Source organism: Burkholderia sp. AU32262 (assembly GCF_020419985.1).
Lineage (GTDB): Bacteria > Pseudomonadota > Gammaproteobacteria > Burkholderiales > Burkholderiaceae > Burkholderia > Burkholderia semiarida.
In genome coordinates this window covers 343,574-401,244 of sequence record NZ_JAIZRS010000001.1, presented here as the reverse complement: position 1 = coordinate 401,244, position 57,671 = coordinate 343,574, and the positions used below count along the sequence as shown (strand labels likewise).

General features: G+C 66.5%; 46 protein-coding genes, 1 pseudogene and 1 riboswitch (2 of these 48 running past the window's edge). Of the genes and pseudogenes, 25 read left to right on the top strand and 22 right to left on the bottom strand.

Annotated features, from left to right (window positions below; all coding sequences use genetic code 11):
* Together LGN10_RS01645 and LGN10_RS01640 are read right to left on the bottom strand one after the other, a co-directional pair.
* Window positions 1–1,359, bottom strand: the 5' portion of a protein-coding gene (locus LGN10_RS01645) for an inorganic phosphate transporter (RefSeq protein WP_226221386.1). The gene continues 234 nt to the left of window position 1, outside the view; the window shows 1,359 of its 1,593 coding nt (coding positions 1–1,359); its start codon is at window positions 1,357–1,359; its stop codon lies off the left edge, out of view.
* A gap of 164 nt (window positions 1,360–1,523) precedes the next feature.
* Entirely contained in the window at window positions 1,524–2,111 is a 588-nt protein-coding gene (locus tag LGN10_RS01640) for a histidine phosphatase family protein (protein ID WP_226221384.1), read from the bottom strand.
* A 46-nt stretch (window positions 2,112–2,157) separates the two neighbouring features.
* A riboswitch (cobalamin riboswitch) is annotated at window positions 2,158–2,301 on the top strand.
* Window positions 2,302–2,333: 32 nt separating this feature from the next.
* Here LGN10_RS01640 and LGN10_RS01635 point away from each other — a divergent pair.
* Together LGN10_RS01635 and LGN10_RS01630 are read left to right on the top strand one after the other, a co-directional pair.
* Complete coding sequence (locus tag LGN10_RS01635; protein ID WP_034175140.1) at window positions 2,334–2,543, top strand: CbtB domain-containing protein; 210 nt, start codon at window positions 2,334–2,336, stop codon at window positions 2,541–2,543.
* A 13-nt stretch (window positions 2,544–2,556) separates the two neighbouring features.
* The gene (locus tag LGN10_RS01630) at window positions 2,557–3,279 is read left to right on the top strand and encodes a CbtA family protein (RefSeq protein ID WP_059575577.1); all 723 of its coding nucleotides are present in this window, start codon (window positions 2,557–2,559) and stop codon (window positions 3,277–3,279) included.
* A 22-nt stretch (window positions 3,280–3,301) separates the two neighbouring features.
* Here the strand turns inward: LGN10_RS01630 and LGN10_RS01625 are convergent, their stop codons facing one another.
* Entirely contained in the window at window positions 3,302–4,210 is a 909-nt protein-coding gene (locus LGN10_RS01625) for a LysR family transcriptional regulator (protein ID WP_099317839.1), read from the bottom strand.
* 127 nt (window positions 4,211–4,337) lie between these two features.
* Here LGN10_RS01625 and metE point away from each other — a divergent pair, with 127 nt between their 5' ends.
* On the top strand, window positions 4,338–6,632 hold the full coding sequence (gene metE / locus LGN10_RS01620; protein WP_124658417.1) for a 5-methyltetrahydropteroyltriglutamate--homocysteine S-methyltransferase: 2,295 nt from the start codon (window positions 4,338–4,340) through the stop codon (window positions 6,630–6,632).
* A 109-nt stretch (window positions 6,633–6,741) separates the two neighbouring features.
* Here metE and LGN10_RS01615 read toward each other — a convergent pair whose 3' ends face one another.
* Together LGN10_RS01615 and speB are read right to left on the bottom strand one after the other, a co-directional pair.
* Window positions 6,742–8,067, bottom strand: a complete 1,326-nt coding sequence (locus LGN10_RS01615) for an MFS transporter (protein ID WP_059575570.1) — start codon at window positions 8,065–8,067, stop codon at window positions 6,742–6,744.
* Window positions 8,068–8,121: 54 nt separating this feature from the next.
* Window positions 8,122–9,078: an agmatinase gene (speB, locus tag LGN10_RS01610; RefSeq protein WP_059643522.1), complete on the bottom strand. Its 957-nt coding sequence runs from the start codon at window positions 9,076–9,078 to the stop codon at window positions 8,122–8,124.
* Between the two features lie 140 nt (window positions 9,079–9,218).
* On the opposite strand from speB, the gene LGN10_RS01605 reads away from it, so the two are divergent.
* A complete protein-coding gene (locus LGN10_RS01605; RefSeq protein ID WP_226221397.1) occupies window positions 9,219–10,130 on the top strand; it encodes a LysR family transcriptional regulator in 912 nt (303 codons plus the stop codon).
* 63 nt (window positions 10,131–10,193) lie between these two features.
* Here LGN10_RS01605 and LGN10_RS01600 read toward each other — a convergent pair whose 3' ends face one another.
* Complete coding sequence (locus LGN10_RS01600; RefSeq protein WP_226221382.1) at window positions 10,194–10,658, bottom strand: Lrp/AsnC family transcriptional regulator; 465 nt, start codon at window positions 10,656–10,658, stop codon at window positions 10,194–10,196.
* A 135-nt stretch (window positions 10,659–10,793) separates the two neighbouring features.
* Between LGN10_RS01600 and LGN10_RS01595 the strand changes: the two genes are divergently transcribed.
* The 3 genes from LGN10_RS01595 (at window position 10,794) to LGN10_RS01585 (ending at window position 15,055) form a co-directional block, all read left to right on the top strand.
* Window positions 10,794–11,414 (top strand): LysE family translocator, encoded by a 621-nt coding sequence (locus LGN10_RS01595; protein ID WP_059643529.1) that lies wholly within the window; start codon window positions 10,794–10,796, stop codon window positions 11,412–11,414.
* Window positions 11,415–11,715: 301 nt separating this feature from the next.
* Entirely contained in the window at window positions 11,716–13,305 is a 1,590-nt protein-coding gene (locus tag LGN10_RS01590; protein WP_059575564.1) for a protease pro-enzyme activation domain-containing protein, read from the top strand.
* A 73-nt stretch (window positions 13,306–13,378) separates the two neighbouring features.
* Window positions 13,379–15,055, top strand: a complete 1,677-nt coding sequence (locus LGN10_RS01585) for a S10 family peptidase (protein WP_060315180.1) — start codon at window positions 13,379–13,381, stop codon at window positions 15,053–15,055.
* A 75-nt stretch (window positions 15,056–15,130) separates the two neighbouring features.
* On the opposite strand, the gene nadE is transcribed toward LGN10_RS01585, so the two are convergent.
* From nadE to LGN10_RS01570, 3 genes are all read right to left on the bottom strand, one after another.
* The gene (gene nadE, locus LGN10_RS01580; RefSeq protein WP_059575561.1) at window positions 15,131–15,982 is read right to left on the bottom strand and encodes an ammonia-dependent NAD(+) synthetase; all 852 of its coding nucleotides are present in this window, start codon (window positions 15,980–15,982) and stop codon (window positions 15,131–15,133) included.
* Between the two features lie 190 nt (window positions 15,983–16,172).
* Window positions 16,173–17,042, bottom strand: a complete 870-nt coding sequence (locus LGN10_RS01575; protein ID WP_059575559.1) for a DMT family transporter — start codon at window positions 17,040–17,042, stop codon at window positions 16,173–16,175.
* A 193-nt stretch (window positions 17,043–17,235) separates the two neighbouring features.
* Window positions 17,236–17,421 carry a hypothetical protein gene (locus LGN10_RS01570; protein WP_006480515.1) on the bottom strand — a complete coding sequence of 62 codons (186 nt, stop codon included), beginning with the start codon at window positions 17,419–17,421 and terminating at the stop codon, window positions 17,236–17,238.
* Between the two features lie 228 nt (window positions 17,422–17,649).
* Between LGN10_RS01570 and LGN10_RS01565 the strand changes: the two genes are divergently transcribed.
* Window positions 17,650–18,408 carry a DeoR/GlpR family DNA-binding transcription regulator gene (locus LGN10_RS01565; RefSeq protein ID WP_059575557.1) on the top strand — a complete coding sequence of 253 codons (759 nt, stop codon included), beginning with the start codon at window positions 17,650–17,652 and terminating at the stop codon, window positions 18,406–18,408.
* Window positions 18,409–18,513: 105 nt separating this feature from the next.
* Complete coding sequence (locus LGN10_RS01560) at window positions 18,514–20,295, top strand: phospholipase D-like domain-containing protein (RefSeq protein ID WP_226221380.1); 1,782 nt, start codon at window positions 18,514–18,516, stop codon at window positions 20,293–20,295.
* 54 nt (window positions 20,296–20,349) lie between these two features.
* Here the strand turns inward: LGN10_RS01560 and LGN10_RS01555 are convergent, their stop codons facing one another.
* The 3 genes from LGN10_RS01555 to LGN10_RS01545 all read right to left on the bottom strand — a co-directional run bounded on the left by LGN10_RS01555 (window position 20,350) and on the right by LGN10_RS01545 (window position 24,117).
* Entirely contained in the window at window positions 20,350–21,024 is a 675-nt protein-coding gene (locus LGN10_RS01555; RefSeq protein ID WP_059575553.1) for a TetR family transcriptional regulator, read from the bottom strand.
* Window positions 21,025–21,129: 105 nt separating this feature from the next.
* On the bottom strand, window positions 21,130–22,398 hold the full coding sequence (locus tag LGN10_RS01550; RefSeq protein WP_226221378.1) for an NAD(P)/FAD-dependent oxidoreductase: 1,269 nt from the start codon (window positions 22,396–22,398) through the stop codon (window positions 21,130–21,132).
* Between the two features lie 138 nt (window positions 22,399–22,536).
* Window positions 22,537–24,117 (bottom strand): amino acid permease, encoded by a 1,581-nt coding sequence (locus LGN10_RS01545; RefSeq protein WP_226221376.1) that lies wholly within the window; start codon window positions 24,115–24,117, stop codon window positions 22,537–22,539.
* Window positions 24,118–24,750: 633 nt separating this feature from the next.
* Here LGN10_RS01545 and LGN10_RS01540 point away from each other — a divergent pair.
* Together LGN10_RS01540 and LGN10_RS01535 are read left to right on the top strand one after the other, a co-directional pair.
* Window positions 24,751–26,262: an aldehyde dehydrogenase family protein gene (locus LGN10_RS01540; RefSeq protein WP_226221374.1), complete on the top strand. Its 1,512-nt coding sequence runs from the start codon at window positions 24,751–24,753 to the stop codon at window positions 26,260–26,262.
* Window positions 26,263–26,643: 381 nt separating this feature from the next.
* Complete coding sequence (locus LGN10_RS01535; protein WP_226221372.1) at window positions 26,644–27,198, top strand: hypothetical protein; 555 nt, start codon at window positions 26,644–26,646, stop codon at window positions 27,196–27,198.
* 23 nt (window positions 27,199–27,221) lie between these two features.
* Here the strand turns inward: LGN10_RS01535 and LGN10_RS01530 are convergent.
* Window positions 27,222–27,532 (bottom strand): annotated as a pseudogene (locus LGN10_RS01530) (transposase domain-containing protein); the annotation flags it as partial.
* A 504-nt stretch (window positions 27,533–28,036) separates the two neighbouring features.
* Between LGN10_RS01530 and LGN10_RS01525 the strand changes: the two are divergent.
* From LGN10_RS01525 to LGN10_RS01515, 3 genes are all read left to right on the top strand, one after another.
* Window positions 28,037–28,660 (top strand): hypothetical protein, encoded by a 624-nt coding sequence (locus tag LGN10_RS01525; RefSeq protein WP_226221371.1) that lies wholly within the window; start codon window positions 28,037–28,039, stop codon window positions 28,658–28,660.
* 662 nt (window positions 28,661–29,322) lie between these two features.
* Window positions 29,323–29,952, top strand: coding sequence for a hypothetical protein (locus LGN10_RS01520; RefSeq protein WP_226221370.1), 630 nt, complete (start codon window positions 29,323–29,325; stop codon window positions 29,950–29,952).
* 24 nt (window positions 29,953–29,976) lie between these two features.
* Window positions 29,977–30,534: a TolC family protein gene (locus LGN10_RS01515; protein ID WP_226221369.1), complete on the top strand. Its 558-nt coding sequence runs from the start codon at window positions 29,977–29,979 to the stop codon at window positions 30,532–30,534.
* Between the two features lie 51 nt (window positions 30,535–30,585).
* On the opposite strand, the gene LGN10_RS01510 is transcribed toward LGN10_RS01515, so the two are convergent.
* Window positions 30,586–33,030 (bottom strand): DUF3772 domain-containing protein, encoded by a 2,445-nt coding sequence (locus tag LGN10_RS01510; RefSeq protein ID WP_226221368.1) that lies wholly within the window; start codon window positions 33,028–33,030, stop codon window positions 30,586–30,588.
* Window positions 33,031–33,478: 448 nt separating this feature from the next.
* Here LGN10_RS01510 and LGN10_RS01505 point away from each other — a divergent pair, with 448 nt between their 5' ends.
* From LGN10_RS01505 to LGN10_RS01490, 4 genes are all read left to right on the top strand, one after another.
* The gene (locus LGN10_RS01505) at window positions 33,479–34,897 is read left to right on the top strand and encodes an MFS transporter (protein WP_226221367.1); all 1,419 of its coding nucleotides are present in this window, start codon (window positions 33,479–33,481) and stop codon (window positions 34,895–34,897) included.
* 334 nt (window positions 34,898–35,231) lie between these two features.
* Window positions 35,232–36,539 (top strand): hypothetical protein, encoded by a 1,308-nt coding sequence (locus LGN10_RS01500; protein WP_226221366.1) that lies wholly within the window; start codon window positions 35,232–35,234, stop codon window positions 36,537–36,539.
* A 161-nt stretch (window positions 36,540–36,700) separates the two neighbouring features.
* A complete protein-coding gene (locus tag LGN10_RS01495; protein ID WP_104012500.1) occupies window positions 36,701–37,813 on the top strand; it encodes a porin in 1,113 nt (370 codons plus the stop codon).
* A gap of 10 nt (window positions 37,814–37,823) precedes the next feature.
* Complete coding sequence (locus LGN10_RS01490; protein ID WP_226221365.1) at window positions 37,824–38,876, top strand: nucleoside hydrolase; 1,053 nt, start codon at window positions 37,824–37,826, stop codon at window positions 38,874–38,876.
* A 29-nt stretch (window positions 38,877–38,905) separates the two neighbouring features.
* On the opposite strand, the gene LGN10_RS01485 is transcribed toward LGN10_RS01490, so the two are convergent.
* Window positions 38,906–39,814: a LysR family transcriptional regulator gene (locus LGN10_RS01485; RefSeq protein ID WP_226221364.1), complete on the bottom strand. Its 909-nt coding sequence runs from the start codon at window positions 39,812–39,814 to the stop codon at window positions 38,906–38,908.
* 94 nt (window positions 39,815–39,908) lie between these two features.
* Here LGN10_RS01485 and LGN10_RS01480 point away from each other — a divergent pair, with 94 nt between their 5' ends.
* Complete coding sequence (locus tag LGN10_RS01480; protein WP_226221361.1) at window positions 39,909–41,258, top strand: NCS2 family permease; 1,350 nt, start codon at window positions 39,909–39,911, stop codon at window positions 41,256–41,258.
* A 45-nt stretch (window positions 41,259–41,303) separates the two neighbouring features.
* Window positions 41,304–42,404 carry an adenosine deaminase gene (gene add / locus LGN10_RS01475; protein ID WP_226221359.1) on the top strand — a complete coding sequence of 367 codons (1,101 nt, stop codon included), beginning with the start codon at window positions 41,304–41,306 and terminating at the stop codon, window positions 42,402–42,404.
* A gap of 34 nt (window positions 42,405–42,438) precedes the next feature.
* On the opposite strand, the gene LGN10_RS01470 is transcribed toward add, so the two are convergent.
* On the bottom strand, window positions 42,439–44,670 hold the full coding sequence (locus LGN10_RS01470) for a penicillin-binding protein 1A (RefSeq protein WP_226221357.1): 2,232 nt from the start codon (window positions 44,668–44,670) through the stop codon (window positions 42,439–42,441).
* Window positions 44,671–44,757: 87 nt separating this feature from the next.
* Window positions 44,758–46,302, bottom strand: coding sequence for a PLP-dependent aminotransferase family protein (locus LGN10_RS01465; protein ID WP_226221355.1), 1,545 nt, complete (start codon window positions 46,300–46,302; stop codon window positions 44,758–44,760).
* 123 nt (window positions 46,303–46,425) lie between these two features.
* On the opposite strand from LGN10_RS01465, the gene LGN10_RS01460 reads away from it, so the two are divergent.
* On the top strand, window positions 46,426–47,064 hold the full coding sequence (locus LGN10_RS01460) for an FMN-binding negative transcriptional regulator (RefSeq protein ID WP_226221353.1): 639 nt from the start codon (window positions 46,426–46,428) through the stop codon (window positions 47,062–47,064).
* Between the two features lie 53 nt (window positions 47,065–47,117).
* Here the strand turns inward: LGN10_RS01460 and LGN10_RS01455 are convergent, their stop codons facing one another.
* Window positions 47,118–47,699 carry a thioredoxin family protein gene (locus tag LGN10_RS01455; RefSeq protein WP_226221351.1) on the bottom strand — a complete coding sequence of 194 codons (582 nt, stop codon included), beginning with the start codon at window positions 47,697–47,699 and terminating at the stop codon, window positions 47,118–47,120.
* Between the two features lie 227 nt (window positions 47,700–47,926).
* Between LGN10_RS01455 and LGN10_RS01450 the strand changes: the two genes are divergently transcribed.
* Together LGN10_RS01450 and LGN10_RS01445 are read left to right on the top strand one after the other, a co-directional pair.
* Window positions 47,927–48,667, top strand: coding sequence for a response regulator (locus LGN10_RS01450; RefSeq protein WP_059575507.1), 741 nt, complete (start codon window positions 47,927–47,929; stop codon window positions 48,665–48,667).
* Entirely contained in the window at window positions 48,664–49,986 is a 1,323-nt protein-coding gene (locus tag LGN10_RS01445) for an ATP-binding protein (protein ID WP_226221349.1), read from the top strand. The genes LGN10_RS01450 and LGN10_RS01445 overlap by 4 nt, the downstream gene beginning before the upstream one ends.
* A 106-nt stretch (window positions 49,987–50,092) precedes the next feature.
* Here the strand turns inward: LGN10_RS01445 and LGN10_RS01440 are convergent, their stop codons facing one another.
* The 3 genes from LGN10_RS01440 to LGN10_RS01430 all read right to left on the bottom strand — a co-directional run bounded on the left by LGN10_RS01440 (window position 50,093) and on the right by LGN10_RS01430 (window position 52,115).
* Window positions 50,093–50,827 (bottom strand): metallophosphoesterase family protein, encoded by a 735-nt coding sequence (locus tag LGN10_RS01440; protein WP_226221347.1) that lies wholly within the window; start codon window positions 50,825–50,827, stop codon window positions 50,093–50,095.
* A gap of 97 nt (window positions 50,828–50,924) precedes the next feature.
* Window positions 50,925–51,461: a GNAT family N-acetyltransferase gene (locus tag LGN10_RS01435; protein ID WP_059575501.1), complete on the bottom strand. Its 537-nt coding sequence runs from the start codon at window positions 51,459–51,461 to the stop codon at window positions 50,925–50,927.
* Window positions 51,462–51,473: 12 nt separating this feature from the next.
* Window positions 51,474–52,115: a LysE family translocator gene (locus LGN10_RS01430; RefSeq protein WP_226221346.1), complete on the bottom strand. Its 642-nt coding sequence runs from the start codon at window positions 52,113–52,115 to the stop codon at window positions 51,474–51,476.
* 294 nt (window positions 52,116–52,409) lie between these two features.
* Between LGN10_RS01430 and LGN10_RS01425 the strand changes: the two genes are divergently transcribed.
* Both LGN10_RS01425 and LGN10_RS01420 read left to right on the top strand, forming a co-directional pair.
* Window positions 52,410–53,603 (top strand): porin, encoded by a 1,194-nt coding sequence (locus LGN10_RS01425; RefSeq protein WP_226221344.1) that lies wholly within the window; start codon window positions 52,410–52,412, stop codon window positions 53,601–53,603.
* Between the two features lie 678 nt (window positions 53,604–54,281).
* Window positions 54,282–56,207 carry an SMP-30/gluconolaconase/LRE-like region family protein gene (locus tag LGN10_RS01420; protein WP_226221342.1) on the top strand — a complete coding sequence of 642 codons (1,926 nt, stop codon included), beginning with the start codon at window positions 54,282–54,284 and terminating at the stop codon, window positions 56,205–56,207.
* Window positions 56,208–56,220: 13 nt separating this feature from the next.
* Here the strand turns inward: LGN10_RS01420 and LGN10_RS01415 are convergent, their stop codons facing one another.
* A protein-coding gene (locus tag LGN10_RS01415) for a TonB-dependent siderophore receptor (protein ID WP_226221341.1) crosses the window boundary here: on the bottom strand, window positions 56,221–57,671 show its 3' portion. The gene runs 712 nt beyond the window's last position; 1,451 of the gene's 2,163 nt are visible here — the last part of the coding sequence; its start codon lies off the right edge, out of view; the stop codon is at window positions 56,221–56,223.

The window sequence follows — 57,671 nt, the reverse complement described above, 5'->3', positions numbered from 1 at the left end:
CTGTCCGTACGTCAGATGCTGCTTGCCGATTTTTTCGCCGACGGTCACGACGATCCGCTTCCAGCCGACCATCGTGCCGAGACCCAGCGCGATCGCGACGGCGACCTTCACCCACGTCGGAATGAACCTGGTCGCGTGGTCGAGCTGCGTGCGATAGTTGTTGATCGCGAGCTTGTCGTCGGCCGCGAACGCGGGCTGGCCCGACTTCTCGATCAGGCGAATGGCTTCGGAGACGAGATACATCGTGTTGCGCACGTTGTCGACGTCGCGCTGCGGCACGGCCGCCATCGAGCCCGACGCGCCGACGGCGGTCGCGAGCGACGTGGATAACTGCGCGACGGCCGGCAGCACGGCGGGCGTCAGTTCACGATGCTGCACGTAGTGTTCGACATCGGCGCGCGGGTTCGCGGACGGCGCGACGCCGTTCGTATACTTCCCGAACGTCGCGGCCGCCTGGTTCGCGACGGCCACGAAGGTCTGCGATTCGGCGGGCGTGACGGCCTTGTTCAGCGCATATGCGGTGGGCACCGTGCCGATCAGGATCAGCATGATGAGGCCCATTCCTTTCTGCCCGTCGTTCGACCCGTGTGCGAACGACACGCCGGTGCAGGTGAGGATCAGCAGGCAGCGAATCCAGAACGGCGGCGGCTGGTCCTTCGGTGGCTCCTTGTACAGCTCGGGAATCCGCACGACGGCCTTCAGCGCGAGCAGCAGCAGCGATGCACACAGGAAACCGACGATCGGCGAGAGCAGCAGCGACTTGCCGACGCCGAGCGCCTGGGCCCAGTCGACGCCGCTCGTGCCGGACGGCCCGTGCATCAGCTGGTTCATCAGCCCGACGCCGATGATCGAGCCGATCAGCGTATGCGAGCTCGAAGACGGCAATCCGAAATACCAGGTCGCGAGGTTCCAGACGATCGCGGCGATCAGCAGCGCGAACACCATCGCGAAGCCCGCGCCGCTGCCGACTTGCAGGATCAGCTCGACCGGCAGCAACTGCAGGATGCCGAAGGCGACGGCACCGCTCGAGACCATCACACCGAGGAAGTTCCACATGCCCGACCAGATCACCGCGACGTTCGGCGTCAGCGAGTGCGTATAGATCACGGTGGCGACCGCATTCGCGGTGTCGTGGAAGCCGTTGACGAATTCGAAGCCGAGCGCGATCAGCAGCGCGGCGCCGAGCAGCAGATACGGGAACAGCGTCCCTTCGCGGACCGGCGCCAGATCGGCGAGCAAGTGCGTGGCGATATAGACGGCGCCGAGCACGAGCACCAGCAGGAACGCGGCATAACCGATCTGCCTGTTGCGTGCGACGGAGCCGGGATGGTGCGGGGAGGACGAAGCGGGTTGATTCATGACGGCATCTCGTGAGGGAACCGCGTCCGATCCTAGCTGCGGCTAGCAGTCAGTTTGATGACAGTCGGGACGACGAACGGTGTGTCTTACGGGATGTAAGGAAAGCGGCGGCATGTGACGCGTCGGGGCGCATCGTCTACCCACATCGTGAACGAGACAGTGGCCTACGCACCCGTGTCGTGCACGTCGTCTGTCGCGACCAACGTCCAGCCGCCGGGCGACGCGACGAACGTCGTGCACGACAGCGGCGCGACGTCGAGGCGGGCGGCCGCCTCGCGATCCATCCGCAGCACGTGCGCGATGGCCGCGCGGACGATCGGTGCATGCGTGATCGCGACGACATCGTGATCGCGCGGCAATGCGGCCAGCCATGTGCCGACCCGATGCGCGGCGGCGTCGAACGATTCGCCGCGATGCGGCGACGCGGACGGCGAGCCGATCCATGCTGCAAGTTCGTCGGGCAGGTCGCGCGCGAGATCGTGCAGCCGCTTGCCGCGCCAGTTGCCGTAGTCGAGGTCGCGCAGCGCATCGTCGATATCGGCGTGCAGCCCGAGTGCGTCGGCCGTCTGCCTTGCGCAGCGTGCCGGGCTGCACAGCACGAGCGAGCCGGCAACGCCCATCCATCGGCCGCGCAACGCAGCGGCTTCGGCGAGCCCGAGTGCGTCGAGCGGATCGTCGTCGGGAAACGTGCCGGTGCGCATGGCGCGGGTCGATGCGTGCGCGATCAGGCGCAGCGAGGCAGGCAGGGTCATGTCGGTTGTCGGATGATCCGGAACGGGATGCGCTTGCCCATGTGGCATCGCTTCAATACGCGAACGTTCGCGCGTACAATTCGCCCGATACGAAGCGCGGAAGCCGGTGCAATTCCGGCGCGGTCGCGCCACTGTAACCGGAGAATCGATGATCCCGGAAGCCAGACCTGCCTTCGTACCCATCCATCATTTGTCGGGGCGCGATTCCCCTGAGGTGCATCCATGAGCGAAGCAGTGCTGAAGCCGGCGGTCGTGCCGGCGCCCATCCCCGTCCGTGAGCTGTTGCCGTGGGCCGTGTTCGTCGGCCTGATCCTGCTGCTCGCACTCTATTTCGTCGGTGCGGAACAGGGCGCGACGTCGCTCGTGCCGGGCATGGTCGTACACGAATTCGTCCACGACGGCCGCCATCTGCTCGGCTTTCCCTGCCACTGACGCGGAGTAAAAGATGGTCGGAAAGCTGCTCATGCGCGGGATGCTCGCCGGCATCGCCGCGGGCCTCCTCACGTTCGGTTTCGCGAAAATCGTCGGCGAACCGCAAGTCGATCAGGCAATCGCCTTCGAGGAAAAAACCACCGCCGCCCAAGGCGAGGCGCCGGAGCCCGAGCTGGTCAGCCGCCACACGCAGGCCGGCCTCGGGCTGCTGACGGGCGTCGTGACCTACGGCGCGGCATTCGGCGGGCTGTTCTCGCTGGTCTTCGCGTATGCATACGGGCGCGGTAGCCGCCTGCCGGCGCGCCCGCTCGCCGCGTGGCTCGCGCTGGCGGCGTTCGTCGCGCTCGTGATCGTGCCGAACCTCAAGTACCCGGCCAATCCGCCGTCGGTCGGCGACCCCGACACGATCGGCTATCGCACGGGCCTGTTTTTCCTGATGATCGCGATCTCGGTCGCGACGATGGTGTTCTCGGTCAGCGTGCGCCGCCATCTGCTGGCGAAGCTCGGGCAGTGGAACGCATCGATCGTCGCCGGGCTCGTGTTCGTCGCGATCATCGCGGCCGTGCAGATCGGGCTGCCGTCGGTCAGCGAGTTGCCGGCCGATTTCCCGGCGGCCTTGCTGTGGAAATTCCGCGTGGCGGCCATCGGCATGCAGGTGATCATGTGGACGACGATCGGCCTGCTGTTCGGCGCATGGGTCGAGCGCGGCGAGCGCGCGGGAATGCGCGCCGCCTGACGCGCGGGGCAACCGGGCGCGCCTAGCGCAGCATGCGCGGCGCGCTCCACGTCGATTCGCGCGCCAGCGCGACGAACGCCGCCAGATAGTCAATCGATGCATCCGCTTCACGGATGCCGAGGAAGATCTGCTTCGCGATGCCCTTCTTGCCGAGCTTGACCGGCACGACCGGCATCCGGTCCGCGTACTCGTCCGCGAGCCACCGCGGCAGCGCGGCCACGCCGCGCCCGCTCGCGACCATCTGCAACATGATGTCGGTCGTCTCGATCGACTTGTGCCGCCTCGGCACGATGCCGGCCGGCGTCAGGAACTGGTTGTAGATGTCGAGCCGATCGGTTTCGACCGGGTACGTGATCAGGATCTCGTCGGCCAGCTGCGCGGGCGTCACGTAGTCGGCATGCGCGAACCGATGCGAATCCGCGACCACGAGCACCTGTTCGTAGTCGAACACGGGATCGAAACGCAGCCCCGGCTTGTTCAGCGGATCGGGCGTCACGAGCACGTCGATGTCGTAACCGAACAGCGCGCCGATGCCGCCGAACTGGAAGCGCTGCTTCACGTCCACGTCGACGTCGGGCCAGCGCGACAGGTACGGCGACACGACCTTCAGCAGCCACTGGTAGCACGGGTGGCACTCCATCCCGATGCGCAGCGTGCCGCGCTCGCCCTTCGCGTACTGCTTCATCCGTTCCTCGGCGAGCTCGAACTGCGGCAGCAGCCGGTTCGCCAGCTTCAGCAGATACTGCCCGCCCTGCGTGAGCCGCAGGCCGCGGCCTTCCCGGTCCCAGATCGGTGTGCCGAGCTGCTGCTCGATTTTCCTGACGGTATGGCTGAGCGCCGACTGCGTGAGGTGCAGTGCATTGGCCGCCGCGGTCAGCGAGCCCTGACGCTCGACTTCACGAATGACGACGAGATGGAATCGTTCCAGCATGGATGGCGCTCATTCCACGAATACATGAAGAATGTTAATGGATGAATGAAATAATGCCATTTTATTTCATGGTTTGAAATCCCTATGATGGCTGCCGGATCTTCATTTTTCTCTGGACGGCAGCTTCATGGTCACGACACACAACCTCGGTTTTCCGCGCATCGGCGCGAAGCGCGAACTCAAGTTCGGTCTCGAACGCTACTGGAAGGGCGAATCGTCGCGCGACGAACTGAAGGCGCTCGGCGCCGAGTTGCGGCGGCGCCACTGGCACGACCAGCGCGATCTCGATCTCGCGCCGATCGGCGACTTCGCGTTCTACGACCAGGTGCTCGACATGAGCTTCACGCTCGGCAACCTGCCGAAGCGCGTGCAGGATTTCCACGGCGATGCGCTCGACAACTATTTCCGCGTCGCGCGCGGCCGTTCGGCACAGTCGGCGGAAGAACATGCGGCGTGCTGCGGCGGTGTCGCGGCCGGTGAAATGACGAAGTGGTTCGACACGAACTACCACTACATCGTGCCGGAGTTCCACGCGGACACGAATTTCTCGCTCGATCCGTCGCGTCTGCTGCAGCAACTGGCCGAAGCGAACGCGCAGGGCGTGCGCGCGAAACCGGTGATTCTCGGCCCCGTCACGTACCTGTGGCTCGGCAAGTCGAAGGACGATTCCGATCGCCTCGCGTTGCTGCCGAAGCTGCTGCCGGTGTACGGCGCGCTGCTCGACACGCTGACCGCGCAGGGCGTCGAATGGGCGCAGATCGACGAGCCGATTCTCGTGACCGAGCTCGATGCCGAATGGCGCCAGGCGTTGCGCACCGCGTACGCGGCGCTGGAAACGCGCCGCATCAAGCTACTGCTCGCCACGTACTTCGGCCAGCTTCAGGACAACCTGACGCTCGCGGCGTCGCTGCCGGTCGACGGCCTGCATATCGACGCGATCAACGCGCGCGACGAAGTCGACGCGCTGGTGCGTGAACTGCCGGCAGACCGCGTGCTGTCGGTGGGCGCGATCAATGGCCGCAACATCTGGAAGACCGACCTGAACGCGACGCTCGACTGGCTCGAACCGCTCGCGAAGCAACTGGGCGACCGGCTGTGGCTCGCGCCGTCGTGCTCGCTGCTGCATGTGCCGGTCGATCTCGCGAGCGAGGAGAAGCTCGACGCGGAAATCCGCTCGTGGCTCGCGTTCGCGCTGCAGAAACTCGACGAGTTGAAGGTGCTCGCGATCGCGCTGAACGAAGGCCGCGACAAGGTGGCCGGCGCGCTCGCCGCGAATGCCGCCGCGATCGATTCGCGCCGCCGCTCGCCGCGCGTGAACAACCCGGCGGTGAAGGCCGCGATCGCGCGCATCGACACGCAGCTCGGCAACCGTGCGAGCCCCTATACGCAGCGTGCGTCGAAGCAGTCGGCGCGACTGAACCTGCCGGCGTTTCCGACGACGACGATCGGTTCGTTCCCGCAGACCGCCGAGATCCGCCAGGCGCGCAGCCGGTTCAAGGCCGGCGCGCTGGACGAAGCCGGCTATCGCACGGCGATGCAGGCCGAGATCGAACGCAGCGTGCGCGAACAGGAGTCGCTCGAACTCGACGTGCTCGTGCATGGCGAAGCCGAGCGCAACGACATGGTCGAATACTTCGGCGAGCAACTCGACGGCTACGCGTTCAGCCAGTTCGGCTGGGTGCAGTCGTACGGTTCGCGCTGCGTGAAGCCGCCGATCCTGTTCGGCGACATCAGCCGCCCGAAGGCGATGACGGTCGAGTGGATCGCCTATGCGCAGTCACTGACGGACAAGCCGATGAAGGGCATGCTGACCGGCCCGGTGACGATCCTGAACTGGTCGTTCGTGCGTGACGACCAGCCGCGCTCGGTATCGTGCTACCAGCTTGCGCTGGCGATCCGCGACGAAGTGCTCGATCTCGAGAAGGCGGGCGTGCGCGTGATCCAGATCGACGAAGCGGCGCTGCGCGAAGGTCTGCCGTTGCGCCGCGCGCAATGGAGCGAATACCTGAAGTGGGCCGTCGAGTCGTTCCGCATCGCCGCGAACGGGGTGCAGGACGATACGCAGATCCACACGCACATGTGCTATTCGGAGTTCAACGACATCATCGCGTCGATCGCCGACATGGATGCCGACGTGATCACGATCGAGACGTCGCGCTCGGACATGGAGCTGCTCGACGCGTTCGACACGTTCAAGTATCCGAATGAAATCGGGCCGGGCGTGTACGACATCCATTCGCCGAACATTCCGACGCAGGATCACATCGTCGGGTTGATGAAGAAGGCGGCCGAACGGATTCCGGCGGAACGTCTGTGGGTGAACCCGGATTGCGGGCTGAAGACGCGGCAGTGGGCGGAAGTGATTCCGGCGCTGACGAACATGGTCGCCGCCGCGAAGACGCTGCGCAATCAGGTGCGGTGACGCAGCGAACGCGGTGCGGTACCGCCGCGATCGAGGATCGGACGAAAAAAACGACCCGCGGAAGCGGGTCGTTTTTTGTCATGCATGGATGTGCACCACGCGTCGAGCGCTACGCGGTGCGCGTGCCGCGCGGCAGCGCGTCGTTCGTCTTGCCGGGCGCACCCGCATCGTCGATGCGGACGCGGCGCGAGATCAGCCACACGCAGAGCGACGACAGCACGGCCGCACTCGTGTACTGGAGCGCGAGCGGCCACCATTGCGGCGCGGCGTGCTGCGCGATGATGGTCGCGACCAGCGGCGTGAGGCCGCCGGCGAGCGCGCCGCACACCTGGTACGCGATCGAGATCGCCGTATAGCGGATCCGCGCGACGAAGATGCCGCTGACGAAGCCCGCGACGACCGAGTAGTAGCCCGATTCCGCGAGCGTCGCGAGTCCGACGCCGATCGTGATCGACACCGGCGTGCCCAGGTGCACGAGCGGCAGCATCACGAACGGGACGATCATCGCCCAGGCGCCGGTGATCAGCAGCACGCGCGTGGTGCCGAAGCGCTGCGCGAGGAACGCGGCCGCGAGCTGCACGACGAACTGCAGCACCGCGACGATCGTCATGCAATGCAGCACCATCGACCGGTCGAGCGACAGGAATTGCGTCGCATAGCTGATCATGAAGATGTTGCTGAAATACACGCCGGCGATCCCGTAAACGTTCGCGCCGATCGCGAGCAGCAGCAGCGGCCAGACCTTGAGCGCTTCGCGCAGCGGTTTTTGCGCGATGTTGCCGCTCTTCCTGACTTCCTCGAACTCGGGCGATTCCGACACGCTCGCGCGGATCACGAAGCCGACGATCAGCAGCACGGAACTCGCGAGGAACGGCACGCGCCAGCCCCAGCTCATCATGTCGTCCTTCGACAGCGTGCTGATCGCGCCGAACGCGAGCATCGACAGGATCAGGCCGCTCGCGCTGCCCAACTGCGCGAACGACGCGAAGAACGTGCGCTTGCCCTCGGGTGCATGCTCGCCGGCGAGCAGCACCGCGCCGCCCCATTCGCCGCCGACCGCGATGCCTTGCAGCACGCGCATCAGCACGAGCAGGATCGGTGCGATCACGCCGGCTTGCGCATGGGTGGGCAGCAGGCCGATCGCGACCGTCGACACGGCCATCAGCATCAGCGTCGCGAGCAGCGAGCGCTTGCGGCCGAAGCGGTCGCCCAGATAGCCGAACATCACGCCGCCGAGCGGCCGCGCGAAGAAACCGACCGCGAACGAGCCGAACGATGCGAGCAGGCTGATGAAGCGGTTTTCGCCGGGAAAGAACAGCGGCCCGAACACGATGGCGGCGGCGGTCGCATAACTATAGAAGTCGTACCACTCGATCGTGGTGCCGACGAACGAAGCGAGCGCCGCACGCTTCGGTTGCTTGGCGGAAGTCCCCATCTTGGTGTGTGCTCCTCTGGAATCCTCTGATTTGGAATAGTGGCGGCGCCGGGATCAGTCGCGGTAGGCGACGCCCGGCAGCACGCACAGCAGCTCGTACGCGAGGTTCGCGCCGAGCAGCGCCGTGGTGCCGAACGGGTCGTACGGCGGCGCGACTTCGACGAGATCGCAGCCGACGATGTTCAGCCCCTTCGCGCCGCGGATGATCTCGAGCGCTTGCGGCACCGTGAGGCCCGCGATTTCCGGCGTGCCGGTGCCCGGTGCGTAGGCCGGGTCGATGCCGTCGATGTCGAACGTGATGTAGACGGGCGTGTCGCCGATGCGCGCGCGCACTTCTTCCATCAGCGGCGCGAGCGATTTGTTCCAGCATTCCTCGGCCTGGACGACGCGGAAGCCCTGCTCGCGGCACCAGTCGAAATCCTCGGCCGCGTAGCCGGTGCCGCGCAGGCCGATCTGCGTGACCTTGTCGCCGTGCAGCAGCCCTTCCTCGACCGCGCGGCGGAATGGCGTGCCGTGCGCGATCTTTTCGCCCATCATCGTATCGTTCACGTCGGCGTGTGCATCGACGTGGATCAATGCAACCTTGCCGTGCTTGCGGTGGATCGCGCGCAGGATCGGCAGCGCGATCGTATGATCGCCGCCGAGCGTGATCGGCTTGCAGTCGTGCTCGAGAATCGCGTCGTACGCGGCCTCGATGCGGGCGATCGAATCGTGCAGGTTGTACGGGTTGACCGCGACGTCGCCGATGTCGGCGATCTGCAGCGAATCGAAGGGCGCCGCGCGCGTGGCCATGTTGTACGGACGCAGCAGCACCGATTCGGTGCGGATCTGGCGCGGGCCGAAGCGCGCGCCGGTGCGGTTCGACGTACCGAGATCGAACGGCACGCCGACGAAACATGCGTCGAGGCCTTCGGCGCTCGCCACGTGCGGCAGGCGCATCATCGTCGCGATGCCGCCGGAGCGCGGCATTTCATTGCCGCCGAGCGGCTGGAAATGGGTGTGGTCGTTCATGGGGTCGTCTCTTCCGGTGTGGGGTTGCCGTATCATGCGACGCGGCCTGGCGCACAGTTTTACGCGCTCCTCGGGCAAAGAAGAATGCGAAGATATCGACGTAAACATCGATCTTCATCGATGTATGGAAGGGGATGAACGTGCTGGGGAATCTGTCGACCCTCGATCTGCGGTTGATCCGCGTGTTTCTCGCGGTCACGGACGCGGGCGGCGTGTCGGCCGCGCAGGCGATGCTGAACGTCGGCCAGTCGACGATCAGCGCGCAACTGTCGTCGCTCGAGACGCGGCTCGGCTACCGGCTGTGCGAGCGCGGCCGCAGCGGCTTCCGGCTCACGCCGAAGGGCGAACGGTTCCACGCGATGAGCCGCAAGCTGCTCGCGGCGCTCGACGAATTCGGGATGGCCGCGCGGCACATGGATCGCCAACTGGTCGGCACGCTGAACATCGGCCTGATCGGCCATACGCCGGTGAGCCAGAACGCGCGGATCGCCGAAGCCATCGCCGCGTTCCGCACGCGCGACGAGGCGGTGCGCTTCTCGATCTCGGTGCGCGCGCCCGGCGATCTCGAGGAAAAGCTGCTGAGCAACGAGATCCAGATCGCGGTCGGCTATTTCTGGCATCGCGTGCCGACGCTGCACTACACGCCGCTGTTCATCGAGCGGCAGGTCGCCTACTGCGGCCGCGGCCATCCGCTGTTCGACGGCGCCGGCACGCTGACGCCGGCCGACGTCGCCGGCTTCGAGTGGGCGTGGCGCTCGTATCCGCTGCCGGAAGCGCAGATGTCGACGACGCCCGATCGCGTGACCGCGACCGCGGACAACATGGAGGCCGTCGCGCTGCTGATCCTGTCAGGCCATCACCTCGGCTACCTGCCGCAGCACTTCGCGGCGCCCTATGTGGCGCAGGGCCTGCTCGCGCCGCTCAATCCGGAGCAACTGCACTACGAGGTCACGTTCCACATGGTCGTGGCGCGCGACGGACGCGGCGATCCGGTGGTCGAAGCGTTTCTCGAGGATCTCGAGCGCGCGCATCAGGCGCCCGACGTGGTGTGACGCCGGCGCGGCCGACCCGGTGAACGCGCGTTGCGCGCGGGCGGCTTGCCGGCCAGCCATGCATCACGGCACCGGCAACCCCGCAACGTGCTTCACCTCGCGCAGCGACAGCGCCGATTCGATCGACGTCACGCCCGGCAGCATCCGCAGCGAATCGCGCAGGAACGTGCCGTAATCGTCGAGATCGCGCGCGACCACCTGCAACAGGTAGTCGGCGGTGCCCGCGACGTTGTGGCAGGCCAGGATCCGCTCGATGCCGAGCACTTCCCGTTCGAACCGGTCGGCGACCTTGCGGTCGTGCGTCGCGAACCGCACGAGCACGAACGCGACCACGCCGAAACCGAGCGCCTGGCGCGACAGTTGCGCGCGGTAGCGCTCGATGTAGCCGTCGTTTTCCAGACGTTTGAGGCGCCGCGCGCAAGGCGTCTCGGACAGGCCGACGGATTCGGCGAGCCGCGCGATCGGCAGGCGGCCGTCGCGCTGCACCGCGGCGAGGATCGCGCGGTCGGTTTTGTCGAGGTCGATCATTTTGGCGGAATCCTTGTCGTGACCCCGTGATTGTGGCGGATTCCGCTGCGACTCGCCATTCCTGAGCCGCAAATGGCCAATAATCCCTCTGCCTTCGGCGGCAACATATCGTCATTGAAGGACGAGGGGCAGACCATGATTTCCACGCATTTGCTGTTGATTTATCTCGCCGCGCTGGCGGCCATTTATGCGGTGCCGGGGCCGGACATGGCGCTCGTGCTGCAAACCAGCATCGGCCGCGGCGTGCGGCCGGGGATGGCGGCGGCCGCCGGCCTGTCGCTCGCCCGCACCGTGCACGTGACGCTGTCGGCATGCGGCGTCGCGGCGCTGATCCGCGGCGCGCCGTGGCTGTACGAGGTGATCCGCTACGGCGGCGCGCTCTATCTCGCGTATGTCGCGATCCAGGTGTTCCGCTCGCCCGTGTTCGCGCTCGGCGACGGCGACGCGGCGGCGGGCGAACTGCGGCAGTCGTTCGTGAAGGGATTGCTGACCAATCTGCTGAACCCGAAGGCGCTGTTGTTCTGCTCGGTGCTGCTGCCGCAGTTCGTGCGGCCCGAGGTCGGGCCGGTCGTCTGGCAGATGTTCGAGCTCGGTGCGCTGCTGGTGGCGGCCGGCGTGTGCTTCGACCTCGCGTGCGTGTTCGGCGCGTCGCGCATCGCGGCGTGGATGCGTGCGCATCCGCTCGCGCAGACGGTGCAGCGCTGGACTTTCTCCGCGGCGTTGATCGGTTTCGCGCTGCGGTTGTCGATGGACTGAGCGTTGCGCCGACATGGCCGCCGGCGGGGCGATCGGCCGCGCGGGCGGGCCATGCACGAATCGATTCAGGCCGCGCGCGATGCCGGCCTTCGCGCAAACGCTTGCCGCAGAAGGGCGTGCGCGCAAATCGTCTGACTGTTCTAAACTTCCTCTGACTTCGCGTGATCGCGAACGCGCCGTCGCGAACGCGCCGTCGCAAACGCGCCGTCGCGAATCGACTGACCGAACGGAACCGTCGTCCGCAGGCTATGTCCGATTTCCTGGCTGTTCCGTGCAACGCGGTACCAAGGAGAGTCTGAACATGGCAAGGCATCTTCAAGCCGACCGTGAACCCCGCATCGTCGCCGAGTCCAAGTGTCTCGGCCAGTGCGATCCGGCAGAACGCATCCACGTCACGATCATGTTGCGGCGGCAGGAAGAAGGGCAACTCGATGCATTGGTCCACCAGCTCGCCACCGGCGACGCCCGTGCAAAACCGGTGTCGCGCGACGCATTCGCGCAGCGTTTCTCCGCCAATCCCGACGACATCCGCAAGACCGAGGAATTCGCGCATCGTCATCAACTGACGGTCGATCGCGTCGACCCGGTCGAAAGCGTCGTCGTGGTGTCCGGCACGATCGCGCAGTTCGAAGCCGCGTTCAGCGTGAAGCTCGAGCGTTTCGAGCATCGGTCGATCGGCCAGTATCGCGGCCGCTCGGGCCCGATCGCGCTGCCCGACGAGCTCGGCGACGCGGTAACCGCCGTGCTCGGCCTCGACAGCCGCCCGCAGGCGCGGCCGCACTTCCGCTTCCGTCCGCCGTTCAAGCCTGCGCGCGGCGCGGCGGCCGTCACGTTCACGCCGATCCAGCTTGCGTCGCTGTACGACTTTCCGGCCGGCGACGGCGCCGGGCAATGCATCGCGATCATCGAACTCGGCGGCGGCTATCGCGCGGCGGACATCCAGCAGTATTTCCGCGGGCTCGGGATCACGACGCCGCCGACGCTCGTCGACGTGAACGTCGGCACCGGCCGCAATGCGCCGACCGGCGAGCCGAACGGGCCGGACGGCGAAGTCGCGCTCGACATCGAGATCGCCGGCGCGATCGCACCGGCCGCGAAGATCGCCGTCTACTTCGCGCCGAACAGCGACGCGGGCTTCATCCAGGCCGTCAACGCGGCCGTCACCGACAAGACCCACCGGCCTTCCGTGATCTCGATCAGCTGGGGCGGCCCGGAAGCGATCTGGCAGGCGCAGTCGGCACACGCGTTCAACCGCGTGCTGCAGGCGGCCGCCGCGCAGGGCATCACCGTATGCGCGGCGTCGGGCGACAGCGGCTCGGGCGACGGGCTGCAGGATGGCGCCGATCACGTCGATTTCCCGGCGTCGAGCCCGTACGTGCTCGGCTGCGGCGGCACGCAGCTCGATGCGCTGCCCGGGCAGGGCATCCGCAGCGAGGTCACGTGGAACGACGAGGCGTCGGGCGGCGGCGCGGGCGGCGGCGGCGTCAGTTCGCTGTTCGACCTGCCGGCGTGGCAGCAGGGGCTGAAGGTCGCACGCGCCGACGGCACCGCCACGCCGCTCGCCAAGCGCGGCGTGCCGGACGTGGCCGGCGATGCGTCGCCGCAGACGGGCTACGAAGTGTCGGTCGCCGGCACGCCCGCGGTGATGGGCGGCACGAGCGCGGTCGCACCGCTGTGGGCCGCGCTGATCGCGCGGATCAATGCGGCGGCCGGCGCATCGGCCGGCTGGATCAATCCGGTGCTGTACAAGCATCCGGACGCGTTGCGCGACATCACGAAAGGATCGAATGGCACCTATGCGGCCGCGGCCGGCTGGGACGCGTGCACGGGGCTCGGCAGCCCCGACGGTGCGAAACTGGCGGCGCTCCTTGCGCGCAAGCCGTCGAGCTGACGCGCCGGTACCTGCCTTTACTTTCGACGCGGGTGATCTTCCCGCGTCTTTTTTCACCTCCAGGAGCAGCACGATGGGCATCGATTCCGCATCTTCCGGCGGCGTGTATCCGCTGCATCACGGCGACCACAATTCGCACGGCGTGCCGCCGACCATCAACCCGGTCGCGCTGAGCCGCGGCCGAGACCAGCCGTTCTTCGATCCGGTCGCGTACGGCAACGGCCCCGACGACTCGGTGACCGACACGACCGAAGCGGCCGCGATCACGCACCACACGATCCTGATCGACGGCAGGCGCATCGCGTACACGGCGACGGTCGGCCACCTCGTGACCGTCGATCCCAGCAGTTCGCAGCCGGCCGCGAAAATCTTCTACGTCGCGTTCACGGCGGACGGCGCGAAGGAAGAAACGCGGCCCGTGACGTTCTTCTATAACGGCGGGCCCGGCTCGTCGTCGGTGTTCGTGCTGCTCGGCTCGTTCGCGCCGAAGCGCATCAAGACGTCGATGCCGGGGTTCACGCCGCCCGCGCCGTACCAGATCGAAGACAACCCGGACAGCATGATCGACCACAGCGACCTGGTGTTCATCAATCCGGTCGGCACCGGCTATTCGGCGGCCGTCGCGCCGAACAAGAATCGCGACTTCTGGGGCGTCGACCAGGATGCGGATTCGCTCAAGCAGTTCATCAAGCGCTACCTGACGAAGAACAACCGCTGGAATTCGCCGAAATACCTGTTCGGCGAATCGTACGGCACCGCGCGCAGCTGCGTGCTCGCGTACAAGCTGCACGAGGACGGCGTGGACCTGAACGGCGTCACGCTGCAATCGTCGATCCTCGATTACCGGCAGGCCGGCAACCCGGTCGGCACGCTGCCGACCGCCGCGGCCGACGCGTGGTATCACAAGAAGCTCGGCATCAAGCCGGCGCCGAGCGATCTCGGCGCGTTCGTCGAGGAAGTCGCGCAGTTCGCGCGCACCGACTACCTGAGCGCGTTGCGCGCGGCGCCGCATGCGGACCCGGCCACCGTGCGGAAACTGTCGGAATACACGGGCATCGACACGGCGACGCTGCAATCGTGGGGGCTCGACATCGCGGGCTACGACACGCGCGGCAATTCGCTGTTCCTGACGACGCTGCTGCATGCGCAGGGGCTCGCGCTCGGTTCGTACGACGGCCGCGTGACCGGGATCTCGTCGGGCATCGCCGGCAAGATCGACCCGAATTCGGGCGGCAACGATCCGACGATGACAGCCGTGACGGGCGTCTATACGGCGATGTGGAACAGCTACCTGAACGAGCAGTTGAAGTTCACGTCGAACTCGGCGTTCACGGACCTGAACGACCAGGCTTTCAAGAACTGGGATTTCAGCCACATCGACCCGACCGGCGCGCAGCAGGGCATCGATGCACAGGGCAACGTGATTCTCTACACGGCCGGCGACCTCGCCGCGGTGATGGCGCTGAACGTGGACCTGAAGGTGCTGTCGGCGAACGGCTTCTACGATTTCGTCACGCCGTTCTACCAGACCGTGATCGATCTGCAGCAGATGCCGCTGGAGGACCAGAAGGTGCGGCAGAACCTGTCCGCGCGGTTCTATCCGTCGGGGCACATGGTGTACCTCGACGCCGGGTCGCGCACCGCGCTCAAGCGCGATCTCGCGACGATGTACGACGCGACGGTCAGCGATACGGGCGCGCGGATGCGCATTCGTGCGCTGCAGGCGAAGAAGACGGGCGGGCGCGCGTAGCGTGGCCCGTCGCCGGTCGGCCGCGCGCAGCCGTGACGGTGCGCGCGGCGGTATGTCGGTGGCGCGGCGGCCGGCTTATGCGGTGGCCGGCCAGTCGAACATCGTGTACGGCAGTGCGCGCTTGTGGCGCGAGCCGTCGTAGAAGCGCAGCACCGTTTCATACACGCGATCGGCAACCGGCTTGCCTTCGAGGAAATCGTCGATCTCGTCGTAGGTCACGCCATACGCGTGCTCGTCGGGGCGCAGCGGGCGCAGCTCCTCGAGGTCGGCCGTCGGCACCTTCATCACGATCAGCTCGTCGCCGCCGAGCGCGCGCGCGACCGCGCGCACGCGACGCTTGCTCAGGCCCGCGAGCGGCAGGATGTCCGCGCCGCCGTCGCCGAACTTCGTGAAGAAACCCATCAGCGATTCGGCCGCGTGATCCGTGCCGATCACGATGCCGCGCCGCGCGCCGGCTACCGCGTACTGCGCGATCATGCGCTCGCGCGCCTTGATGTTGCCGTGCACGAAATCCTGCTGCGCGGGCGTGTCGAACGCATGGCCGGATGCGACCAGCGAACGGAGCATCGCATCGGCGGCCGGCTTCACGTCGACCGTCAGCACCTCGTCCGCGCGCACGAACGCCAGCGCGCGCTGCGCATCCTCTTCGTCGTTCTGCACGCCGTTCGGCAGGCGCATCGCGATGAAGCGTGCATCGTAGCCGTCGGCGCGCAGGCGCTCGACCGCCAGTTGCGCGAGACGTCCGGCCGTCGACGAATCGACGCCGCCGCTGATGCCGAGCACGTAGGTCCGCAGGCCGGTCGAACGCAGGTACTGCGCGAGGAAATCGACGCGCCGGGCGATTTCGGCTTCGGCGTCGAAGTGCGGGGCGACGTTCAGTTCGGCAATGATCGCGCGTTGGCGGCTGGCGTAATCGGCGGAGGTCATGAGGGAAATTCCGGAACGAATTGCAAGGCGCCCATCATAAGCGCAATCGCGGCGCGCCGCCGCGCCGGGCCTGCGTTTCCGGCGGTTTCGCGTTGCTTCGGCGAGACGCGGCGCGTCGCCATGGTGCGCGGTGCGCCAGGCAGGTGCGGGATGCGGCGCGAACGGCCTCCGGGCGGGGCGACGGCGGGCGTCAGCGCCGCGCGAGCACGACGCCCACCAGCGCGAGCGCGAAGCCGGCGAGCTGGATCGTCGCGAGCGTTTCGCCGAACAGCCCGTAACCCTGCAGCGCGGCCAGCGGCGGCGCGAGAAACAGCAGCGACGTCGCGCGAGCGGCGTTGCCGCGCCGCAGCATCCACATCAGCATCGTGACCGCGCCGCCGGACAGGAACACGACGCCCCATACGAGCGACACCCACAGCGCCGGCGCGCCGATCCAGCGGGTTTCATGGAGCAGCACGACGAAGGCGGCCGCGACGACCGCCGCGCCGAAGTTCTGCACGGCGACCGCCGTGCGCAGGTCGCTCTGCGCGAGCTTGCCTTTCTGGTACAGCGAGCCGGCGGTGATCGCCCCGACCGCGAGAACCGACACGGTGACGACGAGCCACGCAGGCGCCGCGCCCGGCGGCGGCGCGACGCCGCCCGTGACCTTCGGCGCGAGCACGAGCGCGACGCCGGCCAGCCCGAGCGCCATCCCGAGCCAGCCGCGCGCGGGCAGGCGTTCGTTGAACAGCGGGACCGCGAGCACGGCGGTGGCGAGCGGCTGCAGCGCGCCGAGCAGCGCCATCACGCCCGCGTTCAATCCTTGCGCGACGGCCCAGTAGCTCGCGCCGAGATAGACGCCTTGCAGCAGCGCGCCGGCGATCAGGTGGCGCGGCCATTCGCGGCGGGCCGGCCACGGCGCGCGTGCGACGAGCGCCACCACGCCGAACAGCGCGGCCGTGCCCGCGAAGCGCGCCAGCAGGAACAGGTTCGGATCGGCGTAGGGCTTGATCGCCCGTGCAACGATGAAGCCGGTGGACCAGAGCGCGACGAAAACGGCGGCGACGATCGAGTTGAGCATGCGTGACGGGCCGCGACGCGGCCGGACAGAACCGGAAAGTCGGCCAGTATCGGGCGAAGCCGTGCCGGTGTCTTGTCGAATCCTGCACTCACGCCGGGCGGTGCGTGACGGTGCGGGCGATCATCGCGCGCCGGGTGGGCGATGCGAAGGCGATGCGTACCGCCCCGTGCGGGCGGCTACGACGCGGCGGCGATCAGTCGATCGAGAACGTATCGAGCGGCTGGTTGGCGCGCGCGTCGGTCGCGAAGCGCGCGGCGAGCTGTTCGTAGAGTCGGCGCGCTTCGTCGAGCGTCAGGTCGATCCAGTACGGGTCGCCCGCCGCGTCGTTGAGGCGTTCCGGCGGAAACTGGATTTCGATCACACTGCCTTTGCGATACATGGCGCGAGCCCCTTGGTTGGTCGGTCTTGGTCGGTCGTTCGGCGAAAGGCCAAGTGTAGCAACCGGCGCCGCGCCGATTCGCGCGCGCCCGGCAATACTGAATTTCGCTTTCGGGCGACGTGCGCGGCCGCCGCCCGGCCGCATTCCCCGGCGCGGTCAAATGGTCGTCAAACGACCGTAATACAATGGCCGGCTTACCCATTACCAGTCGCCTCGGGCGCACACGCGATGCTGGCGGAACAACGTCATCAATACATCCTGTCGGAGCTTGGACGCTCGGGCGCGCTGTCGGTCGCGGAACTCGTCCGTTCGCTCGACGTGTCGCGCGAAACCGTGCGGCGCGACCTGAACGCGCTGGCCGCGCGCGGCCTGCTCGTGATGACGCACGGCGGCGCGCTGGCCGCGGCTCGCCGCGAGCCGAGCCTGTCCGAGCGCGAAGCCGCGAACGCCGACGCGAAGCGCACGATCGGGCGGCGCGCGGCCGAATTCGTGCCCGACGATGCATCGGTGCTGATCGATTCGGGCAGCACGCCGCATGCGGTCGCGCTGGCGCTCGCCGACCGGCACCGGCTGTCGATCTACACGAACGACTGGCGCACCGCATTCGTGCTCGCGCGGCGCAACGGCAACCGCGTGACGCTGCTCGGCGGCGAGCTGTCCGACGACGAGGACGCCACGTTCGGGCTCGACACGATCCACCAGCTCGCGCAATACCACGTCGATTTCGCGTTCGTCGGCGCCGGCGGCATCACGCCCGACGGCGAATGCACCGACTATTCGCGGCTCGCGGCAGAAGTGCGCAGCCGGATGATCGCGGCGGCGGGCACGGCGATCATCGTCGCCGACCATTCGAAGTTCGGCCGCGTGACGCCGGTGCGGATCAACGGCGCGTCGGCCGCCCGCTATCTCGTCACCGAACGCGCGCCGGACAAGGCGGTGCGCCGCGCGCTGACCGCTCGCGGCATCGAGCTGCTCGTGTGCGACTGACGCGCGTCCGACATACAAGGTTCATCGAACGGTCATCGTGCCGGAAGAACCGCCGTCGACACTGACCCATTCACCTCGACCGGCCGTCAGGCCAGGGAGCAACGAATGGCCGTCAGCGTGCGCAGCTATCTTTCCCCCACCCTCGTCCTGCTGGCTTTCGACTGGCCCGATGCGGCGTCGCGCGCCGATTTCCTCGGCTTCGCGATCCGGCGCACGCCGGGCTTCTGGTCGGCCGACGGCAAGACGCGTGCGCCGGACAGCTGGCTGCCCAACCGCCTGACGTTCGACGGCCCGGCCGCCGACACGCAGGGCGATGCGCCGACCGATCAGGCGCCGATCCAGAAATTCATGTGGTGGGACGCGCGCATCGATCCGCAGGACCGCGGTGCGTCGTTTCGCTACGACGTCTATCCGGTCGTCGGCACGCCGGCGAACCTGCAGGTGCTCGACGCGCAAGCCGGCGCGTGCGACGTCGTGCTGCCCGCGCACGTCGAGGACGGCATCGGCACGTGGTTCAACCGCGCGGTGGTCAGCTCGCAGGCGTTCGCGAAGCAGGTCGCGGCGCTCGGCCTCGCGCCGAACGAGGCGCCGAGCGCCGCGCAGGCGCTGAAGCTGCGCACGTGGCTCGCGAACGACATGGAGCAGGTGTTCGCTCAGATGCTCGATCCCGCGTCGCGCGCGGTGTCGGCCGTCTATCACCTGACCGACACGCTGTGGGCGCTGCCTGCATTCGCCGCGTTCGGGCGCCGGCATGGCGAAGCGTCGCTCGCGATCGTCTATGACGCGCACACGACGGCGCGCAAGGGCAAGCCGCCGCTGCCGTCGCCGAACCAGCCGGCCGTCGATGCGCTGCAGGGCCTCGCGACGCTCGCGCCGCGCGACCGGACGCACATCATGCACGACAAGTTCATCGTGACCGATGCGCGGTCGAACCCGGCGCCCGCGCGCGTGCTGACGGGTTCCGCGAACTTCACGACCGAGGGGCTCACCGAGCAGGCCAACGTACTGCATGCGTTCGACTCGCCCGCGCTCGCCGCGCTGCACAACGAGCGCGCCCTCGCGCTGGCCGGGAATCCGTCGATTGCGGAAACCGCCCGGCTGTCGCCCGGCTGGTCGGCGCCGATGACGATCGGCAGCGCGCAGGTACGCGTCGCGTACGCGCCGGAGCCGGCGGGGCAGCGTACCGAGATCGATACGATCGTCGCCGCGATCGCGGCCGCGAAGCATTCGGTGTCGTTCTGTCTGTTCATGCCGACCGACGCGGCGCTGCGCGATGCGTGCTTCGCGGCCGGCGACCGCGGGCTGATGATGTTCGGCCTGGTGAACCGGATCAACGTTGGCGGCGCGACGAAGGCCGATGCCGCGCGGCAGGCCGGCCAGTCGCTCGATGCGGCGACGCTCGCGAACCTCGAGCTGTACCACCGCAGCCGCGACAACCACGACGTGATCGACGCGTCGTATTTCTCGCCGGCCACCGTACCGCAGGGTTTCGAGCCGGAGTTGCGGCTCTTCCCGGGCGAGCCGGCGCCGGCGTTTCCGCCCGTCGTGATCCACCACAAGTTCATCGTGATCGATGCGGAAGGCGCGAATCCGGTCGTCTATACGGGCTCGGCGAACATGAGCCGCAATTCCGAGCAGTACAACGACGAGAACCTGCTCGAGATCCGCGACAAGCGGATCGCGGCGATCTATCTCGCGGAATTCCTGCGACTTTACGAGCACTATCGCGCTCGCGCATTGGCGATTCGTGCGAAGCAGCGCGGCACGGGCGCGCGTGCACGGCTCGCGCTCGCGCCGGATTCGAGCTGGGCGAAGAAGTATTACGTGGCGGGCAGCCCGGAAGAGAAGGCGCGGATCGCGCTCGCGTCGACCGCGCCGACGGACTGATGCGCCGACGTGCGACGGGCGCGGCGGGCGCGCGCTCCGACGGGCTGCCGTCGCTTACGCGGCGACGTAGCGGAGCACCGCGTCGGCGATCGTGTCGCGATGCCGCGCGCGCAGGCGCGGCGCCGACGGATCGCGGCCGAATGCGGCGCCGAACGTGTAGCGGTTCGCCACGCGATGGAAGCAGAACGAGCTGATCAGCAGGTGCAGGTCGTATGCGTCGATGTCCTTGCGGAACGCGCCGCTGGCCGCGCCGCGCTCGACCAGTTCCTCGAGCGTCTTGATGATGCTGACGTTGCGGTTCTTGAACGACTTGAGCTGTTCGAGATATTTCGCGCCGTGGATGTTCTCGATCGACACGAGGCGGACGAAATCGCGATGCTTGTCGTGATAGTCGAACGTGAATTCGACGAGACGGCGCATGCCTTCGCGCGGCTCCATGTCGCCGACGTGCAGTTCCTGCTCGAATGCGCGGATGTCGCCGTACACCTTCTCCAGCACGGCCTCGTACAGGCCTTCCTTGCTTTCGAAGTAGTAGTAGAGCATCCGCTTCGTCGTGTTCGTCCGCTCGGCGATCGCGTCGACGCGCGCACCGGCGAGGCCCATCGCGGAAAATTCCTGCGTGGCGACCTCGAGGATGTTGCGCTTGGTTTGCTCGGGATCGTATTTGCGCCGCGCATCGGACGCAAGCGCGCGGGGGTCGGACGTGGCGGCCTTGCTTCCTGCTTTCATGTGACTTTGTTGTGGTTCGCGGCGGCTTGGAAAAGGCATTCTAGCATGCGGAAAATGCCCGCCCGGCCGACCTTCCGCTCTAATCGGCAAGGCCGTCGCGGGCGCTCAGCGGCGGCACGACGCGAGCGCGTCGCGGGCCTGGTACGCCGTATACGCAAGCTGCGCGGCGGCGAGGCCGGCCAGCCCGAACGTGCGCGTGAGCCCGAACGCGGCGAAGCCGTCCGGCACCGGCCGGCCTTCGGCCAGCGCGGCGGCGAGCGTCTCGCCGGCCACCGTGGTCGGCGCCATCCCGTGGCCGCCGAAAGCGATCGCGTGCCACACGCCGTCGGCGTCGCGGCCGATCTGCGGCATCTTGTGCCGAGCGTAGCTCATCAGCCCGCCCCACGCGTAGTCGACCTTCACGCCGTCCAGTTGCGGATACACGCGCAGCAGGTCGCGCCGCAGCAGGCGCGCGATCGCGTCGGGGCCGCGGTCGAGCACGGAGATCCGGCCGCCCCACAGGATCCGCGTGTCCTTCAGCGGACGGTAGTAGTCGAACGCGAAACGCGTGTCGTAGATCGCGTACGGCGCGTCGATCGCGTCGGGCAGGCGCGTGCCGAGCGGTTCGGTCGCGATCACGTAGGTCGCGATCGGCAGCACCGCGCGCTCGATGCGCGGCGACACGCCGCGCGCGTAGCCGCCGCCGGCGAACACGACGTCCTTCGCGCGCACCGCGCCCTGCGCCGTGCGCACGACGTAACCGGCGCCGTCGCGCGCGATGCCGAGCGCGGCCGAGCGCTCGAACACGCGGGCGCCGCCGCGCGACGCGGCCGCCGCGACGCCGAGCGCGTACTTCAGCGGATGGAAATGGAATGCGTTCGGCTCGAACAGGCCGCCGTAATAGCGCCGCGTCTTCAGCCGCTCGCGCAGCGCGTCGGTCGGGACGGGTTCCCAGTCGACGCCGAGCTCGTCTTTCATCAGCGTGCGCACGCTGTCGAGCCGCGCCGGATCGTCGAACCAGTTCGCGAGCATCACGCCCCGGTCGACGATGTCGCAGTCGATCCCGTAGCGGGCGATGCGCGCGCGGATCAGGTCGACCGCGTCGACGGTGAGCCGGTACAGCCGGCGCCCTTCGTCGCGGCCGAGCGTGCGCAGCAGGTCGGCGTTGTCGAGGCTGTAGCCGCCGAACACGAAGCCGCCGTTGCGGCCCGACGCGCCGAAGCCGACCCGCTCGCTGTCCAGCACCACGACATCGTGCACGCCGCGTTCGACGAGGCCGAGCGCCGTGCACAGGCCGGCGAGGCCGCCGCCGACGATGCAGACCTGCGTATCGATCGTGCCGGTCAGTTGCGGGTAGGGCTGGCGGGAAACGGTGGCTTCGTAGAAGTTCTGCATGCGTGTTCGGTGACTCGTGACGGCGGAAAAACGGGCGGCGCGTCGATCTTGCCTGAACGCGCGCGCCGCGTCGAATGGGGTTTTCAGCGTAGCGGGCCGGGCACCGCGAAGGGGTGGCCGCTGGCGCGGTACCGGGCGTCAGGCGCCCGGCGTCGGGTTGACCGGGCGGGCAACGTAGGCCGGATAACCGGCGTCGGCCTTTTCGGCTGCTTCATGCGCCGCGTTGCGTTCGATCCACGGCGCGATTTCCATGTCCTCGTAGCGCACCAGGCGGCATTTGCGCACGAGTGCGTAGCCGAGCCAGATCGCGAGGAAGAACGGCAGGCCGATGTAGGTCGCGGCGACGCCTGTCCAGTCGATCCTGTCGGCGAGGAACGCGTGGTAGTCCTGGCCGAGCGCGACGACCGCGCACAGCGCGAACGCGAACAGCGGGCCGAACGGGAACCACTTCGACCGGTACGGCAACTGGTCGAGCCGGTAGCCCTGCTTAAGGAAGCCCTTGCGGAACCGGTAGTGGCTGACCGCGATGCCGAGCCACGTGATGAAGCCAGCCATGCCCGACGTGTTGAGCAGCCACAGGTACACGGTCTTGTTGCCATACAGCGACGTGAGGAAGCACAGTGCGCCGACGGCGGTGGTCGCATACAGCGCGTTGCGCGGCACGCCGCCCGGCGACAGCTTCGCGAAGAGTCTGGGCGCACGACCCTCGACCGCGAGGTTGTAGAGCATCCGCGTCGACGCATACATCCCCGAGTTGCCGGCCGACAGCACGGCCGTCAGGATCACCGCGTTCATCACGCCGGCCGCGAACGCGAGGCCCGCGTGGCGGAACACGAGCGTGAAGGGGCTCACGCCGATATCGGTCACGTCGCTCTTCAGCAGGCTCGGGTCGGTGTACGGAATCAGCACGCCGATCACGAAAATCGCGAACACGTAGAACAGCAGGATGCGCCAGAAGATCTGGCTCACCGCGCGCGGAATCGTCGTGCGCGGGTTTTCCGATTCGCCGGCCGCGACGCCGATCATCTCGGTGCCCTGGAACGAGAAGCCCGCGATCATCGCGACGCCGAGCATCGTCGCCCAGCCGCCGACGAACGGCGCGTCGCCGGTCGTGAAGTTGCCCCAGCCGGCGCTCGGGCCGCCCTGCATGATCCCGAAGATCATCATCAGCCCGACGCCGACGAACGCGAGCACCGTCAGCACCTTGACCAGCGCGAACCAGTATTCGGCTTCACCGAAGCCGCGCACCGACAGCGCGTTGAGCGCGAAGATCAGCGTGAGAAACAGCGCGCTCCACCAGACGCCCGGCACGTGCGGGAACCAGTAATTCATCACGAGCTGCGCGGCGACCAGTTCCACCGCCAGCGTCACGGCCCAGCTGTACCAGTAGTTCCAGCCGAGCGCGAAGCCGAAGCCTTCGTCGACGAACTTCGCGCCGTAGGTCGCGAACGAGCCCGACACCGGCATGAACGCGGCCATCTCGCCGAGGCTCGTCATCAGGAAATAGACCATCAGGCCGATCACCATGTACGCAAGCATCGCGCCGCCCGGCCCGGCCTGCGAGATCGACGCGCCGGACGCGACGAACAGGCCCGTGCCGATCGAGCCGCCGATCGCGATCATCCGCAGATGGCGGGCCTGCAACGCACGGTGGAGGGACGGCTTCGCGGGCGGCGAGCCGGACGGGCGGGACGAATCGGGGCGGGCATCTGAATGCATGGCGGGCGCTGGGCGCTGTCTCCGGGATTGTTGTTCGGTGACGAAGCGCCACGCGTTGCCGGCCGCGGGCCGGGCAGCGGTGATGCGGGGCGAAGCCGGCCCGCTGAGCCGGGCCCTGATGCGTGCGCCTTCGTCGGTCGTCCGGGCGCCGTAGTGGCGGCCGGCGGCACGCCGGGTGCGTTGCACCTCGACGTCGCACCGATTGTGGGTGCGGGGCGCGCGGGCGGGCAAACGATATTTCCGAACAGGGTGATGCGGGATGATCATCAACTACTGTCGCGGCGCGACGCGTCCGAGCACCCGTCCACGAGCTTTGGAAACGTCCGATATCGGAGCACGAACGGACGCGGCTGCCCGACTGACTTCTTGCGTTTTGGGAATGAAGTCGTGAGTTAATATCAATAGCGGCTCGACTTGTGGCCATCGACAATGTGTTTCATGGATCGTGCCTCGCGAGGCCGGGGCGCGCCGTCCGGGCGGGCTTTCGGCGGCGGCGCAGCGCGATGCGCCGGATGGCGCATCGGGCCCGCCGCGCGGCGCATCCGCTTGCACGAGGCGCTCGAACGCGCTCCAATCGAATCACGCGGGCGGCGCTGCCGCCGCACCGATCAATCTGTCCCTGAAGAGGAAGTGATGCAATTCAACGACATTCTTGCCGCGCTCGACATCGATCTCGCCCAGTGGAAAGGCAATGCGCTGACCGCGCGTTCGCCGCTCGACGGCGCGACGCTCGCGACGCTGGCCGTCGACACGCCCGCCGACGCCGAGCGCAAGATCGACGCCGCGCACGACGCGTTCCTCAAGTGGCGCACGGTGCCGGCGCCGGTGCGCGGCGAACTCGTGCGCGTGTTCGGCAACGTGTTGCGCGAGCACAAGGCCGAACTGGGCCGCCTCGTCACGCTCGAGGCCGGCAAGATCACGTCGGAAGGGCTCGGCGAAGTGCAGGAAATGATCGACATCTGCGATTTCGCGGTCGGCCTGTCGCGCCAGCTTTACGGCCTCACGATCGCATCGGAGCGCCCGGGCCACCGGATGATGGAAACGTGGCACCCGATCGGCGTGTGCGGCGTGATTTCGGCGTTCAACTTCCCGGTCGCGGTGTGGGCGTGGAATGCGGCGCTCGCGTTCGTGTGCGGCGATTCGGTCGTGTGGAAGCCGTCCGAGAAGACGCCGCTCACCGCGATCGCTTGCCACGTGCTGCTCCAGAAGGCGCTTCGCGAGTTCGAAAAGACGCATCCGGGCGTCGCGCCGACGGAGCTGAGCCAACTGGTGCTCGGCATGCGCGATGTCGGCGAGGTGCTGGCGGCGTCGAAGAAGGTGCCGGTCGTCAGCGCGACGGGCAGCGTGCGGATGGGCCAGGAAGTCGCGAAGGTGCTGAGCCAGCGCCTGGCACGCGGCATCCTCGAACTCGGCGGCAACAACGGGATGATCGTCGCGCCGAGCGCCGACCTCGATCTCGTCGTGCGCGCGGTCACGTTCGCGGCGGTCGGCACGGCCGGCCAGCGCTGCACGACGCTGCGCCGTTTGATCGTGCATCGCAGCCTCGTCGAGCAACTGCTGCCGCGCATCGAGAAGGCCTATGCGTCGGTGAAGGTCGGCAACCCGCTCGAGGAAGGCACGCTGGTCGGCCCGCTGGTCGATCGTGCGTCGTTCGACGCGATGCAGAAGGCGCTGGCCGATGCGCGCGAGCAGGGCGGCGAAGTGAAGGGCGGCGAGCGCGTCGACGTCGGTCATGCGGATGCGTACTACGTGCGTCCGGCCATCGTGCGGATGCCGCAGCAGTCGGCGGTGGTCGAGCGCGAGACGTTCGCGCCGATTCTGTACGTGATGGTCTACGACAACTTCGACGACGCGATCGAGCTGCACAACGCGGTGCCGCAAGGCTTGTCGTCGGCGATCTTCACGAACGACATGCGCGAGGCCGAGCAGTTCATGTCGGCGGCCGGCAGCGATTGCGGGATCGTCAACGTGAACATCGGCACGAGCGGCGCGGAAATCGGCGGCGCGTTCGGTGGCGAGAAGGAAACGGGCGGTGGGCGCGAGTCGGGTTCGGATGCGTGGAAGGCGTATATGCGACGCGCGACGAATACGATCAACTACAGCCGGCAACTGCCGCTGGCGCAGGGGGTGAAGTTCGATGTTTGATGCACCGTGTCGTGAACACGTATCGTGTGCTGACTCCACATAGCGACTGACAATACGTCGGTCCTGAGGTTTAGCGGAAAAGCCGGCCAGAGTGCCGGCTTTTTTTATTTTGGCGGTATTGATTGGCTCGTGGGGCTATAGAGTAGATCGACTGGTGGTGGGTATATATAGACCAGCTAATTCAGAACCGTAAGACGTGGGTCAGACAAGTACGGAATTGTTTTCCTTGTTTCGTATGTGTATGAAAATTAAGCGTTTGCTTGTTTTCTTTCAATTCTTTCTATATTTTTGAGGGGTCGATGTGGCTTTGAGGGACGTAAATTAAGGCCGATTGTAGGGTGAGGCCTCTTTGCGAGTATAAGAATTCTGGCGAAGCAATCTATGAATGAATTGAAAGGCCTTCTGAGGTATTACCGCTACTGTCCGCGAATGTTGGCTTTGCATTTCGTCTCCGCTCTGATGGCATGGTTTGCTCCCGATGACATATTGGTGCAATACCAGACGCTCGGAAGGTTTGTGTCCTATATGGCGAATATATTTCCAGTTATAGGGGAAGCGATTGAGAGGTCGGTGTTTCCTGAGGTGACCGGATTGTATTTTGCGATCATGTATGTGTTTCTGCCGCTGAGAATCATTGATTCAACTAGGGCATTTTATGCGGATAGGGATAGGACATTTGAAATAATTAGAGAATTTTTCTGGAAAAGAATTTTTGCTTCAATTGGAGTCGTTATTTTCTTTGGGTTTGGGATCGTGGCGGTATTGTTTGGTCGGCCGTACTATGAAATTAACATCATTCCTATTTCAAATTCTAGATTTTTTCTTGGGCTTGTCGGGCCATTATTTGCGGGCGGTGTTGAGGCATTCGGTGTTGCAGTAGGTTTTGTATGGGTTTTTATTTTTGTCTCATGGGTGTCGTCGAAAATGAGGGGGTAAAAATGGCACGGAATGAACCCGATAAGCCGGGCCGCGGGCGCCTCGCCGGGCCTGGGCGTGCTTGAGCGACGGTGCTCTTGCTGACGAACGTGCCCTCGTTGGCAAGACCAGATCGAATCTATCGACCACCTCGCTGGTTGACCAGTGCCGGTAGATTGCTAGCGCGATGACCAGCCACACCAGTTGTTCGGCCGGTAAGCACCGCCGACGAATGCCGGCCGCGCCCGCCGCTTCGATGGCCTGTTCGATCCAGTTATGTGGCAGATGCTTTGCTGAGTCGACTGAGGTCGGCAGGTGCGGTATCCAGTAGAAAGGTCAGGTGGTCGTTCAGCATCGCTGACCAAGTTAACAGTTTGCCGCTCCGTTTACAACTTCAACGATAAATTTACTACTCCAATGATAAAACAAAATACCTTTCAGGTTTTAACTGAACGGCATTGCTGCCACAGCGCCGGCTTTTTTGATTTTTTGCGGTATTGATTGGCTCATGGGTCTATAGAGTAGATCGACTGGTATTGTGGATGTGTAAAGGGCAGCTAATTCGGGGTTGTAAGGCGTGGATCAGACAAGTACGGAATTGTTTTCCTTGTTTCGTATGTGTATGAAAAATTAATCGTTTGCTTGTTTTCTTTCAATTCTTTCTATACCTTTGTGGTGTTGTGCTCGGTGACGGGTAAGGTACGGCAGAAAACGGATTTTCATGTGGTTTTTGGGATGACATTGATATTTCGAATTATGAAATTACGCGAATCTGAGCAGAAAGAAGTATTGTCGTCGAGCGATTGATGAATGAGTAAGAGCTGGTTGGGGTGCCTTTAATATGGGTCGCCAATGTTGAATGGATTGGAAAGTAAAATTAATGGGGCGTGACTCAATATTGAAAAAGGAAACTGATTCGAATGAATCTCGAAGTATTGTTGGTGAAATAATTGGAATTTATAAATTCAGTCCGGTTATTCTGGTATTGCATGTCGCCTGTGTAATCGTAGCTTGGCTTGCGCCGGAGGATGTGCTGGTGCAATGGCCCTTTCTGGATGTGATTGTAGCCGGCGTCGGCAAAGTATTTCCTTTGATATTCGGTGCTGTTGAAAAGTCAAAATTCCCCGACGTCACTGCACTCTATTTTGCACTGATGCTTGCCGCGTTCCCTTTTAGGCTTCTGGTCGGATTTCGCTTGCTTTATGCTGGTCAGGCTAAGGGGAGGGAAACGTATGAAAGATTGTCGATGGCAGGGAGGGCAAAGGTAATTTTTGGGGCTCCGTTTTTCCTTTTATGTGGGATTTTTGTTTTGGTTGAGGGGTATTACTACGAATTTAATTTCATTCCAATTGGTGAGTCTCGATTGTGGCTTGGCTTGGTGGGGCCATTGTTCGCCGGCGGTGCTCATATTATGTGTATTTCTCTAGGTCTTAGTTGGATTTGGTTTTTTATGACCAGAATTTTTTCATCGAAAGAGGAGTGATTCATGGCTTGGCATGAACTTGATGAGTGGGATGGGCTGGGTTCGCCATGGGAAAGGAATTAAATTCGCTGCAATATGGTTCCGCTCAGATGGGGTAAGTGTCGAACAATGCGGTGTGTCTTTCTACGGGTCCTGCTGCGTGGGTCCAATATGCGAGTACGATGTGGCAGAGCTTGGATGAGTTGAGTAACGTAACAATCAGCACGTTGGATAGCATTGTTTGTAGCCGACTTGATGTTCAACTTTTGAATTACGTTGAGGTCGCACGGCGGATCTTGGAAAGATGGCTTGTTTTCCAAGATCGCATAGGAAGCGGAGCCTTCGTCTCCAAATTGACGTCGGGATTCTGGTGAAAATTGGGCGGAATTGTTAGCGCGGCCGTGGCCACCGCTTTACGACCGCCATCCGTTTCCTTCTTTATGTTGAGATTGGCCTGCGTGGGGGATGCTATTGGGAGACTTAACCGACGGTGCTCGGCAGGAATATATCGCATACTCGGACAAGTACGGAATTATTCTGTCGTTTCGTATGCGTACGGAAGTTAAGCGTTCGCTTGTCTTCTTTCAATTATTTCTATATCTTCGTGACATGGCATCGTGCGGTTCAATAGTGTGATGTAGGGATAAGTGTTGATGTTGTGTATATATTGATTAGATCTACGTATGAAATATGATGCGGATCAAGATGGCTTGCCATTTCTGCCAGAGGATGGTCGACGTCATGGCTTAGCATTGGGGGGCGTGAGGAAGATTTTTGTTTTGCTCGTGATTTCGTTTTTTGTCTCTGCGTGTGCGATTAATTCAGTGGAGGATTACCCGGTTCGGTCTCCAAAGATTTTTTTGACGGATATCAAGACTGTTGCAGATTCTGGCGATCTTGAGAATGTCGAGTTTGTTGCGAATCGACTAAGGATTGACTACAGAGTGGACCCACGGCAGCCAGTTAGCGATAGCAAGGGAGTGATTGAGGGGTATGGGGTTGATGTGAAACGCATGGCATCCTCTAAAGAATACAGGAAGACGAGAGGGTTTGACTATGGAATATTCTGGCCTATGGGGAGAGGTTTCTATAGGGCCGGGTTGTCGCTCCCCATCGATAGCAAGGAAATATGTATAACACCGAGCGATCTGTTCGAGATATTTGATAATGTTGAAAAATATCCGGTTTCTCACGGGACGTGGTGGGCATATATATATGAAAAGAAGGATGTGAATACCAGAGCGGTTTTTTCGATTGATCGTGGTGGTTGTATTAGTGGTGTTTATATTTCGATGAATCGTGGGAGAAAGTGATGCGGATTATGCGGATAACTGGTCGTGCACCCCGAGATTCGTGCAGCGCGAGCCAAATGGGAGGCTGCACAAGCGAAGGTGACGACTGCACGGTCAGAGGGTATGCCGACGCTGGATCTGAGCGGCACGTTGTCCCGGAACGGCTACCCGAATCAGGGGCTGCAGTCGGTGCGGGCGACGCAAACCAGCATCGGCCTGACTCTGACGATTCCGTTCTTTGACGGTTTTTCCCGCACGTATCGGATTCGCGGCGCGCAGGCTCAGACCGAACTGGCACAGGCACAGCTTCACGATACGCAGCAGCAGATTCTGCGTGACGTGCTGAAGGCTCACGCCGATGCGGAGACGACGGCGGATAACCTGGGAGCGTCGGCACGCTTGCTGGCTGCCGCGGAAGCGGCGCTGACATTGGCGCGCAATCGTTACGCGTTCGGCGCAGGCGATATTCTGGAACTGCTGTCGGCGCAGGCGGCGCTTGCCGATGCCCGCCAGGAACGGGTGCGAACGCTCGCCGAATGGGAGGCGGCACGGCTTCGACTGCTTGCCAGCGCCGGCATCATCGGACGATGGGCATTCCGGTAGGACTGGAGACGGCCATCGCGGTAGCTGCAGTACGCGACCGGCCGTCTTTGTTCACTTCTCTTCCGCCGGCATGTTCTGCACGACCAGCATCTGCGGGCTCGACAGCGTAATCCCCGCCGCGCGCAACTGCTTGAGGATCTCGAACAGCAGATCGCTCTTCGTCGAACTCGCGATCCGCGGGCTCGACACGTAACCCGTCACGCTCAGCGTGATCCCGTCCGGCGCGAGCTGGCTGAACGTCACCGACGGCGCCGGTTTGTCGAGAATCGCCGGGTGCGCGCGATACGCATCGAGCAGCAGGTCGCGCACCTGTTCCGGATCGGTGTTCAGCGGGAACGTCAGCACCAGCGTCGCGACACCCTGCGTGCTGTTGCCCATCGTCACGTTGCGCACGTTCTGCGAGATCAACTGCGAATTCGGCACGATCACGGTCGAGCGGTCGCTCAACTGGATCTCGGTCGCACGCACGTTGATGCGGCGGATGTCGCCTTCGACGCCCGCGATGCTGACCATGTCGCCCACCTTCACCGGGCGCTCGGTCAGCAGGATCAGCCCCGACACGAAGTTCTTCACGATTTCCTGCAGGCCGAAACCGATACCGACCGACAACGCGCTGACGATCCATGCGAGATTGCTCCACCTGACGCCGAGCAGACCGAGCGTCATCAGCACGAGCAGCACGTAGCCGACGTTGGTGAACAGCGTGATCAGCGACACGCGCATGCCGGTATCCATGCCGAGCGCGGGCATGAACTCGCCGTCGAGCCAGCGGCGCAGCGAGCGCAGCAGGTAGAAGCCGATCGCGAACCCGATCACGGCGTTCATGATCCGGTCGGGCATGATGTTCAGGCTCTGCAGCCGCTGGCTGCCGATCATCGCGACCGCGCTGTCGAGCAGGTCGCCGGGCGTCGTGCCGAAGCCGCCCGTCAGCAGCGCGATTGCCGCGATCAGCATCAGCAGGCTCGTGCCGAAGCCGGACAGGACCGTGCGCGCCTGATCGAGGTGACGGTCTTCGAGCGCGAACAGGTGCTTGATCTGCTGGCCCGTCGACAGGCTCGACGAGAACAGGCTCTCGCTCGCGTCGCGCGTCAACTGGATCAGGATGTAGGTCGCGCACAGCACGATCTCGAACCACACGAGCTCGTACGTGATGAAGCGCGCGACCGTGATGTAACCGATCAGGAGTGCGATCAACGATACGACGATCGCGAGCGTGACGCCGGCATGGATCAGGCCCGCGAGCGTCGAGCGTTGCTCCGGCGCCTCGCCTGCCGCCGCGAGTGCGGCACGCGCGCGGTTCGCGCGCAACAGCGACGCGCCGATCGTCAGCGCGACGACGAGCGATACGATGCCGCGGCCGAACAGCGTGACCGACAGGCTGGTGTCGACGATCCGGTTGATCGACTCGAGCGTACCGGATACCAACAGTAGCGCGGCGAGGATGCTGGGGAACGGCTTCATCGCGAGCGCGACGGGATCGGCGAGCGCGGGCAGGCGCCACGACGGGTGCTTGGTGCAGAGCAGCGCACGGCCGAGGCCCGCGATCAGCGCGCAGGTCGCGGCGAGCTTCACGAACTGGTCCCACAGATCGGTCAGCGACGGCGTGAGCTCGTAGCGGCGCGCGACGGCGAGGTAGAAGATCTGCACCGCAATCGCCGTTGCCAGGAAGGTCGACAGGGCGGTCGACAGCGCCAGTGCACTGCGCCGCAGGCGCGTGGGCGGCAGGCGGTTCAGCGCGACCCAGGCGAGCCAGCGCTCGATGAGCCGGCGGCCGCCGAGCCATGCCGCGAATGCGGCGATCAGCAGCATCGCGGTGATCGTCCGCTGCCCGGGCACCCACGACGAGCGCAGCATGTCGAACAATTCGTCGTCGAAATCCTGGAGCCGTTGGCGGTCGTCTGGCGACAGGTGGAACAGCGGCAGCCAGAACTCCGCGCTGAAGATGCTGCCCGAACGGAACGCGAGCTGGTTCTTCAGCAGGCTGCGGTGCAGCTTCGCGAACTGCTCGGTCAGGTTCGCGAGGCTCGCCTTCTGGTCGGCGGCCTGCTTCAGCGCGGCGTCGATCTGCGTCTTGCGCGCGTCGAGCGTGGCCCGCTGCTTCGCGACGGCGGGCGTTTCCGGCGCGGCGCCTTCGGCCGGCGGCGGCCCGAGCACGTCGAGTTGCGCCTGGACCTGCGCGCGTTGCGGCGTGAGATCGCTCTGCAGTTTCGCGACATCGGCGCTCAGTTCCTGCGCCGAATCGTCGAGCGCGTCCAGCTCCTTGCTGTTGGACGTGGTCGAAGTCTGCTGCTTGATGCGGTCCAGCTCGGCCTGCATCTGCTTGAGCTGCGCGACCGCGTCGGGCAGCGAGATGGCCGGCTCGGTTGCGCCGACGCCGCTCGCGACAGGCGCGGACGCGGCCGCCGGAAACGCCGACGCGGTCGCGATCGCCGCGAACTGCAGCAGCGCGATCAGCACGATCCGGCGGGCGTACAGGGATAGTCGTTGTATGGACATGGGATGCTTACGATTTGCCGACAATGCCGGTTGCCGAAAGGCAGCCGGAAGCCGGTAGTTGGCCCGGTAGCATGTTACCGGGGCGCGGAACGCGTGGTTGTACCGATTGCGTCTTGCCGTTCGCCGCGATTTTGGCGGCGCGTGCCTGCGCGAAACGGCGCGGCAGGCCCGTATTGCCGGGCTTGCGCCGCCGGCGGGCGGGGGAAGGCGGCGCTGCAACGCCGAGCTGGCGCGCGTTTCGGCTCTGATACACGGTTACGCAATTTACACATTATCCGGCGCGGAATCGGGCATCGATTCGGTTCGGTGCCTGTATCGCAGCCGGCTTGCCGGTTCGCACCTGCGCGAAACGGGCGTGCCGGTACAATGCAGCGATTCGCCCGGCGGCGGTTCGACGGTCCGCCGGACGACAACACACAACACGACACGATCAGGAGACGCGCCCGAGATGGCCTCAACGGACAGCCTTCCGCAGGCACAAGCCCCATCCCCCTCCATCGACCCCGGCTCCATTTCGGCCCGCCTCGACCGCCTGCCGCCGACGCGCAGCGTCTGGAAGCTCGTCGTGCTGCTGAGCCTCGGCTTCTTCTTCGAACTCTACGACCTGCTGTACAGCGGCTACGTCGCGCCAGGCCTCGTGAAAAGCGGCATCCTTTCCGCGACGACGCACGGCCTGTTCGGCACCACGGGGGTCGCGAGCTTCATCGCCGCGCTGTTCTCGGGACTCTTCATCGGCACGATCGCGTGCGGCTTCCTCGCCGACCGCTTCGGCCGCCGCGCGATCTTCACGTGGTCGCTGCTGTGGTACACGGCCGCGAACGTCGTGATGGCGTTCCAGGACACCGCGACCGGGCTGAATTTCTGGCGCTTCGTCGTCGGTCTCGGCCTCGGCGTCGAGATGGTGACGATCGGCACGTACATCTCCGAACTCGTGCCGAAGCAGATCCGCGGTCGCGCGTTCGCGTGCGAGCAGGCGGTGGGGTTCGTCGCGGTGCCGGTGGTCGCGTTTCTCGCGTACCTGCTCGTGCCGCACGCGCCGCTCGGCCTCGACGGCTGGCGCTGGGTCGTGCTGATCGGCGCGCATGGCGCGCTGTTCGTGTGGTGGATCCGCCGCGAACTGCCGGAAAGCCCGCGCTGGCTCGCGCAGCAGGGCCGGGTCGACGAAGCCGACCGCATCATGCGCGCGCTCGAGGCGAAGGTCGAATCCGAATACGGGCGGCCGCTGCCGCTGCCCGCGCCGGCCGAACCCGTGCCGCCGCGCGGCAGCTTCCGCGACATGTGGGTGCCGCCGTATCGCAGCCGCACGATCATGATGACGATCTTCAACGTGTTCCAGACGGTCGGCTTCTACGGTTTCGCGAACTGGGTGCCGACGCTGCTGATCAAGCAGGGCATCACGATCACGTCGAGCCTGATGTATTCGAGCGTGATCGCGCTCGCGGCGCCGATCGGCCCGCTGATCGGCCTCGTGATCGCCGACCGCTTCGAGCGCAAGTCGGTGATCGTCGCAATGGCGGCGGCGATCGTCGTGTGCGGGCTGCTGTTCAGCCAGACGACGGTGGGCGCGTTCCTGATCGTGCTCGGCATCGGCCTCACGCTCGCGAGCAACATCATGTCGTACAGCTTCCATGCATATCAGGCCGAGCTGTTCCCGACGTCGATCCGCGCGCGGGCCGTCGGTTTCGTCTATTCGTGGAGCCGCTTCTCGGCGATCTTCTCGTCGTTCGTGATCGCGGCCGTGCTGCGCGGGTTCGGCACGTTAGGCGTGTTCGCGTTCATCGCGGGCGCGATGGTGATCGTGATGGCCGCGATCGGAGGGATGGGACCGCGCACGAAGGGTATCGCGCTCGAAACCATCTCGAAGTAGTGGGCAGGTGCGCACGCGTGTCGCGCGGTTCGCGCGGCATGCGTGCGATGTGGTCGAGGTTCTGAGTTCAGATGGACGGGGCGTCGGAATGATTGGTTGACCGAATCGATCGGACGGCGCGAGCCTGCCATGCAACGAACGCGCAAGTGGAAACGAGTTGAAACAAAGCGTGACTAAGCGCAATTTCACGGGAAATCGCGGTTTTCGTCGCTGCCGATTCACGCGCCGACGAGTAAAATGGAGGGCCTGACGACTCATTAGCCGCCATCGGAGCGCCCGCGTTGCATCAGCGAACGGCTCCGCCGCGAAGAGGCGTCGGCGCCGGGCGCGCGCGATGCGCCGCACGTGTCGATGGCTTGCGCGGAAGATGCGCCGCTCGCACCAGCAGCATGCGGCGGCCGGATCGGCCGATGGCTTCGAACGTATGATTCTTGCCTATTTGACGCGGCGCTTTGCGAAGCCGCGTTGCCTCGACCGCGCAGTCGCCGCATCCGTGGGGCTTGCTGCCGCAGTGTCGATTTCCGTGCTCGCCGAGCGGCCTGCCTTTGCCGCGTCCGACGCTGCGCCGTCTGCCGCGTCATCCTCATCCTCACCCGCTGTGCCGCCTGCTTCGGCGCCCTCCGGTACGCATCCGGCTTCATCCGCGCATGCGGCGCCGGGTGCATCATCGGCGGCAGCGCCGGCATCCGCCGCGTCACACGTGAATCACGCGGAACCCGCGGGCGCGGCATCGGGTGCGTCGGCCGCATCCGCGGCGTCGGCCGCCGCGCCTGCATCGGCCGCATCCGGCACGCCCGCCAGCGAGGCCGAGCCGCCTGCGCCCACTCCGCCGCGCCGGCATCCGCCGCTGTCGGCCGAGGAAGCCCAACGCGCGACGACGCGTGCGCTCGACATGCGCAAGCGCTTCACGCAGGAAGTCACGCGACGCCTGAACGTGCCGGCGAACGAGCAGCGCGCGTACGGCGAGCGGCTTCAGAAAGCACTCGCCGATGCGGACCTGGGCGATCTCGCGGGCGAATACGTCGTGATGGTCGATCGCGCGCCGAACGTGCAGGCGCTGTTCATCTACTTTCGCGCGACGCCGGCCAATGCGTGGCTGATGATCGGCGCATCACCGGTCGGCACCGGGTTGCCGGGCCAGTACGACCATTTCCTGACGCCGCTCGGCGTGTTCCATCACTCGCCCGATACGATGGATTTCCGCGCGGAAGGCACGACGAACGAGAACGGTATCCGCGGCTACGGCCGCCGCGACATGCGCATCTACGATTTCGGCTGGGTGGACGGCGAGCGCGGCTGGGGCAAGGGCGGCGTGTCGCCGATGCGCTTCCAGATGCATGCGACCGACCCCGACCGGCTCGAAGCGCTGCTCGGCATCCGGCATTCGAAGGGCTGCGTACGGATTCCCGCGTCGCTGAATACGTTCCTCGACCAGCACGGGCTGCTCGACGACGACTATCAGGCACGCGTAGAGGCCGGCAAGTCGCTGTGGGTGCTGCGTCGCGATCGCGACATCACGCCGATCGCGGGCCGCTATCTGGTCGTGATCGACAGCGCGCGCAAGACCCGCCCGGCCTGGTCGCCGATGCCGGGGCGCGGCGCGTGGTCGAAGCTGCCGAAGGGCGGGGACACGGCGGATTGACGGCCCGTTCGCCGAGCGCGGAAGGCGTAAAGATGAGAATAAATCCGTTTTATTGACATATAAGGAAAGCAAACTTTTATTATCCGATCCGGGTTCGTATAGTCGTGCCCAGTTTCGCGGAACCCTGCCGCGCCTGGACCCTCATCGACCACACGACCCGCATGAAAACTCTCTACAAGCTCGCTCCGCTCGCGATGCTCGGCGCCTTCGCGACCCATGCCGGTGCGCAAAGCAGCATCACGCTGTACGGTCTCATCTCGGCCGGTGTCGGGTTCGCGACGAATCAGGGCGGCAAGAACGCGTGGCAGGCGCTGTCCGGCACGAACCAGAACCCGCGCTGGGGGCTGAAGGGCAAGGAGGATCTGGGGCAGGGGCTGTCCGCGGTCTTCCAGCTCGAAAACGGCTTCAACGTGATGACGGGCACGGCCGCGCAGAATGGCCGCGAGTTCGGGCGCATGGCGTACGTCGGGCTCGCCGATCGTACCTACGGTTCGCTGACGTTCGGCCGCCAGTACGACGCGATCCACGACTACATCGGGCCCGTGATCATCGCGAGCAACGGCGTGAACATCGGCGACAACGACAACGGTTACAACGACATTCGCGTGCAGAACTCGGTGAAGTACGTGAGCCCCGTCTACTACGGGCTGAAGTTCACCGCACTGTACGGCTTCAGCAATGCCACCGGTTTCGCGAACAACAGCGCGTACAGCCTCGGGCTCGGCTATGAGCGCGGCCCGCTGCGCTGGAGCGCGGTCTATGCGCAGTACAACCATCCGTACAGCGCGACGAACCAGGACGGCGCGATCGCGAACGACTATGCGTCGCCGCTGCTGATCTTCAGCAAGAGCGCGATGTCGCCGGCCGCGTACGCAAGCCGGCAGCGGATCGCGGGCACGGGCGGCTTCTACACGATCGGCCGCGCGCAGTTCGCGGCGATGTTCACCGACGTGCGCTACGATTACCTCGACAATTCGCACCTGCACCTGCAGAACCTGGGCGTGAACGTCGTCTACACGATGACGCCGCAGCTCTTTCTCGGCGCCGCGTATGCGTTCACGAACGGCAAGTACGACGTGATCGACAAGCGTCCGAAATGGCATCAGGTGAACCTGCAGGCCGATTACTTCCTGTCGAAACGCACCGACGTCGCGCTGACGGTGATCGCGCAGCAGGCGGCCGGCGACGCGGATCATGCGCAGATCTTCGCGTATGCGCGTTCGACCGGCACGCGCCAGATGATGGCGACGCTCGGCGTCCGGCACGTGTTCTGAGCGCCCGACCATGACCCATCCGATCGCATCCCGCCGCACCTTCCTGAAACTGTCCGCCGCGCTGGCCGGCACCGCGCTGCTGCCCGAAACGGGCGCATTCGCGGCCGGCGGCGACGCCGCGCGCCGCACGGTGATCATCGATACCGATCCGGGGCAGGACGACGCCATCGCGATCCTGTTCGCGCTCGGCGCGCCGGATCGGCTCGACGTGCGCGCGCTGACGGCCGTGGCCGGCAACGTGCCGCTCGATCTGACCGAACGCAATGCGCGGATCGTCCGCGACTGGGCCGGCCGCACGAAGACGCTGCCGGTGTACGCGGGCTGCCCGCGCCCGCTCGTGCGCGACCTCGTGACGGCCGCGAACGTGCATGGCAAGACGGGGCTCGAAGGCGTCGAACTGCACGAGCCGCGCGCGCCGCTCGCGGCCGGTCATGCAGTGTCGTACCTCGTCGATACGCTGAGCCGCGCGGCGCCGAACAGCGTGACGCTGTGCGCGCTCGGCCCGCTGACGAACATCGCGACCGCGCTGGTCGAGGCGCCGCGGATTCGCGCCGCACTGCGCGATATCGTACTGATGGGCGGCGCGTTCTTCGAGCGCGGCAACATCACGCCGGCCGCGGAGTTCAACGTCTACGTCGATCCGCAGGCCGCCGACGTCGTGTTCGGCAGCGGCGTGCCGATCGTCGTGCTGCCGCGCGACGTCGCGGTGAAGGCGCCGATCACGCCGGCGCGCGTCGCGCCGTTCCGCGCGCTCGGCAACGGCTGCGGCGCGATCGTCGCGGACATCATGGAGGCCGAGCTCGCCTACAACAAGAAGCGGCGCGGTGTTGAAGACGCGCCGATGTACGACCCGACGGCCGTCGGCTATCTCGTCGATCCGACGCTGTTCGGCGGCCGCAAGGTGAACGTGGTGGTCGAGACGACCGGGCAATGGACGCTCGGCGAGACGATCGTCGACTGGAACGGCCGCAGCGGCCGTGCCCCGAATGCCACGTGGATCAACGAGGTCGACGCGGACCGCTTCTACGCGACGCTCGTCGATCGAATCGCGAAGCTGCCCTGAACGTGGGTGCCCAAGCGCGGCGAACGGAATCAGATGTGCTTCTCGATCCACTCGCGGCAAGCGCGCACGTGCGGTCCGCGATCGTCGGCGGCGAGCGAGATCAGCGAGATCGCACGCGTGACGCGCGGTTTGTCGACGCGCAGCGCGACGAGTTCGGGATCGTGCAGATGCATCGTGTAGAGGCTCGGCAGCACGGCGGTCGCGAGGCCGTTGCGCGCGAGCGCGTAGAGCGGCTCCGTGTATTCCATCCGGTACGTGACGTTCAGGCGCAGTTTCCCGGCGCCGCCGGTGCGATGCAGCGATTCGCTGACGCTGCCGCGCACGAACACCGCGAGGTCGCGATCGACGAGCTTCGCCCACGTGACGCTTTTCGCGCGGGCGAGCGGATCGTCGTGCCGCACGACGATCACGATTTCGTCCTCGAACAGTTGCTGGTAGCGCAGCGTGCCGTCGTCGCTATCGGGTTCGCGCACGCCGATGCCGAGATCCGCGACGCCGTCGCGCACCGCTTCGACGAGTGCGCTGTTCGGCAAATCGGTGAGCGTGAAGCGCAGCGTCGGCTGCGTGCCGCGCAGGGCGTTGAGCGCGGGCAGCAGGCGGCCCGCGACCGACGGAATGAACGCGATGCGCACGGTCTGGATGCGTTCGCCGATGAGCCGCGTCATGTCGTCGAAGGTGCCGCGCGCCTGGTTGAGCAGGCGTTCGGCGAGCGGCAGCACGGCTTCGCCCGCGGTGGTGAGCGTGAGGCGATGCGCGGTGCGTGCGAACAGGCGGCCGCCGAGCAGGAACTCGATCTGGCGGATCGACGCGGTGAGCGCGGGCTGCGTGAGCGACAGCGCCTGCGCGGCCTGCGTGAAGCTGCGTGCATGGGCGAGCACGACGAAGTGCTGGACCTGCCGCAGCGTGAGCGCGGGGAGCAGCGACGAGCGGTCGGACATCGGGCAATAACGGTCGGGATGCGGTACGCGGCAGTATAAGACCGCGCTGCACGACCCGACACAGGACAATATTCGGAATCACGGGAGAACCACCATGTCAGCGACTGACACGATGCCGGCGCACGCGCCGGCCAACTGGCTCGAGCGGCGCTTCGCGCTCGCCGCGCGGGGCACGAGCGTGCGCACCGAGACGATCGCGGGCGTCACGTCGTTTCTCGCGGCCGCGTACCTGCTCGTCGTGATCCCGTCGCTGCTCGCGACGGGCGGCATGGACCGCGGCGCGGCGACGACCGCGACGATCGTCGTGTTCGTGCTGTTCACCACGCTGATGGGGCTTTACGCGAACCTGCCGTTCCTCGTCGGTCCCGGCATCGGCGGCTCGGTGATCATCGGCGTGACGCTCGCGACGACGGAGCACGTGGGCTGGCAGACGGGCCTCGGCATCGCGTGCGTGTCGGGCGTGCTGTTCTTCCTGCTGACGATCCTCGGCGCGCGCGGCGTCGTGGTGCGCCTGATTCCGGTACAGATCAAGCTCGGGCTCGGTGCGTCGATCGGGCTGTTCGTCACGATGCTCGGGCTGCGCAATGCGGGGATGGTCGTCGCGAACGCGAAGACCAACGCGTTCGCGCTCGGCGACTTCTCGCGGCCGGGCGCGCTCGTTGCGCTGATCGGCCTCGCGGTCGCGATCGTGCTGCAGGCGCGCAAGGTGCCCGGCGCGATCCTGATCGCGATCCTCGTCGCGGCTGCAGCCGGCGTGCCGCTCGGCGTGACGCACCTGCCGGCGTCGTTCGTGTCGCCGCCGCACAGCATCGCGCCGATCGCGTTCAAGCTCGATATCGGCAGCGCGTTGAGCCTGGCCGCCGCACCGTACCTGTTCGCGTTCTTCGCGGCGGAATTCTTCTCGACGCTCGGCACCGCGCTCGCGGTCGGCGCGAAGGCGAACCTGCTCGACGAACAGGGCAACCTGCCGAACATCAACCGGCCGTTCCTCGTCGATTCGCTTGCCGCGACGCTCGGCCCCGTGTTCGGCATTCCGGCGCTGACCGCGCTGATCGAATCGGCGGCGGGTGTCGAAGCCGGCGGCCGCAGCGGGCTGTCGTCGCTGGCCGCGGCCATGCTGTTCGCCGCGATGCTGCTGTTCGTGCCGGTCGCGCTCGCGATCCCCAAGGAGGCCACCGCACCGGCGCTGATCCTGATCGGGCTGTCGATGTTCGCGACGATCCGCCACACGCATTTCGACGACTTCACCGATGCGCTGCCCGTGATGTCGATGGTGCTGCTCACGCTGATGTCGAACAGCTTCGGCACCGGCATTGCCGGCGGGCTGCTGTGCTACGTGCTCGTCAAGCTGCTGGCCGGCCGCTGGCGCGACGTGTCGTGGGGGCTCGTCGTCCTCGCGCTGCCGCTCGGCTATTACTTCTGGACCGTCGTGAAGCCGCACTGAGAGACGGCTTCGCGACGCATCGGCACTACCAAAAAAGAGACTGACATGAAGGGAACACCAGGCAACGTCCCGGCCGCGCGCACGGGCATCGAGATTACGCCCGCCCATCGGGCCTTCTTCCACGCGTTGCCGAAGGTCGAGCTGCATTGCCATCTGCTCGGCGCGGTGCGGCACGACACGTTCGTCGCGCTGGCCGAACGCAGCGGCGCGCCGATCGAGCGCGCGGAGATCGACGCGTTCTACGCGCGCGGCGAGAAGCCGGTGGGCGTGCTGCACGTGCTGCGCGCGCTCGACAAGTATTTGCTCACACGCCCCGACGACCTGCGGCGGATTGCCTACGAGTATCTGGAAGACGCGGCCGCGCACAACGTCAGGCATGCGGAATTCTTCTGGAATCCGACGGGAACGGTGCGCGTGTCGGGTATCGCGTATGCGGACGCGCAGGCCGCGATCGTGACGGCGATTCGCGACGCCGCGGGCGATTTCGGGATCGGCGCGCGCCTGATTCCGAGCATCGATCGCGAGCAGGACCCCGACGAAGCGGTTGCGATCGTCGAGTGGATGAAGGCGAATCGCGCGGACGAAGTCGCGGGGCTCGGCATCGATTATCGCGAGAACGACCGGCCGCCCGAGCTGTTCTGGAAGGCGTACCGCAACGCGCGCGCGGCCGGCTTTCGCACGACCGCGCATGCGGGCGAATTCGGGATGCCGTGGCGCAACGTCGAGACGGCTGTCGATCTATTGCACGTCGATCGCGTCGATCACGGCTATACGATCGTCGACAACCCCGAACTGTGCGCGCGCTACGCGGAACGCGGCATCGTATTCACCGTCGTGCCGACGAATTCGTACTACCTGCGCACACTGCCGCCGGAGCAATGGGCCGAGTTGCATCCGATGCGCAAGATGCCGGGCCTCGGGTTGAAGATCCATCCGAACACCGACGATCCGACGCTGCACAAGGTCAACCCTTCGGAAGCGTGGGAGCTGATGTTCAGCCATTTCGGCTTCACCGTGGCCGAGTTGAAGCAATTCATGCTGAACGGAATCGACGGCGCGTGGGTCGATGACGCGACGAAGGCGGTGTGGCGTGCGGCATGGGCGTCTGAATACGACGCGCTGGCTGCGACGCTCGCGGCGGGCTGAGCGCGTTTTCTGACCAAGCCCGCCCGCATCACGCTCAGCGAAACAACCTCAGCCAGTCGAACAGTCCCGAATGCTGCGGCGCGCGCCGCTTCGGCGCCGGCGCGCTACGCGGCCGGAAGTCGGGCGAGAACTGCACGTGCGGATCGATCGCCTGCGCGCGCAGCGCCGCATCGTAGAACGACCCGACGATCGGCAGCGCGCTGTGCGCGCCCGCGCCCCAGTAGTCGCTGCGCAGCGTCACGCTGCCGTCGTCGAAGCCGACCCACGCGCCGGCCACCAGTTGCGGATGCATCAGGATGAACCAGCCGTCCGTGTTGTCCTGCGTCGTGCCGGTCTTGCCCGCGACGTCGATCCGAATCCCATAGCGCGAGCGGATGTCCGCGCCGGTCCCGTAATCGACGACGCCGCGCATCACGTCGACGAGCGTCTGCGCCGCGGCCACCGGCAATGCGCGCTCGGGCGGCGCGCTACCGAACGCGGCGAGCACCTTGCCGTCGCGATCCTCGATGCGCGTGATCATCTGCGGCGCGACGTACACGCCGCGGTTCGCGATCGTCCCGTACGCGGACACCATTTCCTTCAGCGTGACGGGGCTCGTGCCGAGCGCGAGCGACGGCACCGCGTCGAGCGGGCTGTCGCGCACACCCATCGCGCGGGCGAGCTGCGCGACCTTCGCCGCGCCCTCGTGCTGCATCACCTGCGCGGTGATGCGATTGCGCGACAGCGCCAGCCCGTCGCGCAGCGTCATCGGCTCGCCGGTCGGCGGTTCCGCATCGGTCGGACGCCACACCGTGTGCGCGTCGATCGGGATCGCGACGGGACGGTCGACGAACGTATCGCCCGGCCGCATCCCGTCCGCGAACGCGGCGCCATAGACGAACGGCTTGAACGTCGAGCCCGGCTGACGCCGCGCCTGGATCACGTGATCGAACGGCTCGCTGCCGAAATCGGGGCTGCCGACCCACGCGCGGATCGCGCCGTTGCGCGGATCGATCGCGACGAAGCCGGCCTGTACCTGCGTCTTGCGCTCGCACAGCCTGCGCATGAATGCGCGATTCGCGCCGAGCTGCTTCAGCGCCGGCACATCGGCGAGCCCCGTTTCGCGGGCCTGACGATACTCGGGCGTCTGCCGGATGAAGCCGCGAAACAGGTCGTTGCGCAGCCCGCAGCCGGACGACCCGCGCCATGCGCTGTCGGCGATCGCCTGCAGCCGTTCGGTCTGCCGTGCGAGCGCCTGCGTGGCCATGTCCTGCAGCCGCGCATCGAGCGTCGTGCGCACGACGAGGCCGTCCGAGTAGAGATCGTAGTTGTTGCGGTCGGCCCACGCGATCAGCCACTTGCGCAGTTGCACCGCGAAATGCGGCGCGAGGCCCGGCTGCGCGGACTGCGGTTCGAAGTCGACGCGCAGCGGCCGGCGCTGCAGTCTCGCGAGCTGCGGCGGCGACAGCATGCCCATCTGCGCCATCCGGCCGAGCACGATGTTGCGCCGCTGGACCGCGCGTTCCGGATTCAGCACCGGGTTGTAGTAGCTGTTGCCCTTCAGCATCCCGACGAGCGTCGCGCTTTCCGTGATGTCGAGCTGGTCGGCGGACTTGCCGAAGTAGGTGCGCGCGGCCATTTCGACGCCGTACGCGTTGTACAGGAACGGCACGGTATTCAGGTAGGTTTCGAGAATCTCGTCCTTGCTGTACACCGCTTCGATCTTGAACGCGGTGATCAGCTCCTTCACCTTGCGCGTGAGCGTCGGCGCGCGGCCGATTTCGTCGGGATACAGGTTGCGCGCGAGCTGCTGCGTGATCGTCGAGCCGCCTTGGCGGCTGCCCGAGAACGTATGCAGGCCGGCCGCGAGCGTGCGGCGCCAGTCGATGCCGTGATGCGCATAGAAGCGGTGATCCTCGGTCGCGATCAGCGCGTCGACCATGTGGGGCGAGATCTCCTTGAGCGGCACCCATTCGCGGTTCACGGGCCGGAATTCGGCGATCAACTGGCCGTCGGCCGACAGCACGCGCGCGGGGCGGTCGATGCGCGCCTTGCGGATGTCGCCGATGCTCGGCGTGAACGGAACGAACGCGAGCAGGACCAGCAGGCCGAACACCGGGATCGCGGCGAGCGTCAGCGCCACGCCGCGACGTGTCGGATGGCGCAGGCGATGCAGCGCACCGGCACACAGTGCGCGGACGCGCGTGCGGCACCCGGCGGCAAGCGGCGCGATACGGGCGCGGCAACGGAGCCACGCGTTTCGGAGAAACGACACGAAGCGGTTCAAGGCGGCAGGGGCGCGAATGGAAGACGCGCGATCCTAGCAAACGGAACCTGCGCGCCGGCAGCCGAAACGGCCGTTTGCTTGCAGGATTTACAGACGATTACGTTTGTTGCCCGCCGACAACCTTTTGCCATGCGCGGGCCGCGATTCCACCGACGAAACCACGTCCGCGAGCCGCTGCGCGGCCGCTTCCATCTGCGCGCGGCCGAACCCGCCGAAGCCGAGCACGAGCCCCGGGCGCGCCGTGCCGGGCGCGAACATCGGCGACACCGCACGCACCGCGACACCGGCCTGGGCGGCGCGCGCGACCACGTCGAGATCGTCGATGCCTTGCGCGAGCCACAGCACGACGTGCATCCCCTGGTCGCCCGGCTGTACCCACGCGCGTTCGCGCGGCAGCCGCGCGCCGAGCGTGTCGATCAGCAGCGCGCGCTGTTCCGCATAGACGCCGCGCACGCGGCGGATGTGGCGGTCGAGATGACCTTCGGCGATGAACGCGGCGAGCACGTGCTGATCGGCGGTCGGCGCATGACGATCCATCAGCACGCGCGCGCCGCAGAACGCGGGCACGAGAGCGTCGGGCGCGATCACGTAGCCGAGCCGCAGCGACGGAAACAGGATCTTGCTGAAGGTGCCGAGATAGACCACGCGATCGGGCGCGAGGCCCTGCAGCGACGGGAACGGATAGCCTTCGTAGCGCAACTCGCTGTCGTAGTCGTCCTCGACGACCCATGCGCGGTGCGTGCGCGCCCACGCGAGCAGCGCATTGCGGCGCGCCATGCTCAGCGGCATGCCGAGCGGGTACTGGTGCGACGGCGTGACGAACGCGGCGCGCGCATCGGCCGCGAGACGAACGCCGGCGTCGACGTCGAGGCCGTCGGCGTCGACCGGCACGCGCACCATCGCATCGCGCCGCCCGGTGCTTTCGAGCAGCGCGGTGATGCCGCGGTAGGCCGGATTCTCGACCCACGCGCGGTCGTGTTCGCCGAGCAGCACCTGGCTCGCGAGATGCAGCCCCTGCTGCGTGCCGCTCGTGATCACGACCTGGCCGGCGTCGCAGCGCACCGAGCGCGAGCGGCGCACGTAATCGGCGATCGCCTCGCGTAGCGGCAGCGCGCCTTGCGGATCGGCATAGCCGGACGGCGCGCCGGCGCCGCGGGCGCGCAGGCGATTGCCGAGCCGGCGCCAGATGTCGTCGGGCGCGGTGAGGCCGAGCGGCACCGAGATCGCGAACGGCATGGCCGGCAGCGGGCTGAATTCGCGGGCGAGCCGCGCGAAGGTGGCGGCCGGTTCGGGCAGGCCGTCGCGCATCGGGTCCGGGCCTGGCGCCGGCGATTCCGGGCCGTTGCCGGGCGGCGGTTCCGCGAGCGCGTGCGCGACCCGCGTGCCCGCTCCGCCGCGCGATTCGAGAAAGCCTTCGGCGATGAGCTGGGCATAGGCGTCGACGACGGTGCCGCGCGCCACCTGCAGCGACGCCGCCAGCAACCGCGTGGAGGGCAGCATATCGCCCGGCCGGACGTCGCCGCGGCGCACCGCGTCGCGCAGCGCCTGCGCGAGCTGACGGCTCAGGTCGCCGGCCGCGCGGTCGAGCGCGCCGAGCGACGGGATTTCGACGATCCGGGCCGTTCTTGCCATGATTCTGGTCTGCTGAAATTGTTTCAAACCGGCTCTACAGCATAAACCAGTTTCGGCTCACAATCGACGCATGACGGGCCTGCGCCCGCACCCTTTCCCACCCTGTACGACCGTGGAGTCGACATGTACATCCCCGCCGATTACAACGAACCCAACCCCGACGCGATGCGCGAGCTGATCGTGCAGCATCCGTTCGGCAGCCTGATCACGCACGGCGAGCGCGGGCTCGACGCGAACCACATTCCGTTCGAGCTGATGCTGGACGACGGCGGACTCGGCGAACTGCACGCGCATGTCGCGCGCGCGAATCCGGTCTGGCAGGACGTCGCGGACGGCGACGAGGTGCTCGTGATCTTCCGCGCCGGCGACGCGTACATCTCGCCGAACTGGTATCCGAGCAAGCACGTCGCGCACCGGCAGGTGCCGACGTGGAACTACCGGGTCGTGCATGCGCATGGCCGCATCACGGTGCGCGACGACGAGAAGTTCGTGCGTGGCGTGGTCGCGCGGCTGACGCGCACGCACGAAGCGTCGCAGCCGGTGCCGTGGAAGATGGGCGACGCGCCGCAGGACTATATCGATACGATGCTGCAATCGATCGTCGGGCTGCAGATCGAGATCACGCGGCTCGTGGGCAAGCGCAAGCTCGGGCAGAACAAGGCCGAGGCCGATATCCGCGGCGCCGGCGAAGCGCTGGTTGCGGACGGCCATCTCGCGATCGGGGAGGCGATGCTGGCGGAGGCGGACGCGAAGCGCACTTGAGCACACGAGGACCGCGGCGCGCGGGCGAGCCGCGGGCCCGCGCGCCGCGCTGATCACTGCGTGCGCGTCGAATCCTTCGTCCCTGCCTTTGCCTGCGCGAGCGCTTCCCGAATCGCGGCCTCCGTCTTGTCGTACCCGCCTTCGCCATAACGCGTATAGACGATCTTGCCGTTCGCATCGATCAGGTACAGCGCGGGCCAGTACTGGTTGCCGTACGCGCGCCACGTGTCGTAGCGGTTGTCCTGCGCGACCGGATACCGGATGTCGAAGCGCTTGATCGCATCGGCGACGTTCTTCGCGTCGCGCTCGAACGGATATTCCGGCGTATGCACGCCGACCACGACGAGCCCCTGGTCGCGATACTTTCGATACCAGTCGTTCACGTACGGGATCGTATGAATGCAGTTGATGCACGAGTACGTCCAGAAATCGACGAGCACGACCTTGCCGCGCAACTGCTCGAGCGTCAGCGGCGCGCTGTTGTGCCAGCGCTCGATGCCGGTGAAACCGGGCGCCGCCATGCCCGCCAGCGACGTCTGCATGCCCGTGTCGTCCCGGGTGCCGGCGAACGCGGCGAGCCCGGCCGTGGCGGCGAGAGCGATGACGAGGGCGGCGGTCTTGAGTCGGGGCAGCATGGCGTTCTCCTGAACTTTGAGGGCCGCGGCGCGATGTCGGCGTCCGGGCGGGTTTCGACAGGCCCCATTAGGCGGCGCCGACGTATCTGCGATGTGTCCGGCCGGCCGCGCGTGTGCAATGTTGTGTGTCGTCGCGGCGACGCGATACATTGCGATACAAACGCGTGCCCGCCGTGCGGTATAAAAGCGGACATCGCCCGCCCGAACCCCGATACCGACACCGACTCATGGACAAGATCGACCACGTGCTGATCGTCGACGACGATCGCGCGATCCGCGAACTGATCGCGGACTACCTGGAGAAGAACGGCATGCGCGTGTCGCTGGCCGCGAACGGCCGCGAGATGCGCCACGTGCTCGACGACGGCGCGCCCGACCTGATCGTGCTCGACCTGATGCTGCCCGGCGAGGACGGCCTGACGCTGTGCCGCGACCTGCGCGCGGGCAAGTTCCGCACGGTGCCGGTGCTGATGCTGACCGCCCGAGGCGAGGAAACCGACCGCATCATCGGCCTCGAGATGGGCGCCGACGACTACCTGGCCAAGCCGTTCGCGGTGCGCGAGCTGCTCGCGCGGATCCGTTCGGTGCTGCGCCGCGCGCGCATGCTGCCGCCCGGCATGCAGGTGACGGAAACGGCCGCGATACTCGCGTTCGGCGAATGGCAGCTCGACACGACCGGGCGCCACCTGCTCGACGCCGAAGGCACGCTGGTCGCGCTGAGCGGCGCCGAATACCGGCTGCTGCGCGTGTTCCTCGACAACCCGCAGCGCGTCCTGACGCGCGATCAATTGCTCAACCTCACGCAAGGGCGGCAGTCCGACCCGTTCGACCGCTCGATCGACCTGCTCGTGAGCCGGCTGCGCCAGCGCCTGCGCGACGGCGCGCGCGAACCGCGCTACATCAAGACACTGCGCAACGAGGGCTATGTGTTCTCGTCGGCCGTGACCGCCATCGACGGTACGCCATGAGCGCGCGCACGCCGTGGCACTGGCCGCGTTCGCTGTTCGCGCGGCTCGCGCTGATCCTGTTCGTGGGGCTCGCGCTCGCGCAGACGCTGTCGTTCTGGCTCACCATGACCGAGCGCGACCAGGCGACCACGAACCTGATGATGGGCTACATCGAGCGCGAGGTCGCGAGCTCGGTCGCGCTGCTCGACCATCTGCCGCCGGCAGAGCGGGCCGCGTGGCTGCCGCGTCTCGCGCGGCGCAGCTATGCGTTCATCCTCGGGCCCGGCCAAACCGGCACGCCGCCGGAAGCGCGGCTGTCGGCGCGCGTCGAGCGCTCGATCTCGGACGGCATCGGCGGCGACTACCCGCTGACCGCGAACTCGATTCCCGGCGACCGCGAACATCTGCAGGTGCATCTGCGGCTGACCGACGGGTCACCGCTGACGATCGACATTCATCCGATGTCGACGGTGCCGCTGTCGGGCTGGCTGCCGGCCGTGCTCGTGGTGCAGCTCGCGGTGCTGGCCGCGTGCTGCTGGCTCGCGGTGCGGCTCGCGACGCGGCCGCTCAAGCAGCTCGCGCAGGCCGCCGACGCGCTCGGCCCCGACCTGAAGGGCGAGCGGCTGAACGAAGACGGGCCGTCGGAAGTCGCGCGCGCCGCGCGGGCCTTCAACGCGATGCAGGACCGCATCGCGCAGTACATGGCCGAGCGCATGCAGATCCTCGCGTCGATCTCGCACGATCTGCAGACGCCGATCACGCGAATGCGGCTGCGCGTCGACGTGATGGACGACGACACGCAGGGCGCGAAGCTGCGCCAGGATCTGCTCGAGATGGAGCATCTGGTGAAGGAGGGCGTCGCGTACGCGCGGACGCTGCACGGCACCGAGGAGGCCGCGCGCCGCATCGATCTCGATGCGCTGCTCGACAGCATCGTGTACGACTACACGGATGCGGGGCAGGACGTCGCGCTGCACACCCATGCGCCGCTCGCGCTCGTCACGCGGCCGAAGGCGCTGCGCCGCATCGTCGGCAACCTCGTGGACAACGCGCTGAAGTTCGCGGGCGCGGCCGAGATCGACGTGCAGGCGGCGCCGGACGGCGGCGCGGTGATCGCGGTGCTCGACCGCGGCCCCGGCATTCCGGACGATCAGCTCGACGCGGTGTTCGAGCCGTTCCGGCGCGTGGAGACGTCGCGCAATCGCGATACGGGCGGCACGGGGCTCGGCCTCGCGATCGCGCGGCAACTGGCGCTTGCGATGGGCGGCACGCTCACGCTGAACAACCGGCCCGACGGCGGCGGCCTCGAAGCGAGGCTGACGCTGAGGAACGCGGGGTGACGCGGCGCGGCGTGCGAGCGTCGCGGTGTCAGGCGTGTGCCGAAGCGTGCGATGCGTGCGACGTCACACGCGTCTCGGCTGCGCGTCGACGAGCGGCGCGAGTGCGTCAGCAGCGGCCGGTGCGCAGCGCGATGCTCCAGTCGTCGCGCCCGCGCGAGGCCGCGATGGCCGCGGCCGTGTGCCAGTCGTATTCGACCGCATGGAATTCGACGTTCCAGCCGGCGGCCGTGCGCGACACCATCGCGTAGCGCGCATGCGGCGAACCCGTCTCGATCCGGTGCGGATGCGGCAGGTCGTCCGTGTACGCCTGCAGCCCGACGCTGCCGGGATTGACGATCAGCCGGCCGTCGTCGAGCTTCGCGGTGCGCGGCACGTGCGTGTGGCCGCACAGGATCAGTGAGGCCGTTTCGTTGGCCGCACGCTGCGCGACCTCGTCGGGCGTGGCCGCGCGGCAGCCGTCGGGCGTGACCGTTTCGAGGAAATAGACGAGGTCGCTGGCCGGCGTGCCGTGCACCATCAGCACGTCGCCGTCGAGCATCAGGCGTTCGGGCAGCGCGGCGATCCACGTGCGGTGGTCGGCGCGCAGCGTGTCGTGCGCCCACCGATCCGACAGCCGCATCGCGTCGCGATCCTCGGTGAGCAACTGCCGTTCGTGATTGCCCTTGACGGTCGGCAGGTCGAGCGCGATCAGGCGGTCGGCCGTTTCGGCCGGATGGAGCGCGCCCGACACGATGTCGCCGAGATTGACGATCACGTCGGCGCCGCGGCGCCGGACGTCGTCGAGCACCGCGTCGAGCGCGGCGAGGTTGCCGTGGATATCGGACAGCGCGGCGATTTTCATGGCGGAGCGTCGATGAGGGGAACGGCGATTGTCGCCAATTCGGCGCGAGCCGTCCAATCGCGTCACGGCGTCGGCACGTGAGGCCGCGGGCGGCGCGTCAGTCGGTCGCGAGCCGTGCGTACATCGCGAAATCGCCCGGCGTGCCGCGCACCATCTTGTATGCGCGCAGCAGCCCTTCGTAGCGGTAGCCGCACTTCTGCAGCACGCGCGCGGAGCCCGCGTTGCCGGTCAGCACGACGGCCTGCATGCGGATGAAGCCCCCTTCGGCGAACGCCCACGCGGTGACGGCTTCGCACACCGCGCTCGCGATGCCGCGCCCCCAGTGCGAAGGCGCGAGGTCGTACGCGATCTCCGCCGAGCGGTTCGCGGTGGACACCGTATGCAGCCCGATCGTCCCGGCGAGCGCGCCGGATTCGGTATCGACGATCGCGAGACGCCGGATCGAATCCGGATCGGCCGATTCGATGCTGTCCAACAGCGGCAGCAGATCGCCGGGCGAGCGCAGGTTCCAGCTCGTGTGGCGGAAAACGGCCGGGTTCGACAGGTACGCGTACCACGCGTCGAGGTCCGCGCGTTCGAGTTGCCTGAGCGACAGGCCGGGAAATCCGGAGCAGGGCGGCGCGGCGATTTTCATCGTACCCGGCGCCTACGCGGCATGGCGCCGGTACAGCGCCAGCGAGCCGGCGAGCGCGAGCAGCATCGCCCCGCACGTGCGCTCGAGCCACAGCGCGCCCGAGCGCTTCAGCAGCTGCACCGCACGGGCGCCGAGCAGCGCGTAGCCGAACATCACCGCGCCGTCGAGCAGCGCGAACGTGACCGCGAGCGCGACGTACTGCGGCGCGAGCGGCGCGGCCGGATCGAGGAACTGCGGCAGGAACGCGGAGAAGAACAGATAGCCCTTCGGGTTCGTCACCGCGGTCAGGAAGCTTTTCGCGAAGATCGACGCGTTGCGTCCTGTGCGTCCGGATGCCGTGTCGCCTTGCGCGGCCGCGACGTCGAGTGATCCCTTCGACATCAGCAACCGGATGCCGACATAGGCGAGGTAGGCGGCGCCGAGCCACTTCACGACCGAGAACCAGAACGCCGACGCCATCAGCAGCGCGCCGAGGCCGAGCGCGACCGCGACGATCAGCACGAAGTCGGACAGCATCGCGCCCGCGAAACCGTAGGCCGCGCGGCGCACGCCGTAGCGCGAGCCGTTGGTCAGCGCGAGCAGCACGGTCGGGCCGGGTGTCGCGATGCCGACGAACGCGACGGCGGAGAAGACCAGCAGGGTCGTTTCATGCATGAAGAAGCTCCCGGTGGAAGGCGCGCAGCCGATTATCGTCCGCGCCGCCCCGCGCTGTACAGGCGCCGCCGCCTCGGCGCCGTCTCCGACTATCGCGATTTTGACAAGAAACTGTTGTCATTATTCCGCTTTGGAACGGAACCGGTTCCAACTACCATACCGGCCGCAGCGGGCACGCCCGCCGCATCGTCGCGCGCGGACGTCGCCGGCCTTGCACCGCCGGCGGATGTCGGCGCCCGCTCGCTACTCGCAAACAGCCAGAACAACGGGTTCACCGCCCGGAGACACGAAACCATGAACAAGCAACTGATCGCAGCCCCGCTGCTGCTCTCGCTCGCGGGTATCGCCGCCGCGCAAAGCTCCGTCACGCTGTACGGCATCGTCGATGCAGGGGTGACCTATCGCAGCAACGAACGGGCCGGCTCGGCGGGCGCGTACACCGGGCATTCGAACGTCGGGCTCACGACCGGCAACCTGTCCGGCAGCCGGTGGGGCATCAAGGGCTCCGAGGATCTCGGCGGCGGGATGCGCGCGCTGTTCGTCCTCGAGAACGGCTTCGACATCACGAACGGCACGTCGGGCCAGGGCGGCCGCCAGTTCGGCCGGCAGGCGTTCGTCGGCGTCGGCAGCGACCGCTACGGCACGATCACGCTCGGCCGCCAGTACACGTCGCTCGACGATTTCGTGAGCCCGGTCGGCCCGTCGTCGTTCATCGGCGGCTTCGGCGCGCACCCGGGCGACATCGACGATCTCGACCAGACCGCGCGCGTCGACAGTGCGATCAAGTACACGAGCGCGAACTACTCGGGCTTCACGTTCGGCGCGCTGTACGGCTTCGGCGGCCAGCCGGGGAGCATGAAGCAGCGCAACACGTGGAGCGTCGGCGCCGCGTACGCGGCCGGCCCGCTGCGCGTGGGTGTCGGCTACGAGCGCTCGGACAACAGCAAGACCGGCGCGACCGACCCGACGGCAGGCAAGTGGCGGAGCACCGACGACGGCCTGTTCAATTCGTCGATCAACGAAGGCTATGCGAGCGCGCAGTCGCAGCAGGTGATCGCGACGGGCGCGACGTACAACTTCGGGCCGGCCGTCGTCGGCGTGAACTACAGCAACGTGCAGTATCGCGGCGGCGCGCAGTCGCTGTTCAGCGGCCATGCGACGTTCAACGTCGCTGGCGTGTTCACGCGCTGGAACGTGCAGCCGCAGACGCAGCTGTTCGCGGGCTACACCTACACGCGTGGCAGCGACGTCGACGGCATCGACAACCGCGCGCAGTATCACAACGTCACGCTCGGCGCGGTCTACGACCTGTCGAAGCGCACCAGCGTGTACCTGCTCGGCGCGTACCAGCATGCGTCCGGCACGACGCTTGACGCGCTCGGCCGGCCGGTGGCCGCGACCGCGTCGGTGTCGGACAAGGCGAACGGCCATTCGTCCGATTCGCGGTCGCAGGCGATCGTGAGCCTCGGGCTGCGCCAGAAGTTCTGACGCGGCGGCCGTTGCGCGTGCAACGGGGCTCGCGGACGATGCGGGCCTCGTGGCGCGCATGCTCCTGTACCGCCGCCGCCCTTTTCGAGGCGGCGGCATGACGCGAACGCTGTCCGCAGTGGTGCGGCGCGGCGACCGTCGCGCCGCGCGGCGAGATCGTGTCCGGAACGGATCGGCTCGGCGTGCGCGTCGTGCCGAACAGGCTGCGTGCGCGTGCTTGCGATGGCAATTATCCGGCGATCTGCAGCGGAGCCGGTACGGCCGGCGCGCGACTTTCCCCTCCGCATTCCTGCTTTTCCTCCCGCTTTCCCGTCCGTTGCAGGATCACGCATTTCCGATCGCACCGAATAATTTTTTTCTTTCATTTCGATTTCGATTTGTAATAATAGAAACGATTTCCGGGGAATGAAAAAGCAATGCGGTCGTGGCAGAAAAAATGACGTATTTGCATTGCGTGATCCGGAAGAAAATGCCGGGAAATGCGCCCGAGCTGCACGCTGGAAGGCCGTATGGGCTCGGGTTCAGCGATTTTTCGATCGTTGACGAAAAAGCCCCGGACGGCAAAAGACCCGGAGTGAATAATTCCGGGGAACGGCGAATGCGAATTTTCCGGAATCACCAATATTTCACGCGCCGCGATTTACAGTGTCGACGATGGTTCGTCTGGGAGCATTATTCATGTCAATGAAACAAATCCGCGCGGCGTTGCTCGGAATGTGCATCGCGATGCTGGCGCCGGCGAGCCACGCGCAGGCGCAATACTCGACCGACTGGCTCGCGAACACGTACGGCACGCTGGCCTCGCACGTCGGCAACGGCGCGCGCTCGATGTGGGTCGCGCCCGAAGGCGTGATCTACACGGCGTCGCGCTGGGACGAGAACGCGGGCGGCGTCGCGATCTACCAGAACGGCCAGCCGCTCGGCACGATCGGCATTCACGACGAATTCCACGGCGGCGCGATCACCGGCAATTCGACGTCGCTGTTCGTCGCGCTCGGCTACAACCGCACGTTCGGCAGCGGCTCGGTGGGCCGCTACAACCGAAGCACGAACCAGCGCGACCTCCGCATTCCGGTCAGCACGTGGACGGGCATCCAGTATGCGGACGTGATCACGGGCCTCGCGACGACCGGCAACCTGCTGTACGTGAGCGACTTCTACGGCAACCGCGTGCGCGTCTACACGACCGACGGCGTATGGCAGCGCGACATCGGCGTCACGGGCCCGGGCGCGCTGGCGCTCGATGCGGCCGGCAACCTGTGGGTCGCGCGCAAGAGCGCGGGTGTCGTCGCGCAGTTCAGCCCGACCGGTGCGGCGATGAACACGCTCCAGATGGCGGCCGGCGCGCGGCCGGCGTCGCTGTACTTCGATGCGCCGATGGGCCGGTTGATGGTGGGCGACGAAGGGCCCGACATGAACATCAAGGTGTACGGCGGGCTGCCCGGGTTGCCGGTGCAGGTCGGCACGTTCGGCGTGCAGGGCGGCTATCTCGACACGACGACGGGCATCAAGGGGCAGGTCGGCGACAAGCGCTTCACGCGCGTCGCGGCGCTCGGCAAGGATGCGGCCGGCAACCTGTACGTGCTGAACAACGCTTGGGGCGGCGGCTGGGATCTCGGCCGCAACGGCAGCACCGATCTGCATTCGTACAGCCCGGTCGGCACGCTGCAGTGGAAGCTGCAGGCGCTGAACTTCGAGGGCGTCGCCGCGCCCGACCCCGCGACCGACGGCGCGTTGTTCTTCAGCGGCAACAACGTATACACGGGCACCGCGGGCGGCACGTTCGTCGCGAACACGATCGACCCGTTCACCTATCCGAAAGATCCGCGCCTCGACATGAACGACTATCAGCGCGGCCAGCACTTCGGCCAGCTCGTGACGGTCGGCGGCAACCGGATTCTCGTCGCGTCGGGCCAGAACCCGGGCAACTTCAACTTCTATTACTTCAACACCGCTAGCGGCTATATCGCGATTCCGGCCGGCTCGCTGCCCGGCAAGCCGTTCAACACGACGCTGCAGGTGACGGCCGGTTTCGACATCGACGGCAACGGCGACGTGTGGGCCGGGCTGAACGGCTCCAACGTGATCACGCGCTATCCGATGACGGGCTTCGACGCGACCGGCAAGCCGGCGTGGGGCAAGCCGGTGACGACGCCCGTGCCGAGCAGCGTGGCACCCGTCACGCGCATCATCTACCAGGCTGACAGCGACACGATGATCCTCGCGCAGGGCCTCGCGGGCAACTGGGACTGGACGGCGATGAACGGGCACATCGAGGTCTATCGCGGCTGGAAGAACGGCAACACGAGCGCGCCGAACCCGGTGATCAACCTGACGAGCGCGAACCCGAAATCGATCGCGGCGGCCGGGCACTATCTGTTCGTCGGCTACGTGCACACGGTGCCGAACATCGACGTATTCGATCTGAACACGGGTGCGCTCGTCACGACGCTGACGAACTCGAATCCGTCGGCGATGGACGTGGGCAACGACGTCGACTCCATGTACGGCGTGCGCGCGTACCTGCGCTCGAACGGCGAGTACGTGATCACGAAGGACAACTACAACGGGTCGAGCATCGTCGTGTACCGCTGGCGTCCGTGACCGCGCGGGCCCGTCAGAACGATACCGTCGTCGTCAGCGTGACGAGTCGCGGTTCGCCGACCGCGACGATCAGGTTGCTGTTGCTCGACGGATAGTAGGTCTTGTCGAGCAGGTTCTTCACGTTGAGCTGGAAGCGGGTCGGAAACTTGCCGATCGTCGTTTCGTAGGCCGCGAATGCGTCGACGGTCACGTAGCCGGGCAGCGTGAAGCTGTTGGCGGTGTCGCCGGAGCGGGCGCCGACGAGACGTGCGCCGCCGCCGAAGCGCCAGCGCCCGGGCAAGTTCGCGATGGCCGTGTCGTATACCGCGAACAGGCTGCCGGTGTGGCGCGCGACGTTGACGAGCGGCGTGTTGCTGTCGCGATCGTTCGCGTTCGTGTACGCGTAGCTGCCGATCACGCTCAGGTGGCGCGTAATCTGCCCCGCGACGTCGAGCTCGATCCCGCGCGAGCGCGCGGTGCCGATCGTCGACGTGATGTCGCCGACCGTGACCGCCACGTTGCGCTTGTCGATCTGATATACGGCGAGCGTGCCGGTGATCGCGGGCTTCAGGCTGAACTTCAGCCCGGCCTCGAGCACGCGGCCGTATTCCGGCGCGAGCGGCGCCGCGACGTTCGACGCGACGTTCGGCTTGAACGAGCGGCTCACGTTCGCGTAGGCGGTCAGCGCCGGCGTCAACGCATACGCGAGCCCGAACTGCGGCAGCCAGACGCTGCCGCGCGAGCGGTCGGCGAACACGAACGGCCGGCCCATCCCCGATTCCTGCTGCCAGTTTTCCCAGCGCAGCCCGCCTACCGCGGTGAGGCGGTCGGTGATCTTCACCGAGTCCTGCACGATCGTCGAATACGCATGCACGACCGAGCGCGAATCGCTCTGCTTCGGATTGGGTATGCCGCCCGGCGCGAGCAGGCCGTACACGGGATCGTAGAGATTGAAGCCCGTCGTCGCCTTGCCGCGGATCGTGTCGCCGCGGAAGCTGCGCTGCCGCTCGTATTCGCCGCCGACGTAGATCGCGTGTTGCATGCCCGCGAGCGTCACGTTGCCAAGCAGGCCGAGCGTCGCGATCTGGTCGGAGTCGTTGCGCCCGAGGTTCGCATCGGACGAGCGCGTCAGCGCACCGGTCCTGCTGTTGAACGCGGTGGCGCGGGTGATGAATTGATCGTAGCGGTCGCGGCCCCAGCCGTAAGTTGCGCGCACGCGCCATGCATCGGAGAAGCGGTGTTCGATACGCGTACGCAGCGTTTCCTGGATGCCGCTGCTTTGCGACCACGCTTCCTCGTAGCGGCGATAGCGCAGCGCATCGTCGAGCTGGCCGTTCACGAGCACGGTGCCGCGGTCGAACGGCATCGTGTAGTCGACGTACTGGTAGCTGACGTCGATCGACGTGTTCGCGTCGTGCCACGACAGCGCGGGCGCGATCAATGCGTTGCGCTCGCGGCCGAAGCTGCGCCAGTAGCGGCTCGTGT

Bases quoted from the DNA above. Each gene is read 5' to 3' on its own strand.
- LGN10_RS01555 (WP_059575553.1), bottom strand. From the start codon at position 21,024: ATGAAAGCAGGAAGCAAGGCCGCCACGTCCGACCCCCGCGCGCTTGCG.
- LGN10_RS01540 (WP_226221374.1), top strand. From the start codon at position 24,751: ATGCAATTCAACGACATTCTTGCCGCGCTCGACATCGATCTCGCCCAG.
- LGN10_RS01505 (WP_226221367.1), top strand. From the start codon at position 33,479: ATGGCCTCAACGGACAGCCTTCCGCAGGCACAAGCCCCATCCCCCTCC.
- LGN10_RS01495 (WP_104012500.1), top strand. From the start codon at position 36,701: ATGAAAACTCTCTACAAGCTCGCTCCGCTCGCGATGCTCGGCGCCTTC.
- metE (WP_124658417.1), top strand. From the start codon at position 4,338: ATGGTCACGACACACAACCTCGGTTTTCCGCGCATCGGCGCGAAGCGC.
- LGN10_RS01430 (WP_226221346.1), bottom strand. From the start codon at position 52,115: ATGCATGAAACGACCCTGCTGGTCTTCTCCGCCGTCGCGTTCGTCGGC.
- LGN10_RS01455 (WP_226221351.1), bottom strand. From the start codon at position 47,699: ATGCTGCCCCGACTCAAGACCGCCGCCCTCGTCATCGCTCTCGCCGCC.
- LGN10_RS01565 (WP_059575557.1), top strand. From the start codon at position 17,650: ATGCTGGCGGAACAACGTCATCAATACATCCTGTCGGAGCTTGGACGC.
- LGN10_RS01535 (WP_226221372.1), top strand. From the start codon at position 26,644: ATGAATGAATTGAAAGGCCTTCTGAGGTATTACCGCTACTGTCCGCGA.
- LGN10_RS01480 (WP_226221361.1), top strand. From the start codon at position 39,909: ATGTCAGCGACTGACACGATGCCGGCGCACGCGCCGGCCAACTGGCTC.
- LGN10_RS01435 (WP_059575501.1), bottom strand. From the start codon at position 51,461: ATGAAAATCGCCGCGCCGCCCTGCTCCGGATTTCCCGGCCTGTCGCTC.
- add (WP_226221359.1), top strand. From the start codon at position 41,304: ATGAAGGGAACACCAGGCAACGTCCCGGCCGCGCGCACGGGCATCGAG.
- LGN10_RS01630 (WP_059575577.1), top strand. From the start codon at position 2,557: ATGGTCGGAAAGCTGCTCATGCGCGGGATGCTCGCCGGCATCGCCGCG.
- LGN10_RS01585 (WP_060315180.1), top strand. From the start codon at position 13,379: ATGGGCATCGATTCCGCATCTTCCGGCGGCGTGTATCCGCTGCATCAC.
- LGN10_RS01590 (WP_059575564.1), top strand. From the start codon at position 11,716: ATGGCAAGGCATCTTCAAGCCGACCGTGAACCCCGCATCGTCGCCGAG.
- LGN10_RS01575 (WP_059575559.1), bottom strand. From the start codon at position 17,042: ATGCTCAACTCGATCGTCGCCGCCGTTTTCGTCGCGCTCTGGTCCACC.
- LGN10_RS01570 (WP_006480515.1), bottom strand. From the start codon at position 17,421: ATGTATCGCAAAGGCAGTGTGATCGAAATCCAGTTTCCGCCGGAACGC.
- LGN10_RS01510 (WP_226221368.1), bottom strand. From the start codon at position 33,030: ATGTCCATACAACGACTATCCCTGTACGCCCGCCGGATCGTGCTGATC.
- LGN10_RS01640 (WP_226221384.1), bottom strand. From the start codon at position 2,111: ATGACCCTGCCTGCCTCGCTGCGCCTGATCGCGCACGCATCGACCCGC.
- LGN10_RS01440 (WP_226221347.1), bottom strand. From the start codon at position 50,827: ATGAAAATCGCCGCGCTGTCCGATATCCACGGCAACCTCGCCGCGCTC.
- LGN10_RS01520 (WP_226221370.1), top strand. From the start codon at position 29,323: ATGAAATATGATGCGGATCAAGATGGCTTGCCATTTCTGCCAGAGGAT.
- LGN10_RS01445 (WP_226221349.1), top strand. From the start codon at position 48,664: ATGAGCGCGCGCACGCCGTGGCACTGGCCGCGTTCGCTGTTCGCGCGG.
- LGN10_RS01615 (WP_059575570.1), bottom strand. From the start codon at position 8,067: ATGGGGACTTCCGCCAAGCAACCGAAGCGTGCGGCGCTCGCTTCGTTC.
- LGN10_RS01465 (WP_226221355.1), bottom strand. From the start codon at position 46,302: ATGGCAAGAACGGCCCGGATCGTCGAAATCCCGTCGCTCGGCGCGCTC.
- LGN10_RS01460 (WP_226221353.1), top strand. From the start codon at position 46,426: ATGTACATCCCCGCCGATTACAACGAACCCAACCCCGACGCGATGCGC.
- LGN10_RS01450 (WP_059575507.1), top strand. From the start codon at position 47,927: ATGGACAAGATCGACCACGTGCTGATCGTCGACGACGATCGCGCGATC.
- LGN10_RS01550 (WP_226221378.1), bottom strand. From the start codon at position 22,398: ATGCAGAACTTCTACGAAGCCACCGTTTCCCGCCAGCCCTACCCGCAA.
- LGN10_RS01420 (WP_226221342.1), top strand. From the start codon at position 54,282: ATGTCAATGAAACAAATCCGCGCGGCGTTGCTCGGAATGTGCATCGCG.
- LGN10_RS01485 (WP_226221364.1), bottom strand. From the start codon at position 39,814: ATGTCCGACCGCTCGTCGCTGCTCCCCGCGCTCACGCTGCGGCAGGTC.
- LGN10_RS01425 (WP_226221344.1), top strand. From the start codon at position 52,410: ATGAACAAGCAACTGATCGCAGCCCCGCTGCTGCTCTCGCTCGCGGGT.
- nadE (WP_059575561.1), bottom strand. From the start codon at position 15,982: ATGACCTCCGCCGATTACGCCAGCCGCCAACGCGCGATCATTGCCGAA.
- LGN10_RS01595 (WP_059643529.1), top strand. From the start codon at position 10,794: ATGATTTCCACGCATTTGCTGTTGATTTATCTCGCCGCGCTGGCGGCC.
- LGN10_RS01525 (WP_226221371.1), top strand. From the start codon at position 28,037: ATGGATTGGAAAGTAAAATTAATGGGGCGTGACTCAATATTGAAAAAG.
- LGN10_RS01600 (WP_226221382.1), bottom strand. From the start codon at position 10,658: ATGATCGACCTCGACAAAACCGACCGCGCGATCCTCGCCGCGGTGCAG.
- LGN10_RS01490 (WP_226221365.1), top strand. From the start codon at position 37,824: ATGACCCATCCGATCGCATCCCGCCGCACCTTCCTGAAACTGTCCGCC.
- LGN10_RS01625 (WP_099317839.1), bottom strand. From the start codon at position 4,210: ATGCTGGAACGATTCCATCTCGTCGTCATTCGTGAAGTCGAGCGTCAG.
- LGN10_RS01635 (WP_034175140.1), top strand. From the start codon at position 2,334: ATGAGCGAAGCAGTGCTGAAGCCGGCGGTCGTGCCGGCGCCCATCCCC.
- speB (WP_059643522.1), bottom strand. From the start codon at position 9,078: ATGAACGACCACACCCATTTCCAGCCGCTCGGCGGCAATGAAATGCCG.
- LGN10_RS01560 (WP_226221380.1), top strand. From the start codon at position 18,514: ATGGCCGTCAGCGTGCGCAGCTATCTTTCCCCCACCCTCGTCCTGCTG.
- LGN10_RS01500 (WP_226221366.1), top strand. From the start codon at position 35,232: ATGCGCCGCACGTGTCGATGGCTTGCGCGGAAGATGCGCCGCTCGCAC.
- LGN10_RS01545 (WP_226221376.1), bottom strand. From the start codon at position 24,117: ATGCATTCAGATGCCCGCCCCGATTCGTCCCGCCCGTCCGGCTCGCCG.